The sequence below is a fragment of the Pseudonocardia xishanensis genome (genome assembly GCF_039541715.1).
Classification (GTDB): Bacteria; Actinomycetota; Actinomycetes; order Mycobacteriales; family Pseudonocardiaceae; genus Pseudonocardia; species Pseudonocardia xishanensis.
Genome location: NZ_BAABGT010000056.1, coordinates 1 through 56,339 on the forward strand (window position 1 = coordinate 1; position 56,339 = coordinate 56,339).

At 71.3% G+C, this 56,339-nt stretch carries 56 protein-coding genes and 1 pseudogene (1 of these 57 running past the window's edge); 36 read left to right on the forward strand and 21 right to left on the reverse strand.

From position 1 onward, the window contains the following. Nucleotides 1–38 precede the first annotated feature (38 nt). The 9 genes from ABD993_RS20185 to ABD993_RS20225 all read right to left on the reverse strand — a co-directional run bounded on the left by ABD993_RS20185 (nt 39) and on the right by ABD993_RS20225 (nt 8,224). Entirely contained in the window at nt 39–245 is a 207-nt protein-coding gene (locus ABD993_RS20185; RefSeq protein WP_345420617.1) for a transposase, read from the reverse strand. Between the two features lie 142 nt (nt 246–387). Then, nucleotides 388–795, reverse strand: coding sequence for a tautomerase family protein (locus tag ABD993_RS20190; protein ID WP_345420620.1), 408 nt, complete (start codon nt 793–795; stop codon nt 388–390). A gap of 37 nt (nt 796–832) precedes the next feature. Continuing rightward, nucleotides 833–1,591, reverse strand: coding sequence for an ABC transporter ATP-binding protein (locus ABD993_RS20195; RefSeq protein ID WP_345420623.1), 759 nt, complete (start codon nt 1,589–1,591; stop codon nt 833–835). 3 nt (nt 1,592–1,594) lie between these two features. Then, nucleotides 1,595–2,440: an ABC transporter permease gene (locus ABD993_RS20200; protein WP_345420626.1), complete on the reverse strand. Its 846-nt coding sequence runs from the start codon at nt 2,438–2,440 to the stop codon at nt 1,595–1,597. A 48-nt stretch (nt 2,441–2,488) separates the two neighbouring features. Beyond that, nucleotides 2,489–3,475 carry an ABC transporter substrate-binding protein gene (locus tag ABD993_RS20205; protein WP_345420629.1) on the reverse strand — a complete coding sequence of 329 codons (987 nt, stop codon included), beginning with the start codon at nt 3,473–3,475 and terminating at the stop codon, nt 2,489–2,491. A 227-nt stretch (nt 3,476–3,702) separates the two neighbouring features. After that, entirely contained in the window at nt 3,703–5,334 is a 1,632-nt protein-coding gene (locus tag ABD993_RS20210) for a flavin-containing monooxygenase (RefSeq protein ID WP_345420632.1), read from the reverse strand. After that, nucleotides 5,331–5,804, reverse strand: coding sequence for a homogentisate 1,2-dioxygenase (locus tag ABD993_RS20215; protein WP_345420635.1), 474 nt, complete (start codon nt 5,802–5,804; stop codon nt 5,331–5,333). The genes ABD993_RS20210 and ABD993_RS20215 overlap by 4 nt, the downstream gene beginning before the upstream one ends. 79 nt (nt 5,805–5,883) lie before the next feature. Beyond that, nucleotides 5,884–7,311: an amidohydrolase family protein gene (locus ABD993_RS20220; RefSeq protein WP_345420638.1), complete on the reverse strand. Its 1,428-nt coding sequence runs from the start codon at nt 7,309–7,311 to the stop codon at nt 5,884–5,886. 73 nt (nt 7,312–7,384) lie between these two features. Then, the gene (locus tag ABD993_RS20225) at nt 7,385–8,224 is read right to left on the reverse strand and encodes an alpha/beta fold hydrolase (protein WP_345420641.1); all 840 of its coding nucleotides are present in this window, start codon (nt 8,222–8,224) and stop codon (nt 7,385–7,387) included. A gap of 345 nt (nt 8,225–8,569) precedes the next feature. Here ABD993_RS20225 and ABD993_RS20230 point away from each other — a divergent pair, with 345 nt between their 5' ends. Continuing rightward, entirely contained in the window at nt 8,570–9,217 is a 648-nt protein-coding gene (locus ABD993_RS20230) for a GntR family transcriptional regulator (RefSeq protein ID WP_345420644.1), read from the forward strand. Between the two features lie 176 nt (nt 9,218–9,393). Here the strand turns inward: ABD993_RS20230 and ABD993_RS20235 are convergent, their stop codons facing one another. Further along, nucleotides 9,394–9,609, reverse strand: a complete 216-nt coding sequence (locus tag ABD993_RS20235; protein WP_345420646.1) for a hypothetical protein — start codon at nt 9,607–9,609, stop codon at nt 9,394–9,396. Nucleotides 9,610–9,640: 31 nt separating this feature from the next. Then, on the reverse strand, nt 9,641–10,429 hold the full coding sequence (locus ABD993_RS20240; RefSeq protein WP_345420648.1) for an enoyl-CoA hydratase/isomerase family protein: 789 nt from the start codon (nt 10,427–10,429) through the stop codon (nt 9,641–9,643). A gap of 293 nt (nt 10,430–10,722) precedes the next feature. Here ABD993_RS20240 and ABD993_RS20245 point away from each other — a divergent pair, with 293 nt between their 5' ends. From ABD993_RS20245 to ABD993_RS20255, 3 genes are all read left to right on the forward strand, one after another. Continuing rightward, a complete protein-coding gene (locus tag ABD993_RS20245) occupies nt 10,723–12,477 on the forward strand; it encodes a CocE/NonD family hydrolase (RefSeq protein WP_345420651.1) in 1,755 nt (584 codons plus the stop codon). A 61-nt stretch (nt 12,478–12,538) separates the two neighbouring features. After that, entirely contained in the window at nt 12,539–13,702 is a 1,164-nt protein-coding gene (locus tag ABD993_RS20250; RefSeq protein WP_345420653.1) for an alpha/beta fold hydrolase, read from the forward strand. A gap of 127 nt (nt 13,703–13,829) precedes the next feature. Further along, complete coding sequence (locus ABD993_RS20255) at nt 13,830–14,420, forward strand: CGNR zinc finger domain-containing protein (protein ID WP_345420655.1); 591 nt, start codon at nt 13,830–13,832, stop codon at nt 14,418–14,420. On the opposite strand, the gene ABD993_RS20260 is transcribed toward ABD993_RS20255, so the two are convergent. Then, nucleotides 14,395–14,760: a winged helix-turn-helix transcriptional regulator gene (locus tag ABD993_RS20260; protein WP_345420658.1), complete on the reverse strand. Its 366-nt coding sequence runs from the start codon at nt 14,758–14,760 to the stop codon at nt 14,395–14,397. The two genes, ABD993_RS20255 and ABD993_RS20260, sit on opposite strands and share 26 nt — an antisense overlap. Before the next feature lie 189 nt (nt 14,761–14,949). On the opposite strand from ABD993_RS20260, the gene ABD993_RS20265 reads away from it, so the two are divergent. From ABD993_RS20265 to ABD993_RS20285, 5 genes are all read left to right on the forward strand, one after another. Beyond that, nucleotides 14,950–15,804, forward strand: coding sequence for an MBL fold metallo-hydrolase (locus ABD993_RS20265; protein WP_345420661.1), 855 nt, complete (start codon nt 14,950–14,952; stop codon nt 15,802–15,804). A 62-nt stretch (nt 15,805–15,866) separates the two neighbouring features. Further along, the gene (locus ABD993_RS20270) at nt 15,867–17,270 is read left to right on the forward strand and encodes an MFS transporter (protein WP_345420664.1); all 1,404 of its coding nucleotides are present in this window, start codon (nt 15,867–15,869) and stop codon (nt 17,268–17,270) included. Continuing rightward, nucleotides 17,267–17,704 (forward strand): nuclear transport factor 2 family protein, encoded by a 438-nt coding sequence (locus ABD993_RS20275; RefSeq protein ID WP_345420667.1) that lies wholly within the window; start codon nt 17,267–17,269, stop codon nt 17,702–17,704. Before ABD993_RS20270 ends, ABD993_RS20275 begins: the two co-directional genes overlap by 4 nt. Nucleotides 17,705–17,746: 42 nt before the next feature. Continuing rightward, nucleotides 17,747–18,430 (forward strand): CGNR zinc finger domain-containing protein, encoded by a 684-nt coding sequence (locus ABD993_RS20280; RefSeq protein WP_345420670.1) that lies wholly within the window; start codon nt 17,747–17,749, stop codon nt 18,428–18,430. 17 nt (nt 18,431–18,447) lie between these two features. After that, nucleotides 18,448–19,167, forward strand: coding sequence for a flavin reductase family protein (locus tag ABD993_RS20285; RefSeq protein WP_345420673.1), 720 nt, complete (start codon nt 18,448–18,450; stop codon nt 19,165–19,167). Between the two features lie 379 nt (nt 19,168–19,546). On the opposite strand, the gene ABD993_RS20290 is transcribed toward ABD993_RS20285, so the two are convergent. Next, complete coding sequence (locus ABD993_RS20290) at nt 19,547–20,398, reverse strand: LysR family transcriptional regulator (RefSeq protein ID WP_345420676.1); 852 nt, start codon at nt 20,396–20,398, stop codon at nt 19,547–19,549. Nucleotides 20,399–20,782: 384 nt separating this feature from the next. On the opposite strand from ABD993_RS20290, the gene ABD993_RS20295 reads away from it, so the two are divergent. The 13 genes from ABD993_RS20295 to ABD993_RS20355 are packed head-to-tail and all read left to right on the forward strand — an operon-like array spanning nt 20,783 to nt 34,657. Continuing rightward, nucleotides 20,783–22,129, forward strand: a complete 1,347-nt coding sequence (locus ABD993_RS20295) for an LLM class flavin-dependent oxidoreductase (protein ID WP_345420679.1) — start codon at nt 20,783–20,785, stop codon at nt 22,127–22,129. A gap of 24 nt (nt 22,130–22,153) precedes the next feature. Next, the gene (locus ABD993_RS20300; RefSeq protein ID WP_345420682.1) at nt 22,154–23,710 is read left to right on the forward strand and encodes an ABC transporter substrate-binding protein; all 1,557 of its coding nucleotides are present in this window, start codon (nt 22,154–22,156) and stop codon (nt 23,708–23,710) included. After that, nucleotides 23,710–24,705 (forward strand): ABC transporter permease, encoded by a 996-nt coding sequence (locus tag ABD993_RS20305; RefSeq protein WP_345420685.1) that lies wholly within the window; start codon nt 23,710–23,712, stop codon nt 24,703–24,705. Before ABD993_RS20300 ends, ABD993_RS20305 begins: the two co-directional genes overlap by 1 nt. A gap of 3 nt (nt 24,706–24,708) precedes the next feature. Then, nucleotides 24,709–25,578, forward strand: coding sequence for an ABC transporter permease (locus ABD993_RS20310; RefSeq protein ID WP_345420688.1), 870 nt, complete (start codon nt 24,709–24,711; stop codon nt 25,576–25,578). Then, the gene (locus tag ABD993_RS20315; protein ID WP_345420691.1) at nt 25,575–26,486 is read left to right on the forward strand and encodes an ABC transporter ATP-binding protein; all 912 of its coding nucleotides are present in this window, start codon (nt 25,575–25,577) and stop codon (nt 26,484–26,486) included. Before ABD993_RS20310 ends, ABD993_RS20315 begins: the two co-directional genes overlap by 4 nt. Then, a complete protein-coding gene (locus ABD993_RS20320; RefSeq protein ID WP_345420694.1) occupies nt 26,479–27,315 on the forward strand; it encodes an ABC transporter ATP-binding protein in 837 nt (278 codons plus the stop codon). Before ABD993_RS20315 ends, ABD993_RS20320 begins: the two co-directional genes overlap by 8 nt. 23 nt (nt 27,316–27,338) lie before the next feature. After that, nucleotides 27,339–28,694, forward strand: a complete 1,356-nt coding sequence (locus tag ABD993_RS20325; protein WP_345420697.1) for an NtaA/DmoA family FMN-dependent monooxygenase — start codon at nt 27,339–27,341, stop codon at nt 28,692–28,694. 3 nt (nt 28,695–28,697) lie between these two features. Next, a complete protein-coding gene (locus ABD993_RS20330; protein WP_345420700.1) occupies nt 28,698–30,434 on the forward strand; it encodes an FAD-dependent monooxygenase in 1,737 nt (578 codons plus the stop codon). A gap of 29 nt (nt 30,435–30,463) precedes the next feature. Beyond that, complete coding sequence (locus ABD993_RS20335; RefSeq protein WP_345420703.1) at nt 30,464–31,477, forward strand: LLM class flavin-dependent oxidoreductase; 1,014 nt, start codon at nt 30,464–30,466, stop codon at nt 31,475–31,477. Nucleotides 31,478–31,514: 37 nt separating this feature from the next. Continuing rightward, a complete protein-coding gene (locus tag ABD993_RS20340) occupies nt 31,515–32,351 on the forward strand; it encodes a DUF1684 domain-containing protein (protein ID WP_345420706.1) in 837 nt (278 codons plus the stop codon). Continuing rightward, nucleotides 32,348–33,127, forward strand: a complete 780-nt coding sequence (locus ABD993_RS20345) for an alpha/beta hydrolase (protein WP_345420709.1) — start codon at nt 32,348–32,350, stop codon at nt 33,125–33,127. Before ABD993_RS20340 ends, ABD993_RS20345 begins: the two co-directional genes overlap by 4 nt. Next, nucleotides 33,124–34,467 carry an NtaA/DmoA family FMN-dependent monooxygenase gene (locus tag ABD993_RS20350; RefSeq protein WP_345420711.1) on the forward strand — a complete coding sequence of 448 codons (1,344 nt, stop codon included), beginning with the start codon at nt 33,124–33,126 and terminating at the stop codon, nt 34,465–34,467. The genes ABD993_RS20345 and ABD993_RS20350 overlap by 4 nt, the downstream gene beginning before the upstream one ends. Nucleotides 34,468–34,507: 40 nt before the next feature. Next, nucleotides 34,508–34,657 (forward strand): hypothetical protein, encoded by a 150-nt coding sequence (locus ABD993_RS20355; RefSeq protein ID WP_345420714.1) that lies wholly within the window; start codon nt 34,508–34,510, stop codon nt 34,655–34,657. On the opposite strand, the gene ABD993_RS20360 is transcribed toward ABD993_RS20355, so the two are convergent. After that, a complete protein-coding gene (locus ABD993_RS20360) occupies nt 34,650–35,222 on the reverse strand; it encodes an ABC transporter ATP-binding protein (protein ID WP_345420717.1) in 573 nt (190 codons plus the stop codon). The genes ABD993_RS20355 and ABD993_RS20360 overlap by 8 nt on opposite strands. A gap of 270 nt (nt 35,223–35,492) precedes the next feature. On the opposite strand from ABD993_RS20360, the gene ABD993_RS20365 reads away from it, so the two are divergent. From ABD993_RS20365 to ABD993_RS20390, 6 genes are all read left to right on the forward strand, one after another. Then, nucleotides 35,493–35,765: a hypothetical protein gene (locus ABD993_RS20365; RefSeq protein ID WP_345420720.1), complete on the forward strand. Its 273-nt coding sequence runs from the start codon at nt 35,493–35,495 to the stop codon at nt 35,763–35,765. Between the two features lie 252 nt (nt 35,766–36,017). Next, nucleotides 36,018–37,367, forward strand: coding sequence for an RraA family protein (locus tag ABD993_RS20370; RefSeq protein WP_345420723.1), 1,350 nt, complete (start codon nt 36,018–36,020; stop codon nt 37,365–37,367). Continuing rightward, nucleotides 37,367–38,779: a TRAP transporter large permease subunit gene (locus ABD993_RS20375; protein ID WP_345420780.1), complete on the forward strand. Its 1,413-nt coding sequence runs from the start codon at nt 37,367–37,369 to the stop codon at nt 38,777–38,779. The genes ABD993_RS20370 and ABD993_RS20375 overlap by 1 nt, the downstream gene beginning before the upstream one ends. Before the next feature lie 25 nt (nt 38,780–38,804). Then, nucleotides 38,805–39,119 carry a hypothetical protein gene (locus tag ABD993_RS20380; RefSeq protein WP_345420726.1) on the forward strand — a complete coding sequence of 105 codons (315 nt, stop codon included), beginning with the start codon at nt 38,805–38,807 and terminating at the stop codon, nt 39,117–39,119. A 28-nt stretch (nt 39,120–39,147) separates the two neighbouring features. Further along, a complete protein-coding gene (locus ABD993_RS20385; RefSeq protein WP_345420729.1) occupies nt 39,148–40,104 on the forward strand; it encodes a cyclase family protein in 957 nt (318 codons plus the stop codon). A gap of 53 nt (nt 40,105–40,157) precedes the next feature. Next, a complete protein-coding gene (locus ABD993_RS20390) occupies nt 40,158–40,925 on the forward strand; it encodes an IclR family transcriptional regulator (protein WP_345420732.1) in 768 nt (255 codons plus the stop codon). A 161-nt stretch (nt 40,926–41,086) separates the two neighbouring features. Here ABD993_RS20390 and ABD993_RS20395 read toward each other — a convergent pair whose 3' ends face one another. From ABD993_RS20395 to ABD993_RS20405, 3 genes are read right to left on the reverse strand one after another with little or no spacing between them, the layout of a single operon-like run. Next, entirely contained in the window at nt 41,087–41,965 is an 879-nt protein-coding gene (locus ABD993_RS20395) for a DUF6282 family protein (RefSeq protein WP_345420735.1), read from the reverse strand. A gap of 24 nt (nt 41,966–41,989) precedes the next feature. Then, a complete protein-coding gene (locus tag ABD993_RS20400) occupies nt 41,990–42,736 on the reverse strand; it encodes an HpcH/HpaI aldolase family protein (RefSeq protein ID WP_345420738.1) in 747 nt (248 codons plus the stop codon). Then, nucleotides 42,733–43,638: a cupin domain-containing protein gene (locus ABD993_RS20405; RefSeq protein WP_345420741.1), complete on the reverse strand. Its 906-nt coding sequence runs from the start codon at nt 43,636–43,638 to the stop codon at nt 42,733–42,735. Before ABD993_RS20405 ends, ABD993_RS20400 begins: the two co-directional genes overlap by 4 nt. A gap of 252 nt (nt 43,639–43,890) precedes the next feature. Here ABD993_RS20405 and ABD993_RS20410 point away from each other — a divergent pair, with 252 nt between their 5' ends. Both ABD993_RS20410 and ABD993_RS20415 read left to right on the forward strand, forming a co-directional pair. Beyond that, entirely contained in the window at nt 43,891–44,688 is a 798-nt protein-coding gene (locus ABD993_RS20410) for an IclR family transcriptional regulator (RefSeq protein WP_345420743.1), read from the forward strand. Between the two features lie 107 nt (nt 44,689–44,795). Beyond that, entirely contained in the window at nt 44,796–46,163 is a 1,368-nt protein-coding gene (locus ABD993_RS20415; protein WP_345420746.1) for an MFS transporter, read from the forward strand. A 95-nt stretch (nt 46,164–46,258) separates the two neighbouring features. Here the strand turns inward: ABD993_RS20415 and ABD993_RS20420 are convergent, their stop codons facing one another. Beyond that, nucleotides 46,259–48,979, reverse strand: coding sequence for an indolepyruvate ferredoxin oxidoreductase family protein (locus ABD993_RS20420; protein ID WP_345420748.1), 2,721 nt, complete (start codon nt 48,977–48,979; stop codon nt 46,259–46,261). A 249-nt stretch (nt 48,980–49,228) separates the two neighbouring features. Between ABD993_RS20420 and ABD993_RS20425 the strand changes: the two genes are divergently transcribed. The 6 genes and pseudogenes from ABD993_RS20425 (at nt 49,229) to ABD993_RS20450 (ending at nt 54,332) form a co-directional block, all read left to right on the forward strand. Then, nucleotides 49,229–50,512, forward strand: a complete 1,284-nt coding sequence (locus tag ABD993_RS20425) for an aldehyde dehydrogenase family protein (RefSeq protein WP_345420750.1) — start codon at nt 49,229–49,231, stop codon at nt 50,510–50,512. A 31-nt stretch (nt 50,513–50,543) separates the two neighbouring features. Further along, nucleotides 50,544–50,735, forward strand: a complete 192-nt coding sequence (locus ABD993_RS20430) for a carboxymuconolactone decarboxylase family protein (RefSeq protein ID WP_345420753.1) — start codon at nt 50,544–50,546, stop codon at nt 50,733–50,735. A gap of 64 nt (nt 50,736–50,799) precedes the next feature. Next, a complete protein-coding gene (locus ABD993_RS20435; protein ID WP_345420756.1) occupies nt 50,800–51,663 on the forward strand; it encodes an NAD(P)-dependent oxidoreductase in 864 nt (287 codons plus the stop codon). 101 nt (nt 51,664–51,764) lie between these two features. Continuing rightward, nucleotides 51,765–52,505 carry an N-acyl homoserine lactonase family protein gene (locus ABD993_RS20440; protein ID WP_345420759.1) on the forward strand — a complete coding sequence of 247 codons (741 nt, stop codon included), beginning with the start codon at nt 51,765–51,767 and terminating at the stop codon, nt 52,503–52,505. Nucleotides 52,506–52,557: 52 nt separating this feature from the next. After that, a pseudogene (locus ABD993_RS20445) lies at nt 52,558–53,552 on the forward strand (DUF5996 family protein). 42 nt (nt 53,553–53,594) lie between these two features. Continuing rightward, nucleotides 53,595–54,332: a DUF6319 family protein gene (locus tag ABD993_RS20450; protein ID WP_345420762.1), complete on the forward strand. Its 738-nt coding sequence runs from the start codon at nt 53,595–53,597 to the stop codon at nt 54,330–54,332. 80 nt (nt 54,333–54,412) lie between these two features. Here the strand turns inward: ABD993_RS20450 and ABD993_RS20455 are convergent, their stop codons facing one another. The 3 genes in view from ABD993_RS20455 to ABD993_RS20465 are tightly spaced (at most 47 nt apart) and all read right to left on the reverse strand, a layout consistent with a single transcriptional unit that may run on beyond the window. Further along, nucleotides 54,413–55,213, reverse strand: a complete 801-nt coding sequence (locus ABD993_RS20455) for an ABC transporter permease (RefSeq protein WP_345420765.1) — start codon at nt 55,211–55,213, stop codon at nt 54,413–54,415. A gap of 47 nt (nt 55,214–55,260) precedes the next feature. Next, nucleotides 55,261–56,046, reverse strand: coding sequence for a phosphatase PAP2 family protein (locus tag ABD993_RS20460; RefSeq protein ID WP_345420768.1), 786 nt, complete (start codon nt 56,044–56,046; stop codon nt 55,261–55,263). A gap of 15 nt (nt 56,047–56,061) precedes the next feature. Then, nucleotides 56,062–56,339: the 3' portion of a sensor histidine kinase gene (locus ABD993_RS20465; protein ID WP_345420771.1), read on the reverse strand. It continues 1,075 nt past the right edge of the window; the window shows 278 of its 1,353 coding nt (coding positions 1,076–1,353); its start codon lies off the right edge, out of view; it ends in the stop codon at nt 56,062–56,064.

Genomic DNA, 56,339 nt, shown 5'->3' on the forward strand with positions numbered 1-56,339 from the left:
CCATCGCCCAACAGGGTGCGGTGGCCTGAACGTCAGCCTCACGCAGACCCAGGACGGTTCACGTCGTGAGTCTCGCCGAGGATCTTCGCCGCGGTGACAAGGCCGACGCCGGGGATCGCGAGCAGATGCTGGTGGGGGCGGACGGCCATCACGGTGGCGATGCTGGTCTCGAGCTCGCCGATCTCGTCCGACACCGCGCCACCCACCACGACGTCGGCAAGCACGCCAACCAGACGGCTACCCACAGCACCGCGCCAGGTGAAAGATCAAGCTTGGGAAAGGCCGAACGCTCGGCACCACGGAATGCTGGTGCCGAGCGTGGCCCGAGACTACCCCGGGACGGACGAGAGGAGTCCGCCGCGGTCGCGACGACCGTGTGGTCGCCGATCAGTGGGAAACAGCGGCGTCGGCGTCGAGCCAGTCGCTCTCGTCCCCTGGTGAGGGAAGGACACGTCCACCCTCCATGACCTGCCATGCAGGCCGCTGCCCGACGGAAACGACGATCTTCGTCCTGTCGAAGCCGGTGGCGCGGTGCATCGCCTCGCTGATCCCTTCCAGAAGCTGTTTGACGTTCTCGCGGGTACGGCCGTCGCGGATGATGCCGCGGACCGATGCATCGGGCTGCTCCTCTCCTGCCACGAAGCAGTTCCCGTCGCCCACCACGGAGAACACCACCCGGCAGAACGAGGGTGGAGCACCGGTGAGGGCGACGTGTAGATCGGTCACCTCGCGGGCGAGCTGCGCCTTCTTCTCCGCCGGGAGCTCGACGGAGGTGTAAACGTCATAGCGGGGCATCGTGCATCCTGTCCTGTGGGTCGTTGTCTCGTCGGATTCAGGCCATGAGTTCGTGTACCTCGTGGCGCAGATGGGCTACGGCATACGGGTCGCTCAGGTCATGGTCTGCGCTGGTGTAGACGTGGGCAACCACGGCGGGTTTGCGCAACACGACCACCCTGTGCCCCAGTTCGAAGGCCTCCTGAATGCTGTGCGTGACGATGACGGAAGTCGTCCTCGCCTCCTCGGCGACCCGCAGGAAGTCGGCCCTCAGCCTGCTCGCCGTGACCTCGTCGAGGGCGGAGAACGACTCGTCCAGCAGCAACACCTCGGGCTCGACCGCGAACGCTCGCGCGAGTGCGACTCGCTGGCGCATCCCGCCGGAGAGCTGGGACGGGAAGCGGTCCAGAGCGTCGCCGAGGTTGACGCGTCGCAGCCAGTCCTTCGCCTTGGTCGTGCGCTGCTCACGGCCGACCCCGAGCACCTGCAGCCCGACAGCGACATTCCCTGTGGCGGTCCGCCACGGCAGCAGCCGAGGACCTTGGAAGGCGATCGCGATCTTGCCCTGCATCGCCGACCAGTCCTCGACCGGGTCGAGTCCGGCCACGCGCACGGAGCCGGAGGTCGGAGCGAGCGCACCGATCAGCAGGTTCATCAGCGTCGACTTGCCGGCTCCGGTCTGGCCGAGTACGGCCACGCGCTCGCCCCGCCGCACGGCGAAGTCGAGTCCGTCGACCGCGACGACGTCGTCGAAGCGGACCTCGACGTCTGCGACGTCGATGACGCGCTCGTCCATCTCGTTCCTCTCGTCGTCCATCAGTCAGCCCACCGCGTTCTCGGGACGCCACCGCAACAGGACGCGCTCGGCGCGTTCCAGGGCCGCCATCAGCAGGAAGTTGAAGACGACGAGGATGATCGTCCAGGCGAAGATCTGGTCGGTGCGGAAACTTCCCTGCGCCTGCGACATCGAGTAGCCGACGCCGCTCGTGGCGGCGATAGCCTCGGCGAACACGACGATGCGCAGCGTGAATCCGGCAACCGACTTCGTCGCCATGATGACGTCGGCGATCGAGTGCGGCAGCAACACCATGCTGAACATCTGCCGCCGCGTCGGGCGGAACTGGCGCACTGCCTCGACCAGCTCGTGGTCGATGCTCTTCACCCCTTCGTAGACCGCAACGACGTAGAACGGCATCGCGATCACAAGCGCGACGAGGAAGACACGGATCTCCACATCCCGGAACCAGAGCACCACGAACAGCGTGATCGACAGAGCGGGAGTGGCCAGGACGATCCGGGTCATCGCCTCGCCGAGCTCCCCGAGCCGCCTCTGGAGGGCCATCACGAGGCCGATCAGCCAGCCGCCCGCCATAGCGGCGAGCATCGCGAGGAAGAATCGCACCAGAGTGCCGAACATCTGGCCGCTCTGCTGGGTCAGGAGTTCCCACGTCGTCGCCAGTACCGTTGGCAGTCCGGGGACGATATAGGGCGGGAACTGGAGGCTGGCGAGCTGCATGAGCGCCAGACTCAACACGGCCGCGACGACAAGGGTCACCCACTTGTGCCTCCGCGGTCGAGACCGGGCCGACTTCGGGTCGGGGCGGCCGGTGTCACCGCGCCCGGTCAGCGCCGCCTCGGCGGCGGGTGGTCCGTTGCGCTGTTCCATTGACGTCACGCGTGCACTCCTCGGATGGTCGTATTCGGCCGTGCGGAGCTACTGCTGCAGCGCTACTGCCCCCGCGTAGAAGGACGACGGAATCTCCGCCTTCTGTAGCGTCCCTGCCCTCTGCTGCAGGTCGATTGCTGTCTGCAGATCGGAGGCGACCTTGTCGTTGATCGGGATCAGGTCGTACTTCAGCCGACCGCTTTCGAAGATCGTCTTGTAGACGCCGGGCTTCGAGCCGGTGACCTCCACCGCGAGCCGGTCGGCCTTCGCCGGGTCACTCAGTGCTGCCCGCGCCGCGTCCTGGAAGACCTCGACGAGCCGGCCGACGGCTGCCCCGTTCAGACCCTTGTCCGTGCGGCACATCAACACGGTCTGCCATGCCGTCTTGCCGGTGCGCGCGGCGAAGTCATCAGCCGGGTTGTAGGTGATCGCGAGTGCCGGGTTCGACTGCAGTGCCGTCGTCGGGGCGCTCTCGAGCACGTAGGCCGCGTCGGCCGAGCCTGCTGACACCTGGGCCATCGCCTGCGCTCCGTCCTGGGCGTTGACGACCTGCACACCGGTCGCCATGTCGACGCCATACCACTCTTTGGCGACCGCCGAGAAGAACTTGAACGTGCCGCTCGCGGCCTGCGTGACGAGGCGCTTCCCCACCAGGCTGGACGGGTCCGTGTTGCGCGTAGTCGCTCCGGATACCAGATAGGCGAAGTTCGGCGACATACTCGAGATCACCGTGACCGGTACGCCTTGCGAGGCCTGGATCGCGAATCCGCCCGGGTCGCCGAAGATGCAGTCGTGTTGACCGGAGCTGAACTCCTGGTAGAGAACAGCGAGGCTCGGTGCCTGGTTCACCTGAACCTTGACGTCGTGTTTCGCCCACAGACCGTCCTGGTCCGCCTGGGCGAAGAGCATCGCCGACGCCGCCTGGGGGATGTTGCCGAAGCTGATCGAGCCGGAATCCGGACCGGCGCTTGAGCTCGATCCGCCACATGCCGCGAGCGACATGGCGAGAACAGCGGACGCCAGGCCCCAGCCCACGAGCCGGGCTCGTGTCGTACGCGCCGACCTCCGGCTGGACGTTCGGGGTGACCTGTGTGCAGGCGCGGGGTCTCTCGGCCGATCGCCGGCTCGGTGTGTCACGGCAGCCACATTGATGTCGTTCACTGGTGTGCCCTCTCTGGCATCGATAGGGGGTCTCGCGAGCGACGGGCCTGCGGCGATTGGGGAGTCCGGCACGCAGCGGCCGATCGGCTGGTATGGCTCTTCTAGGAGAAGATTGTGAACTCCGAGTACCCGCTACGGGCGACCCGGTCGCACTCCTCGGAGTACACGTCGAACCCGTCTACGTAGAACATGAACACGCGTGGCTTACCAGGGATGTTCGCTCCGACGTACCAGGAGTTCGCCTCCGGATAGAGCGTCTTCTCGCCGGCCTCCCGCATCCGCCTCGTCCACGCGTCCTCGGCCTCCGGTCGCGGTTCCGCCGCCCGAATACGGTGCTCGACCAGATACCCGATGAAATCGGTGATCCACTCGACATTCTGTTCCGTGTGCGTGGCCATGTTGGTGAACGCGGCAGGGCTCCCCGGCCCGTTCACCGTGAAGAAGTTCGGTAGGCCGGCAATGGCCATGCCCAGGTACCCTCGCGGCCCGTCCTTCCACTTGTCCTTCAGCACCACGCCGTCGCGACCCTCCACCTCGATCCGGGAGAGAGACCCGGTGACGGCGTCGAATCCCGTGGCCAGCACCAGGACGTCCAGCTCGTAAGTCCGGTCGCTGGTCTGCACGCCTGCGGACGTGAGGCGCTCGATCGGCGTCTCGCGCAGGTCCACCAGCGTGACATCCGGCCGGTTGAACGTCTCGTAGTAGTTCGTGTCCACGGGTGGGCGTTTGGTGGCGTACGGGTGATCATGCGGGACGAGGGTCTCCGCCGTCGCAGGATCCTTCACCACCTGACGGATCTTCTCCCGGATGAACTCAGAGGCCGTGTCGTTCGACTTCCGGTTGGTGAGCAGGTCGCTGAAGGATGCGCGGAACGCGAGTCCGCCGCCCTGCTCCCACATCAGCTCGTACACTTCCCGGCGCTGCTGCTCGGTGACCGCCATCGCCGAGTTCTCGCTGATCGGCGGAGTGCGCGGGGGAAATCCCGCGCGCGAACGGCGGGCCTGGTCGCGGCGCTTCGCGTACGTCGCTCGCACCTCGGCCATCTCCTGCTCCGACATCGGCCGGTTTCGGGCAGGCACGCTGTAGTTGGCGGTGCGCTGGAACACCGTCAGATGCTCGGCGACCTCGGCGAGGAGAGGAATCATCTGAATACCGGTAGAGCCGGTGCCGACCACCCCGACGCGCTTCCCCGTCAGATCGACGCCCTCCGGCCAGTCGGCAGAGTGGTAGATCTGGCCGGCGAAGTCGTCTGTCCCCTCGAACGTCGGACCGTACGCGACCGAGAGCGGTCCGGTCGCCATCACGACGAACTGTGCTCCATAGGTCCGGTCGCCCGCACGCAGGAACCATCTGTGGCGATCCGCGTCGTAGCGTGCGCTCTCGACGCGGGTCTCGAAGTCGATGTGTTCCCGGATGCCGAACCTGTCTGCGACGTGATTGAAGTAGGCCTCCAGCTCGGGCTGGCCCGCGTAGCGCTCCTTCCACGACCACTCGTTCTGCAGCTCCTCGGAGAACGAGAAGGAGTAGTCGACGCTCGCGACGTCGCAGCGAGCACCCGGGTACCGGTTCCAGTACCACGTACCGCCGACACCGGCGCCCGCTTCGAGCACACGAACGGTCAGGCCGATGGTGAGCACGCGATGAGCTGTGTAGAGCCCACCCATGCCCGCACCGACCACGACGACGTCATAGTCGTCCTGTGGTGCCGGCCGACTCGTCCCGCCGCGGCTCATCCGAGCCGTGCCTCGGGCGGGCCCACGTACTCGAGGTCACCTGCCACCTTCAGCTCGATCAGCACGTTGTCGCCCTCCGAGTCCTGGGTCAGTGCCGAGCGGTGTGCCACGCCTCGCGGAATCAGCAGGACCTGACCGGGAGTCAGCACCCGGGTCCCGATCTCGGTCTCCCATCTGAGCTTCCCGCGTACGCAGATGATGACCTCGTCGTGGTCGATGCTGCGGTGCCAGAAACCCATGTCCTCGACATTGCGCTTGGAAACGTCGAGCTTCGCGGCTGCCGAGGCCAGGACGCGCAGCGGCGCTCCGTCGGCCTTGTCGTAGTTCGCAGGAGAGATGGCGTCGTCGAAGACGTCGAAGACCGTCAGGACCGCATCGCTGATCACGCCGTCGGTCGGCGGGTTCGTGCGCTCAATCGTGGTGCGCCGGTCCCCGTTGGTCAGTACCTCACGCGTAGGGATGTCGGACATGGCTTGTGACTCCTTCTTGGGGGATGTTCGCTTCAATCGAGGTCGATCTGCGAACCGGGCCTCGTGGCCGGGCGACGTCTCAGCTGACCGTCGGCCAGCGATCCGTCGTGAGACTCTCGGCGCCGACTCGTTTTGCGAAGTCGGGTATGGCGTGCATCAGATCGGCCTGCAGTTCGGCCTCGTCGACCAGCTGAAGCCGGCCACCTTCCACCACGACCCGGCCGCCGACGAGCACCGTCGACACGCTGGAGCCCGTGGCGGAGTAGACGAGGTTGGAGACCGGATTGAACAGCGGCTGCCACTCGGGCGTCGTGGCGTCGAACAGAACGAGATCGGCCTGCTTCCCGATCTCGACCGAGCCCAGCCGGTCGGCCTGTCCGATGGCGCGCGCGGCGTTGATCGTAGCCATCTCGACGACGGTCTCGGGGGGCATGACCCGCGGGATCATGCGCGCTTCCTTGTAGCCGCACGCGGCGAGGAACATCTCGCGCACCAGGTCGACGGGTCCCGAGCAGGCATGGTCGCTGCCGAGTGCGACCGTGACACCGTCGGCGAGCAGTTCCGGAGCATGACCGACCTGGATGTTGCCGTAACCGTTGTGCATGCTCGAGCTGGGGTTGACCACCACGTTCGCGCCGCGTTCGCGGATGAGCACGACCTCGTGGGGCTCGAGCCAGGCACCGTGCACGAGAAGAGTGCGCTCGTGCAGCGCGCCGAGCCGGTCGAGCCGTTCGATCTCCGGCACGCCGAACTTCTGCACCGACGAGTCGTGTGTCGAGTAGTTGAAGCAGGCATGGGTCTGCAGCAGCGCGCCGTGGTCGCGGGCGACGGCGTCCAATGCGCGGATGAGGTCGTCGCTGGAGTTGTTGAGCCCGCGAAACGACACGGACACTCGGACCCTGTCGTCGTGGGCGCCCTCGAAGTCGCGGAACAGACCGGCCGCGCGCTCCGCGGCGATGTCGGGCGAGGCCACCAGCTCGGCAGGTACCGCCCCGAAGTCGGATCCTCCCAGGTCGAACGCGCTCGCCGCGATGACAGCACGGATGCCACTGGGCCCCACACCGGCGACCGTCTCGGCGGGGTGCGCGTTGCCGGGGTCGACGTAGGTCGTCGTCCCGTGCAGCAGCATCTCGCGGGCGGCCATGCGGGAGCTCAGCCGCACATCGTCGTTCGTCAACGCGGCTTCGTAGGGATACATCCGCTGGACGAGGAACTCGCGAGCGTTGGCCTCGTCGGCGAGACCGCGAGAGAGCTGGAAGGACGAGTGGAGGTGGCAGTCGATCAGGCCGGGTGTGGCGACGCGGTCCGTGGCGTCGATGCGCTGGTCGGACGTGAACGCGGTGAGGACCTCGGGCGTCTGCCCAACGGCCACGATCACTCCTCCGTCGATGGCCACCGCGGCGTCGTGGATCACGCGTCGCCGCTCGTCGACGGTGATCAGCCGCGAGATCGAGTGCACGATCGTGTCGACCACGCGGGCGCCGCGTTCGGATCGTGGTTCAGTCATGACGCCATCCTTTGGTCGAGCGCACCGCGGTTTGCGCCGGAGCAGGGTCGGGAGCCGTTCGTCCGTCGGCTGCTCACGACGCATGCTCCCGGAGGAGGTCGAGGAGCAGGGCTGTCAGATCGGCAGGCATGTCGATGTTCGGCTCGTGCGGAAACGGTGCAGCCAACGCCCGGGAACCCGGAGTCGCAGCCCGCATCTTGTCCGACCACCCAGGCTCCAGCAGCTGGTCCTTCGTTCCCTCGATGTAGACGACGGGAACCTTGACCGCCGAGAGTTGGGCGAGGAAGTCGGCGGGAGGCGACGCGGCGGGGAGCGCGGGATTGCGCAGCGACGCCGCGGCCATGGCCTCCCAGTGGCCCGGGATGAGCGAACCGCGGTATCGGGCTGCGATGTGGTCGTCGAGCCGGCCGAGGTCATCGACGAGCAGCGCGGTGATGCGCGCGGCGGCCGGCTCGCTCGGCTCCGAGTAGTCACCCAGGGCCTGTAACGGCCCGGGCAGGCGGAACGGTCCCCCGGTTGCGTTGAGCGCCACGGCCAGGGAAACGGGGAGTGGGCAAGGCGACTCGACGAGTGCCCGCAGCAGCACTGATCCACCGAAGGAGACGCCCACGAAAGCGGCGGACTGGATGTCCAGCTCTCGACAGAACGCGGTGACCTGGGCGAGCCGGGAAACGTAGGGCGACCGGTCGAAGAACGCGACCTTGTCCGAGCCCCCCCAGCCCAGCATGTCGGGAGCGAGTACGTGGTAGCTGTGGGCGAGACTCTCCGCGACCGCTCCCCAGCACAGCTCGGCGGTCGTGCCGTAGGCGCCGTCGTGTAGGAGCACGACATCGGGTGCCGAGGGATCGCCTGCCTCCAGATAGCTGGTAGTCCATCCTCCGGCGACGACCTGTTTGAGTTCGCTCGGTCTCATCGGGCTCCTCGGGCATCTCGGTAGGTCGGCTGGCGCGGTTGATGCGACGGAACTCGCGGGTGCGCGTCGGCAGCAGTGCTGGATCGCAGATCCCCACTCGCCAAGGCCCGCAGGGGCTGCACGGCCACGATGGTGCTTGACGAGCACTCGACGTCGCTCGCCTCGACCGGCGGGCTCACCGTATGCTCTTGACGATAATCTTGTCAACAAGAGTGGCGCCAGCGAGTTGTCGTCTGCGATGATCGGACTCGTCCCTGTCGTCCTCGGCCGGCCGAGCGCCGAGGACGAGCCCCGATACGGCGATCGAGTGGAGCTCCCGAGCGGGCCGTCGTGGAGAGTGTATGCATGCCCAAGATCCAGTCCACCGGCGAGGACACGTACCGGCGTCTGCGGCGCATGGTCATCGACGGGCGATTCTCCGAGGGGCAACGCCTCGTCGAAGCCGATCTCGTCGAGACGCTGGGCGTGCCCCGCATGGCAGTTCGGCAGGCGCTGGCCCGCCTCGAGTACGACGGCCTCCTGGTGAAGCAGGCTGGACGTAGTTCAGTCGTCCGGGCGGTGTCGCTGGCCGAGCTCGAAGAGATCGCCGAAGCTCGCATGGCGTTGGAGGCCATCGCGATTCGGCGTGTTGCACTACTGCGAACACCTACCGCCCTGCGGCGGATGGAGGAGCTCGCGGACCGGATGTCCGCTCTGCTGGAGACGGTCGACGTCTCCGCATTCGTCGAGGCGCAGGCCGCGCTTCACCACGTGTGGCTCGAGGCCTCCGGAATGTTGATCGTGCCGCACCTGGTGGAGAGCCTGAGCGCTCAGAGCGCCCAGACGCGGGTCCGAACCGTTCAGCTGCCCGACCGGATGCGACAGTCTCTCGCAGAGCACCGGGAGATCGTCGCCGCCGTGCGCGCCGGGGACCCGGACCGCGCCGAGGTTGCGGTCCGGACCCATCTGACCAACGTGAAGGAGAGTCTCCGGCGCTCATTGCAGTCGCGTTGACGTCGTTCAGGCAGGGAGAAGCGTCTGGAGTCGACGCCCGCGCAGCGAGCCATCTGACGTGGTCCTCGGCGGCTGTGCTGAACTGGTGGTCGCCTCGACTCAGAACACGCAGCCTGCCGAGACGCGGCCGACGTGGCCGACGTGGCCGACGTTGGTTCTCCGAAACGAGCGGCCGCTCAGGTGCCGCCACAGCACCCGGCCCGCAGTCGGGGGCTAGGGAGGTGGCCCCCTGGGGCGATGGTCATCAGGGGGTCGACGAGGACGGCGTCGCGCTCACCGTGGATCAGGGTCGACGCGATCGGGGACCACCAGCGGCGGTCCAGGTCCGGCGGCAGGTCCGGCACGGCGGTCGGAATCGAGGGGGCGACGTAGACGTCGTAGCTCAGGGCCATGTCCGTACTCCAGTGGGGCGGGGAACCGGGCTCAACGGCCGGTGTAGGGAATCGCGGGTCGCGGTCGACCTGCCTTCAGCGCTGCCACCGCGGTGGGGATCGCGAGGCGGGTGTCCTCGGTGCGCCACAACGGCAGGGCGACGTCGAACATCACCTCGTCCGCCGCTGCCACCCCGCCGGCCTCCCACGTCCGCAGCAGCGCCTTGTGTGCCGCATGGGCCTTCGTCGGGCCCTTCGCCACCGCCCGTGCGAACCCGGTCGCCTCCTCCAGGAGGGTGTCGTCGGGGACGACGCGGTTCACGACGCCGAACCGTTCCATCTCGTCCGCGGGGACCTGCTGCGAGGTCAGAGTCCACTCCATGGCCCGGGCCCGGCCGGCACGTGCGGCGACCCGGTAGATGCCGCCGAGCAGCGTCACGATGGCGATCGACTGTTCGGGGTGTCCGAAGCGCGCGCCCCGACCCGCGATGATCACGTCGCTGCGGACGGCGAGCTCGAGACCGCCCCCGAAGCAGAGCCCCTGCACGGCCGCGACGGTCGGGACGGGCAGGCGTTCGAACCGGTTGAACGTGGACAGGAACCGCTCGAAGTTCGCCCGCAGCTCTCGCTCGTCCCAGTCCGGCCAGGGCTCGATGTCGCCTCCGAAGCTGAAGTCGGCACCCTCGGCCCGGAGCAGGACGGCGCGCGCGTCGCTGCGTTCGACGGCGTCGAGGGCCTCCCCGAGCTCCTCGACCATCTCCAGGCCGATGCGGTTCTGCGGGGGGTTGTCGAGGACCAGGGTCGCGACGTCGTCGTCGACGGTCCAGGTGAGGTGAGCCATCAGGGCCTTTCGTTCGGCTGGGTCTCGCCGAGGACAAGTGACAGAACCATAAGCCCCACGACTCTGTTCAACAAGCGGCGCGGTCGGCGGTTGACACTGCCATTCGCCTCATGCTTCTGTCGTGCCTCACGAAGGGGTCGACGTCATCGCGGCGGCCATGGACGAACGAGGGAGTGGTCATGACCTTGCGGCTGGGTGACGTCGCGCCGGACCTCACCGCCTCGACGGTGTCTCGAGATCCCTTCCCGGGCCACCGGACGGTGACCGCCCAGTCCGACGTGGTGCGGTGACCGATGGACCTCGAGGAGCTGCGCGGCCCGAACGACGTCGACGTCGAGCGGGACGTGGTGATGCGCACGCGGGACGGGAAGCGGCTGTACGCCGATGTCTACCGCCCGCGCGGAGGGCGGTCGCTGCCGACGCTGCTACGACGGACTCCGTACGGCAAGCACCTGAACGACCTGGCCGCGCCGTTCACCGAGGCCCACTACTACGCCTCGCACGGCTACCTGACCGTCGTGCAGAACACGCGCGGGCGCTTCGGGTCAGAGGGCGCCTGGTACCCCTTCGTCTACGAGGCGCGGGACGGCTACGACGCGATCGAGTGGGCGGCAGGCCTGCCCTCCTCGAACGGGCGGGTGGGCACGTTCGGACAGTCCTACGGAGCGCTGTCCCAGTACCTCGCAGCGACCCAGCGGCCGCCGCACCTCGTCACCGCGGTGCCAGTCTCGGCGTACCTGGGCGAGTTCCAGAACTACTGGTACAACCACGGTGCGCTCGAGCTTTCCTGGACGCTGAGCTACTTCATGAACATGGCCCAGGACGTCCTCGCAGACAAGGGGGACACGGCGCGACTCGCGGCGTTGCAGGCCATGCAGGTCGACCCGTCCGTCCGGTTCTCCCCGTTGACCGACGAGGCCCTGCGCCATCTGCCGCTGCGGGACTGGGTCGACCGGTTCGGCGAGGGCGCTCCGTTCCTCGCGGACATCCTGCACCACGAGACCGACGGCCCCTACTGGTGGGCCGTCGACCTCCGTCGCCGGTTGCAGGACATCGACGTCCCGATGCTGCACGTCGGGTCGTGGTACGACATCGCGAACTTCGACACGCCGCACTACTTCCTGGGTCTGTCGGAGTCGGCGATGAGCGCGCAGTCCCGCGCGGACCAGGCGCTGTTCATGGGTCCGTGGGCACACCTGCTGCCCTACAACCAGCCGACCTCCGGGGACACCGGCGACATCGACTTCGGTCCCGAGGCCGCGTACCCGGTGCTGGAGATGCAGCGGGAGTGGTTCGACCACTTCGTGCGCGACGGCCGGACCGGGCTGCCGCGTGCGCGCGTCACCCTGTTCGTGATGGGGGAGAACCGGTGGCGGGACGAGGAGGAGTGGCCACCGGCACGGGCCGAGGTGGTTCCGTGGCACCTTCGCGGATGCGGCCCGGCCACCACCGCGGACGGGGCGGGGTTCCTGGCCCCGGATGCCCCGCGGGCGGATGAGGCGCCCGACACCTACGTCTACGACCCCGATGATCCCGTCCCCACCTCCGGCGGCCGGTACGTCGGCGGTGGGGTCGCCGACCAGCGGGCCAACCAGGCACGCGAGGACGTCCTCGTCTACACGGCACCTGCGGTCGACGGCCTACTGGAGATCACCGGCGAGGTCGCGGTTCACCTGTTCGTGTCCACGGACGCCCCGGACACCGACTTCGTGGCCGTGCTCTCCGACGTCCATCCCGCGGGGTTCGTGCAGAACCTGGCCGAAGGGGTGCTCCGGATGCGCTTCCGGGACTCCTACGACGAGCCGAGCCTCCTCGTCGAGGGCCGCGTCCACGAGATCCGGATCGACCTCGGCCACCTGTCGCACGTCGTCCTCTCCGGACACCGTCTGCGGCTGCACATCACGTCGAGCGACTTCCCCCGGTGGGACCGCAACCCGAACACCGGCCGACGCACCGCGGACGCCACGTCGGCCCAGAAGGCGACCCAGGTCGTCCACCACGACGCCGAACACCCCTCCGCGCTGCTCCTCCCCGTGGTTCCCCGCTGACGATCAGTCGCACATCCCGAGGGGACCGACCGGGTCGGTCCGCTCAGCGAAGGAGTACACCATGGTCAACGCCGACCGGCCGACCGTCGTCCTGGTCCACGGGTTCCTCGACGACGCCGCCATCTGGCGGCCCGTCCAGGCGATCCTGGACCGGCGGGGGATCCCCACCGAGGCGATCGATCTCGCCGGCCAGAGCGGCTCGCCCACCGAGCCGGGGCCCTACACCCTTCCACGGTACGCGGCCGACGTCGTGGCGCTCGTCGACCGTGTGGCGGGACCAATCGTCCTGGTGGGGCAGAGCATGGGCGCGCAGGTCGTCGAGCTCGCCGCCCGGCAGCGTCCGGACCGGGTGCGCGGACTCGTGCTGGTCACCCCGGTCCCGCTGGGCGGCACCGCGCTCCCCGCCGAGGCCGTCGCGCCGTTCAAGGGCCTGGGCGGCAGTCCGGAGGCGCAACGCCGGGCCCGGCTCGGCCTGAGCGTGTCGTTCCCGGAGGACGAGCTCGACCGCCTCGCCGCGGTCGGCGCGACGATCGACCCCGATGCCATCCCGCAGTTCGTCGACGCCTGGAACAACGGAGTCCCGGAGGGAGCAGGCCTGTCCACCTTCACCGGCCCGGTCCGGATCCTGCGCGGTGCGGGGGACGGCTTCTGCACGGCGGAGTTGGTCGACGCGGGTGTCGCCGCGCGATTCGCCGGCGCCGAGGTCCACGCGATCGACGGCGCGGGGCACTGGGCGCACGCCGAGCGCCCGGACACCGTGGCCGACCACCTCGTGGGGTTCGTCGAGGTTCTCGAGGGCGGCTCGGCCAACACCGCTGAGGGAGTCGATGCGCAGGGCTGGACCACCGCCTTCGAGAAGAAGACGGAAGGCGCGTTCGGCGAGGCGTTCGTCGCCGATGTCCGGTTGCGCGCGACGACGCTCTATCGCCCGGTGGAGGGCGTGGTGGCCGTTCAGCAGGTCATGGCGGCGGCGAGCTCCCTCTACGAGTCGCTCACCTTCACCCAGCAGGCGACCCAAGGGCGGCGGGACTACCTGGAGTGGGAGGCGACGGCCTTCGGCGGGACACCGATCAGCGGCGTGACGGTCCTGACGAAGGACGAGGCGGGCCGCATCGCCGAGATCGCCATCCACCACCGACCCCTCCAGGCGGCGCTGACCTTCTCGGAGGCCCTCGGCCGGAAGCTGGCCGGGGTCGTCGACGCCGAACACTTCTACTCCACCTGACGCTTCGCGGGGTCGGCCCTCTCGAGGGCCGGGGCGCAGGGTGCCGGGTCGAAGAACGCCGAGACAGGGATGAATGCTCCATGACTGTGTCGAACAGGATGTGCGGGCGGCGGCTACCATCGGCGGCGTGACGTGGGCGGCCAGCGAGAGGTACGGGGTGACCCCCGCCCCCAACGGTCTCGCGCTGGTCCAGGACCTGGTCAACACGGTCAGCGCGGGCCGTCCCCGGCAGGCCGACCTGCTGGACGATCTCGGACTCGCCAACCGGTGGGCTGCGGGGATCGCCCGGGCCTGGGGGTTCGCGGCGTCGCTCGAGCTGTCCGAAGCAGACCTCGACCAGCTGCGTGACGTGCGTACGGACCTGCGAACCGCCCTCGATGGCGCGGGGGACTCCACGGACGCCCATCCGGAGATCCTGAGAAACCTGACTGCGGGCCTCCTCCTGTACGGGGACGGTCGCGTCGTCCTCGCACCCCGCGGGGAGGGCTGGCGGCAGATCGCCACCGCCGCTCTCATCCAGGTCGCCGCCGCCCAGCAGGTCGACCTCTGGCGGCGCCTGAAGGTCTGTCGGAACGACCGGTGCCCGGTGGCGTTCTACGACAGGTCCAAGAACAACAGCGGTGTCTGGCACGACGTCCGGGTGTGCGGCAACGCCATCAACCTGCGTGCCTCTCGGGCTCGACGGAAGGCCCTCACGTCTCCCGTGACAGACCGATGATCGTCAGCTGACGATCGCTGCCCTGAAAGGTCGGTCGCTCCGCCGTCGACCACCTCCGGATCTCGTCGAGCACGGCCAACGCCGCCTCTCCCCGCGCCGTGAGCCGGTACTCGTACCGGCATCGCAGTCCGTCCCGCTGATACTCCCGCTTGGTGAGCAGGCCCCATCCCACCAGGTGCACCAGGCGCGCCGCCAGGACGTTGCGCGACACCCCCAGGCGGTCGGTGAAGTCGTTGAAGCGGGCGACCCCGCCTCGTGCCTCGTGCAGGACCCGCAGTACCCATCGGTCGCCGAGGGCACACACGCCCTCGTCGAACCACTGGTCGTCCTGTGGTGGCACCGGGCCTCCTCGACTCGCACCCGCAGAGTCCGTCCTGTTGGGTTGCCTTCCGCAACGCAGCAGGCAAGCCGAACGATAGGGCAGGTCAAAGGACTGGTGCAAGACCCGACTGCGCGCTGATGCAGATGCTTGCGTAATAGGCAGAGGGTCTGTAACTCTTACGTCGTTCCCGAGGAGAAGGAGGTCGTGGTGACGACAGCAGCGCTCTCGTACGAGGTACTGGTGCTCGACGGGGTGCCACGCGCCGGAGGCCAGACCCTGCCGACGGGGGAGGGGATCGTGTCCTCGCCGCTCGCCGTGACCCTCGTGAAGGGTGTCGAGGACGCGGTGCTGGTCGACGCGCCGTACACCTACGGCCAGGTCGACCGGGTCCGCACCTGGATCGAAGGATCCGGTCGTCGACTACGGCACGTCTACATCACCCACGCGCACGGGGACCACTGGCTGGGGCTGGCCGAGCTCCTCTCGACCTTCCCGGACGTGTCCGTCCATGCCACGGCGGGCACCGTCAAGCGCATGGAACACGAGGGTTCGGCGGGGCGCGAGGCGCTGTGGGACAGAATCTTCCCAGGGCTGGTGCCACCCTCACCCGTGGTGGCCGAGGCGGTTCCGGAGAGCGGATTCGAGCTCGAGGGCCACCGGTTCCTCCCGATCGAGCTGGGCCACACCGACACCGACGACACCACCGCGCTCTGGGTGCCGTCCCTCGGGCTCCTCGTGGCGGGGGACTCGGTCTACAACGGAGTGCACCAGTACGTCCTCGAGTCGTCGGCGGGAGGGTTCGACTCGTGGTTCGCCGCGCTCGACACGCTGGAGGCGCTCGCGCCCCGGTACGTGGTCGCCGGGCACAAGGCACCGGGGGCAGACGACGACCCGGCGGCCATCGGCCGGACCCGCGACTACCTCCGCGACGCCCGCGACCTGCTCTCCCGGGCGGGCGCTCCGAAGGAGTACTACGACGAGATGCTGCGCCGGTATCCGTTGCGCATCAACCCGGGGCCGGTCTGGTACGGCGCCGTCGGACTGCTCGGCGCGAGGACCTGACCCACTGCAGCTCTTTCCCGACGCCCGTTCTCCTGCACTGCCGATGACAAGGGAGTTGTCGCATGCCCGACAGAGGGTCTCCATCCACCGCGGCCGATGATCCGGTGCGCTCCACCACCCGACAGACGATCACGGTGACGCAGCTCCTCGCGAGGAGCCCGCTGGGTGCCCGACGGACCGCCTACATCGTGATCGGCTTCTTCTGCGTCCTGCTCGACGGCGTCGACATCGGCGCCTGGGGCTTCGTGTACCCCCACCTGGTCCGGGACTGGGGTGCCGGTCCCGGGCAGATCACGACGATGGTCACCGCGGGCTACATCACGCTGGCCCTCGGTGCCCTCGTCGTGGGGCCGTGCGCGGACCGCTGGGGACGGAAGCCGACGCTCCTGGTCAGCATCCTGCTCTTCGGCGGGGCGATGGTGGCCGCGGCGTCCGCGACGGACATCGTGACCATCGGCGTGCTGCGCGCCGTCGCCTGCTTCGGGCTCGGTGCCGTCTTCCCCTCCGCGATCGCGCTGGTGTCCGAGTTCCTGCCGCAGCGGCGCAAGGCGCTCCTGGTCGCGATCGTGTTCGCCGGCTTCCCGCTCGGGCAGGCGGTGGTCGGCTATCTCGCGGCGTTCATCGTGCCCACCTTCGGCTGGCAGGTGCTGCTGCTGGTCGGCGGGATCCTCGGCCTGGCCCTCGTCCCCGTCGTGTGGCTGTTCCTGCCGGAGTCGATCGCACTGCTCCTGCGGCGCACCGGCGACGATCCCCGCGCCGCGCGCACCGTCGACACGATCGCGCGATCGACCGGCGTGCACGGACCGGTCGAGCTCGTCGTCGACCGCGACCCCGCCGACGAGTGGGACCGGGGTGGGGTCCGGACCGTCCTGTCGCGGAAAGTCCTGCTGACCAGCGTGGTCGTCTGGTACGGCTACCTGGCCAACTGCACGGTCACCTACGTCCTGATCGGCTACCTGCCCCTCATCATGGCGAACATGGCGATGGACGCGTCCGCCTCAGGGCAGGTCATCGGGCTCGCCGGCTGGGGTGGGGCCATCGGCTCGCTCGTCATCGGGTACGCCATGAGCCGCGTCGGGCAGTACCGCGCGCTGGTGGCCGGTCTCGTGCTCACGGCGGTCGCGGTCGCGGCCGTGGCCGTCGGCACCTGGACGCTGGGCGGGCTGCTCGTCCTCGGCTTCCTCTGGGGGCTGCTCAACGCGGGGTCGAACGGGGGCATGAACGCGTTCGCCGCGTCCGCGTTCCCGACCCGCGCGCGCGGCACCGGACTCGCGTGGATGCACTCGGCGGGCAAGCTCGGCGCCATCGCCGCCGGGCTGTTCGGCGGGCTGATGATCGGCGCGGGCTGGGGTATCGGCGCGATCTTCGTCAGCTTCGCGGTCCCCGTCCTGATCGCCGCCGCGGGCTTCGCCCTCCTGGGTCTCAGACAGCGCACCCCGTCACCGATCGGAGAGGACCACTCATGACCGACGTCGCCGGCATCAAGACCGCAGAGGTCACCGAACAGGACTGGACCGGAGCCTTCGCGGCCAAGGAGGAGGAGGCGTTCGGCGAGAAGTTCACCGCCGACGTCGTGCTCGAGGCCGCCGCGCTCCTGCGACCCGTCCGGGGCCGCGCCGACGTCCAGACCTGCATGGGGACCGCGAGCAGGTACTACCGCTCGCTGGTCTTCACCCACCAGGCGACCAACGGCGCCCGGACTTATGTGGAGTGGGAGGCGGTCGGCGCCTCGGGAGTCGAGTTCTCCGGGGTGACGGTGCTGACCCGCAACGAGGAGGGCCTCATCGAGCACGTCGCGATCAGCCACCGGCCGTTGGGGGCGACCTTGGAGTTCTCGGCGGAGATGAACCGACTGACCGAGGGAAGGATCGCGCCCGGGCACTTCCGGGCGGCGGACTGAGCGTCCGCCGGCGAGGACGGGCTGCCGCTCGAGGAGCTCGACGTGGCAGCCTCGGGGGCACCGGCGGCAGACGTCCCGGTCCACCCGACGGAGGAGACGGCGATGGTGAGCGGTGGGGGAGAGTCGAGGGACTGGCCTGCGACGACCCGGTACAGCCTCTCCGGAGCACCGGGCGAGCTCGGCCTGGTGCAGGACTTCCTCAACACCATCGAGGAGGGCTCCGCGGCACCGCCGGACCTGTTGGCCACCCTCCCCGCCGCCCAGGAGTGGGCCGACGAGGTCCGCGCGCTGTGGTCGTCCCTCGACGAGGCCTGTTGGGGGAGGGACCTGCCACCGTTGACTGAGAGCGACCGCAGGCGCCTGCTCGCGATCCGCCGCCGGCTGTTCCGAGGCCTGTTCCCGACGACGACCGAGGACGGCGGCCCCACCGACGTGCAGGCACACGCGGGTGTGCGGCTGACCCTGTCCCGCGGCGAGGTCTCGGCCGAGCCGACGGGACGGGGCTGGGCGCAGTTCGAGTCCGCCCTGCTCCTCATCTGCTACCGAGCCCGACTCGCCGGCCACCTGCGCCGGCTCAAGACCTGCAAGAGCCACGAGTGCGACGTCGTCTTCTACGACCGCTCACCCAACAACAGCGCTGTCTGGCACGACGTCAGGCTGTGCGGCAACCGCGCCAACGTGCGCGCCCACCGGGCCCGACACCCTGGTCGTGCCGCCGTGACATGAGAGACGGGACCCTTGACATGATCATCGACTCCGCAGACCTCGCCGAGGCGGCGGCGTACAAGCTGCTCATCGGATCGATCGTCCCCCGCCCGATCGCCTGGGTCAGCACAGTCTCGCCCGACGGCGTGGCGAACGTCGCCCCGATCTCCTTCTTCACCGCCGTCGGGCGGCGGCCCCCGATGATCTCGATCTCGCTGCAGCCGCGATCGGACGGGGTCACCCTCAAGGACACCTTCACCAACATCCGCGACACCGGCGAGTTCGTGGTGAACGTCGCGACGCTGGCCAACTCCGACGCCGTGCACCGGTCGGCCTACGAGTTCGAACCCGAGCAGGACGAGTTCGAGCTGCTGGGGCTGGAGAAGGCACCCTGCGAGACGGTCTCCGCGCCGAGGATCGCGGCGTCCCCGATCTCCTATGAATGCCACGTCGACCGGATCATCCCCGTGGGCGAGCTGGAGAACGTGGTGTGGGGCAGGATCGAGCGGTTCCACGTCCGGGACGACCTGTACCTGGAGAACGGGCGCATCGACACCGCCGGACTCGCACCGGTCGGCAGGCTCGCCGCGGAGTACACCCACGTCGGGAACGTGTTCACCACGCCGCTCCCGGAGGACACGCTGCAGGCGCTGAGCACCGCGCGGATGCGTCGCCTCGACGGGCTCGAGACCGAGTTCTCCCCGATCGACACCGCCGCCTGGTCCGCGTCGGGCTCGACGCGCCCAGACGCGCCCTGACTCCGCCTCTTCTGCCTCGTCGTACCTGGACCGGGAAGCGGCAACGCACGGCAACAGAAGAGCGCTATCGACGGGTAGGAGGTTGGGAGGCCGGCGGATCACCTTGCGCCGCTCCCGCCGAGCCGACTGCGCGCGGTTCCGGCTCCCGAACCCCACGCTCCGCTGCAGCCCGATGTCGGTCGCCCGTGGGGACGGAGGTGCCGTGGGCACGGTGGTCGCGGTGACGGACGGAGCCCGCAGGTGCGACCCACTCGAGAGCGAATGCTGACGCCGCGCCCAGGGGAAGGTGGGTGACCAGTAGGCGGCTCCGGACGCAGGGGCGGCCGTAGCACCGCCGCCGACCAACCCTGCGGCGACTGTCGGCAGCAGACGCGACGGGTCAGGCGAGTTCCTGTGCGGACCTCAGGACCTCGGCCACCGCGGACGCGGTGCTCGCCAGGGTCTCCGGCGGCAGACCGCGCCGGCCGCGCACCGTGACCGGCAGGGGAGCGGCGTGCGGCAGGTCCGGCCGCTCGACGAGGCCCTCCGGGGTGTGGCCCATCGTGGCGAGCAACGTGACGCCCAGACCGGCCCGCGCCGCGGCCAGCACTCCGGCCAGGTACGCCGCCTCGCACGCTACCGTCACGGCGCTCCCGGCGGCGGTGAGCGTGGCGACCGCGCGATCTCGCAGCGCACACGGCTCGTCGAGCCCGACGAGTGGGACCGGGCCGGGCGCGGGCTCCCATCCCGGCGCCGCGTACCACCGCACGTCCAGCAGTCCCGCGGCGGCGGAGCGCTCGTCCGCGGGCGCGGCCAGTAGCAGTGCGAGGTCCAGGTCGCCGCGGTCGAGTGCCTCGCGCAACCCGGTCCCCCGGTCGAGCCGGTAGCGAACGGACCCTGCCAGCGCCGTGCTCAGGCGGGGAAGGAGCTGGTCGGCTGCGTGCTCGGTGGATCCGACGGTCAGCTCTCGGCTGAGCGGGGCCGCGAGCCGGGCGAGCACGTCGTCGTGGATGGTCAGCATCCGTCGCGCCTCGGCGAGCAGCGTCTCCCCGGCGGGCGTGAGGCGAGAGGCCCGACCCGCTCGCTGCACCAGAGCCGTCCCGCACGCGTTCTCGAGCCGTCTGACGTGGTCACTGACCGTGGGTTGGCTGACGTGCAGCACTGCCGCGGCCCGGTGGAAGCCCCCACACTCCGCGACCGCCACAAAGGTGCGCAGCGGTCCGACGTCGAGTGTGCGAGTCTGCGAGGACACGCCGTCAGTCCAGCAGAACAGATCGGGAAATCCTATCGAAAGTGATCGGATCCCTGAGTTGGACGGCGTCGGTGACGAAATGTCACCATCATGGCGTGTCTTCGGCCAGCGCCTTCACGTCGCTCACCCAGTCGGGTGGCGGACGTGCGCGTGGCCTCTTTCTCGGCTTGACCCGGCGGCTGGCGGTCGACCTCGCCCGCACCTCGACCGCCACGTGTCGACCCGGTCTCGTCTGACGCCTCTCCGGCGTCCGAGTGGCCCCCGCGCGGGGTCACCTCTTCTCTGACCTCTGTGTCGGCGCGTATTCGCGTCGGCGCGCGATGATGCGCGCCGGCGCGCTGACTCGCGTCCGCACCCGATCTCCTCACCGCGAAAGGACGAGCCATGGCCCGTCAGCTCAAGCTCGGTGCCGTCCTGATGGGCGTCGGCGGTCCCGGGCAGCACGATGTCTGGACCAACCCCGAGATCCCCGGCGACGCCAGCGTCGACATCGACTGGTACATCGCCCGGGCCCGGCAGGCTGAGGCAGCACTGTTCGATCTGGTGTTCATCGTGGACAGCGCCTTCATCACCCCGGACTCCCCGCCGCACTACCTCGCCCGGCTCGAACCCTTCACCCTGCTCTCCGCCCTCGCGGTCACGACCAGGAACATCGGGCTGGTCGGCACGGTGAGCACCAGCTACAACAGTCCGTTCAACCTGGCCCGCCGGTTCGCGTCGCTGGACGTGATCAGCCGAGGCCGGGCCGGCTGGAACGTCGTCGCCACCGGCGACGGGGGCACCGCCGCGAACTACAGCCTCGACGAACACTACGACCACCCCACCCGCTACGCGCGTGCACTCGAGTCGGTCCGAGTCTGCCAAGGCTTGTGGGACTCCTACGAGGACGACGCCTTCCCCCGCGACGTCGAGTCGGGGGTGTTCCTCGATCCCTCCCGTCAGCACCGGCTCGACCACTCCGGGGAGCACTTCAGGGTCCGGGGACCACTGAACCTGGTCCGCTCGCCCCAGGGGCACCCGGTCATCTTCCAGGCCGGGGACTCGGAGGAGGGCCGCGACCTCGGCGCCGCGATCGGGGAGGGCATCTTCACTCATCACGCGACGGTCGAGGAGGGACTGGCCTTCGCCCGCGAGATCCGCGAGCGCGCCGCGGCGAAGGGCCGCGACCCGCAGCACATCCGAATTCTGCCCGGAGTCGAACCGATTGTCGCGGACACCGACGCCCAGGCTCGGGAGATCGAGGACCGGCGCCGCGGCGACCGGGACTTCACCAAGGACCTCGCCCAGTTCGGGCGCCCGTTCGGCTGGCACGACTTCAGCCGCTACGACCTGGACGCCCCCTTTCCGGACGTGTCCGCGTTGGGGCACAACAACTTCGGCAGCCAGACCGCCACCATCGTCCGCGTCGCCGAGGAGGAGGGATTGACGCTGCGGCAGGCCGTGCGCCGCTTCTCCGGCCCTCCCCCCTCGCCGTTTGTGGGAAGCGCCCGGACGGTCGCCGACCGGATCCAGGAGTGGTTCGAGGCCGGGGCGCTCGACGGGCTCAACATCCACGTCACGGTCCCCAGCGCCTTCACCCGGTTCACCGACGAGGTGCTCCCGATCCTGCGCGACCGGGGTCTGGTGCGGTCCGCCTACGAGTCGACGACCCTGCGCGGCAACCTCGGTCTGCCGGTTCCCCCCAACGTCCACACCGTCGCCCGCGACCAGGCTCCGCGCCTGAGCGCCTGAGCCACCACCCGACATCGGAGAGACATGAGATTCCCAAGCAGGAGACGGCCCTCGGCCGTCGTCGCCGTCGTCGTCGCCGTGATGGCCATGGTCGTCGCGGGATGTGGTGGCAGCGCCGCCGGCGGGTCCACGTCGGACTCCACCATCAAGTGGGGGGTCAAGTCCATCCAGGCGAACTGGGACCCCATCGTGACCGGGTCCACCGGGGCGACCATCTACCTGACCCCGATCTACGAGTCGCTGTTCACCGTCGACGGCGAGCGCAACATCGTCCCCGCTCTGGCGTCGGGTTACGAGTACAACCCGGCCGGTGACCAGATCACGGTGAGGTTGAAGCCGGGATTGACGTTTCAGGACGGCTCCCCGGTGGATGCGGAGGCGGTGAAGTTCAACATCGAGCGGATCAAGACGCAGGAGAACTCGGCGCTGAAGGGGTCGTACAACAACGTCAAGGCGGCCACGGTCGTGGACCCGCTGACGGTGCGGTTGGACCTGGGGCAGCAGGACTACCAGATCCCGTACCTGTTGGCGGTGCGCGGCGGGATGCTGCCGAGCAAGGCCGCGGCCGCGGACCCGGGCAGGCTGAACACAGCGGCTCCGGTGGGGGCGGGGCCGTTCAAGGTGGTGTCCTACGACCCGGAGTCGACGATCGTCCTGGAGAAGTGGGACGGCTACTGGGACGCGGCGAGCATCAAGGTGAGCCGCATCGAGATCAATTTCGGGATCGACCCGTCGACGCTGGTCGCCGGGCTGCAGTCGGGTGTCTACAACTGGGCGCAGCTGGACCCACAGCAGGCCGACGAGGCGAAGAAGGCCGGGTTCGACGTTCTCGCCGACACCGACCGGCAGTGGGGTTCGACGTTCCTGAGCCTGAACGCCAACGTGGCTCCGTTCACCGATCCCGCGGTGCGTGAGGCGGTGCGGTACGCGATCAACCCGGACGAGTTCGCCACCAAGCTCACCTTCGGTCTGGGCCAGCCGGCACATCAGCCCTACCCGCAGGGCCATCCGTCGAACGTGAGCGCGCTGGACTCCGAGTACCGGTACGACCCGGCGAAGGCCCGCGACATCCTGGCGAAGGCCGGTTACGCCGACGGCGCGATCTCCTTCGACCTCAACGGCATCGCGGGCAACTTCGAGCAGGCGGCAGAGCTCGTCCAAGGCCAGCTCAAGGCGGTCGGGATCACGGCGAACATCACGCTGAAGGACCAGGCGAACTGGGGCAAGGGCTACTTCGGCAAGCAGCAGGCGGCGTCGATCTACGGCTGGGTCGGGCGCGACTCCCACGTCCAGGGCTTGACCGAGCATTTCGACACGGGTGGTGTGCTGAACCTCAGTTCGCCGACCACCTCGCCCCAGTTCCAGGAGGCGCTCAAGGTCGTGCGGGCCACGCCGATCGACTCTCCTGACTACGAGGCGAAGCTCAAGGCGGCGGCCCGGGCCGGCTACGAGAACGGCACGACCGTGTCGCTGTTCACCTACCCGAGCGTGGTGGCGAAGGACAAGTCGATCTCCGACCCGCCTGCGATCGACGGCTACCAGAGCTGGAAGGGCGTCCAGTTCACTCCCGGGCCGCAGTGATGGCGACTCTGACGGGGCCGGACCTGCGGCGGATCCGGACGCGGCGGCTGGCGGTCTCGATCGGCAAACCGCTGGCGGTGTTCGTCCCGGTCTTCCTGCTCGGCACCTTCTTCACCTTCCTGCTCGGCCACCTCTCCGGTCGCAGCCCCGCCTACGTCCAGCTCGGAGACGCGGCGACCCCGGAGGCCGTCGCCGCGGTCGAGCACGAATGGGGCCTGGACCGGCCGTTCCTGCTGCAGTACGTCAACTGGCTCGACGACATCCTGCGCTTCGACCTCGGCGAGAGCTGGTTCAACGGGCACAGCGTCGCCGCGGTGCTCCTGGACCGGGCGGTGATCACCCTCTCCGCGGCGGGAGTGGCATTGGTCATCGGCGTCGTCGCGGGGTTCGCCCTGGGCGCGCTGGCCGCGCGCTTCCACGCCACCTGGGTGGACCGGGCGGTCACCGGCTTCACCACGACGATCTCGGTCCTGCCGCCCTTCGTAGTCGGCATCGCGCTGGTCGCGGTGTTCGCCGTGAGCCTCGACCTGCTGCCTGCAGCGGGCTACGTGCCCATCGAGGCGGGCCTCGGTCCGTGGCTGTCGCACCTGATCCTGCCCGCGGTCGCACTCAGCTTCGACACCGTGGCGGACGTCGCACGCCAGCTGCGCGACGGGCTGGTGTCGGCGCGGCGGGAGAACTATGTGACCGGTGCGATCGTGCGCGGGCTCGACCCGCGTCGGATCTTCTTCGTCCACGTGCTGCGCAACGGCGTCGGTCCCGCCTTGGCCGTGCTCGGGCTGAAGTTCCCCGCCCTGCTCGGCGGCGCCGTCGTGACCGAGGCGATCTTCGGATTGTCCGGCTACGGGGTGTTCGCCACCCAGGCGGCCATCCGCGGGGACGTGCCCGCGGTGCAGGGCGTGCTCGTCGTGTCCGTCGTACTCGTCGTGGTGTTCAACCTCATCGTCAACATCGTGCTGAACCGGCTCTCGCCGGCCGCGGCGCGGGGGGTCTGAGAGATGATCGAGGTTCTGCTCCGGCTGACCAGCGCCCGGATCGCCATCGGGGTACTCCTAGCCATCGCCCTGATCACGGTGTTCGGCCCGGTGCTCGCACCGTACGACCCACTGCAGGGGTCCGACCTCACCCTGGCGGGGCCGTCGGCACAGCACTGGCTCGGCACCGACTACACCGGCCGGGACGTGCTCAGCCGGATCCTGGCCGGTGCCCCGCTCAGCATCCTCAGCACGCTCGAGGTCACGGGTATCGCCCTGGTCCTCGGAACCGTCCCGGGCATCCTCTCGGTGTACCTCGGGTCGGTGTTCGAGTGGGTGTCGCTCCGGCTGATCGACACCCTCGTCGCTCTGCCGTTCCTGGTGTTCGCGGTGGCCATGACCGCGCTGCTGGGCAATGGCATCACCCAGGCGATGATCGCGGTGGGGCTGCTGGTCGCGCCGTTGTTCTACCGGGTGGCCCGGGCCGCAACGCTGACCGTCGCCCGGTCCCAGTACGTCGAGGCGGCCGTGCTCGCCGGGGCGTCCACCGGGTGGATCGTGCGCAGGCATGTGTGGGCGAAGGTGTTGCCGCCCATCGCCATCACCCTGGCGACGACCCTCGGCGTGGGGCTCGTGGTGATCTCGAGCCTGACCTTCCTGGGCATCGGCGTACAGCCACCCGCCCCGACCTGGGGCGGCATCCTCGCATCAGACCTGGACTACCTGCCGCAGAAGGCCTACGCCCCCCTCTTCCCCGCCGTGATCATCCTCGTCACCGTGCTGGCTTTCAGCATGCTCGCCGACGCCATCCGGGACGCGGCGGGCCAGTCCGGCCGCGCGCTGGTCGGAGCGAAGGTGGCCAGGGCCAACCGGGCCCGCAGGGTCGCGGCATGACGGCCCCCGACACCACCGAAGGAGACCTGATGACCCAGGCCCCCGCAATCGAGAGCGGACCCGCCGTAGCCCCCGCCACCGACGCGCACCCGGACGACGTACTGGTCCTGGACGACGTCCGCATCCATGACGACCTGAGCGACACCGAGCTGGTCCACGGGGTCAGCCTGCGGCTGCGCCGGGGCCGAGTGGTGGGAATCGTCGGTGAGTCCGGCAGCGGCAAGTCCCTCACCTGCCGGGCGGTCCTCGGCATCCTGCCGGACCTGATCGAGGTGTCCGGTGGCTCGATCACACTGCTCGGGCGAGACGCCGCCACGCTCACCCGGCGGGACTGGACCACGCTGCGCGGCGCCTCGATCGGCGCGGTGTTCCAGGACCCGGCGTCCTATCTGAACCCGTCGATCACGGTGGGCAGGCAACTGCACGAGGTGCTGCGCGTGCGCGGCGGCCTGTCCCGCAAGGACGCGCACCGCCGGGCCGTCGAGCTGTTCGACGCCGTCCACCTGCGAGAACCTGAACAGGTGTACCGGCAGTACGTGCACGAGCTGTCCGGCGGGATGCTCCAGCGGGTGCTCATCGCCATCGCGATCTCGCTCGATCCCGAGATCCTCATCGCGGACGAGGCGACGACGGCGCTCGACGCCACGGTGCAGGCCGAGATCCTCGACCTGCTGGCCGAGCTCACCGAGCGGCTCGGGCTGGCGCTGGTACTCGTCTCGCACGACCTGGCCGTGGTGGCCCAGCTCTGCGACGAGGTGCTGGTCCTGCGGGACGGGCACGTCGTGGAGCAGGGACCCACCACCCGCATCCTGCACGACCCGCAGGATGACTACACCCGACTCCTCGTCGCCGAGCACGAGCAGTACGGGCTCGAGCGCTACCTCACTCCGGAGCCGTCCCGTGTCTGAGCCGATCCTGGAGATCGAGGGCCTCGACGTCGCGTTCGGGCGGGGCCATACGCGCAAGGTCGCCCTGTCCGGTGCCGCCCTGCGGCTGTTCCCCGGCGAGTCCGTCGGCGTCATCGGCGAGTCTGGGGCCGGCAAGTCCACGCTGGCCCGCGCCGTGCTCGGGCTGGCCCCGGTCACGGCGGGCTCGGTGCGGGTCGTCGGGCGGGACGTGGCCCGACTGTCCCGGCGGGGGCGTCGGGAGTTCGGTCGCAGCGGCGTGGCGCAGTACGTGTTCCAGGACCCGCTGCGCAGCCTCGACCCGGACCAGACCGTGCAGGCCGCCGTGGCCGAGCCGCTCCGGATCCGAGGGCAGCTGAGCCGCGGGGAGATCGCCGCCGCGGTCCGTGCCCAGTTCGCCGCCGTGGAGCTCGACGAGTCGCTGCTCGACCGGTTCCCGGCCCAGCTGTCCGGCGGCCAGCGCCAGCGGGTCGCCGTGGCCCGGGCGCTGGTGACGGGGCCGCGACTGCTGCTGCTCGACGAGCCGGTGAGTGCGCTCGACTCGGCGAACCGGGTGCGGATCCTGCAGCTGTTGGAGCGGCTGCGGGCCACCACCGACATCACCCTGCTGTTCATCTCCCACGACCTCGGGTCCATCGCCGGGGTCACCGACCGGACGATCGTGCTGAACCGGGGCCGGATCGTCGAGGACGGCCCGACCGCCCGGGTCATCACCGCCCCCCGGCACCCGTACACCCGGCTGCTCGTGGGATCGGCGCCGACGTTGAGCTCCGGTGCGGCCGACCGCGCCCGCCGTGCGCGGCTGCGGGCCGAGCTCGCCGCGGCGTCCTGACCACCCACCTCTGGAGACCCTCCGTGTCCCGACCGCAGAAGCAGATCAGGTTCTGCCTGAACCTGCAGGCCACCGGGCGGCACGACGCCGCCTGGAAGGCGCTGCCGCCCACCGCCGACTGGCTGGCGGGCATCGACTACTACGTCGAGATCGCCCGGCTCGCCGAGCGCGCCCGGTTCGATGCGATCTTCATCGCGGACCGCCTCGGCGTGCTCGACGAGCCGTCGCACCGCAGGCCCTGGCGGGGTGCGGACCCGGTGGTGCTGCTCGCTGCGCTGGCCCGGGAGACCGGGCACATCGGACTGGTCGCGACGAACCCCGCACTGCAGGGTGACCCGTTCACCCGCGCCCGGGCCATCTCCACCCTCGATCACGTGAGCAAGGGCAGAGCCGCGTGGAACATCGTGACCAGCCAGGAGGACGTCACCAGGCGGGCCCTCGGGATCACCGAGCGGCTCGACGACGAGACCCGCTACCGCCGCGCGGAGGAGTTCGTCGCGGCGGTCGACGCGCTGTGGGGATCGCTCCCCGAGTCGGCCGTGGTGGCCGACGCCTCGGTGGACACCTACATCGACCCGGCCCGCACCCGTGCCGTCCGGATCGAGGGCGAGTTCCACCGGACCGAGGGGGTCCTGCCACTGACGGGGGGCCACCGCGGGCAGCGTCCGGTGCTGTTCCAGGCGGGCTCGTCCCGGCGCAGCATGGAGTTCGGCGCACGGTGGGCGGACGCGCTCTTCACCTCGCAGCGGGTTCCGGAGCTCGCCCGGTCGTTCTCGGCCGAGGTCAAGCGGCTCGCCGCCGCGAACGGCCGAAGGCCGGACGACCTGCTCGTGCTGCCCGGACTGTTCGTCATCCTCGGCGCCACCGAGGCCGCGGCCCGGGAGCGCAGGCGCGATCTCGATGAGCAGCTCGCTGTCGAACCCCTGCTCGCGGCGCTCGAGGCGGTGCTGGAGTTCGACGTCTCCCGGCTGGACCTGGACGCCGAGCTGCCCTACGCCGAGCTGGAGGGTCGGACCGCCAGCCCGGCCGGCACCGCTCGGCGCGACCAGTTCATCGCGGACGCGCGCTCACGGAAGGCGACCGTCCGGTCCCTGTTGTTCAACAACCTCTCGGGTCAGCAGCGCATGATCGTCGGCACCCCCGAGCAGGTCGCCGACGACATCGAGCACTGGGTCGACACCGGCTCCGCGGGATGGTTCACGATCAACATCGACGTCCAGCCGACGGGACTCCGCGACTTCACCACCGGCGTGGTCGCCGAGCTGCAGGACCGCGGCCGGTTCCGGCGCGAGTACGCCCACGACACGTTCCGGGAGAACCTCGGTCTCTCGGCCCACCCGCTCGCCGCCGAGCGGACCACAACCGGACAGGGACGGTAGGCCATGCCTGCACGCAACGACATCAGCCGCGGGCGACGTCGGGTGGACGTCGTGGAGTTCCCCCGGGCCGAGCCGGTCGCGGAGACGGACGTCCTGGTCGTCGGGGCGGGGCCGAACGGGCTCGGCACGGCCTTGGAGCTGGCCCGGCACGGGGTGAGCGCGTCCATCGTGGACGCCGCCACCGAGGCGACGCTGGTCAGGGCCGGCGCCGCAGGCTACAACCCGCGCGCGCTGGAGATCATCGCCAACTGGGGGGTGTTGTCGCGGATCCGGGACGAGTGGACCTTCCCGCCCGAGTGGAACACCGGCAACCTCCTGCTGACCTCGCTCGTCGGGCACCCGCTCGGCGGCAGCGTCCATCGCTCGTTCGAGCTCGGCCGGGCTCCTCGGCATTCGGTGCACGGCGCGCTGCGCAGGCCGCAGACCGTGCTGCAGAAGGTGTTCCTGGAGCGACTCGCCGAGCTCGGCACCGTCGTCTCCGGGGGCTGGCGGGTGAAGGGACTCGACGTCGATCCCGACGGCGTGACCACCCGCCTCGTCGAGACCGGCACCGGACGCGAGCGGACCGTGCGCTCCCGCTATGTCGTCGGTGCCGACGGAGGCTCGAGCACGATCCGCACGCTGGCGGGCATCACGCGCTCCGGGGACTACGCGACCGAACGCCACTACCGCGTCGTCGTGCGCACCGCGACCGACGCGTCGACGCAGCTCGGGCGGCCCTTCGTCCCGGGCACCGCGATCGTTTACAACAACCGGTACTCCGGGTTCCTGGCGGCGCTCAACGAGACCGACTGGCGGACCTATGCGGGGCCCTTCCCCCTCGACCACGAGCCGGACGAGGCGGAGTTGGTCACCCACGTCCGGGAGGCGTTCGGGTTCGACGTAGAGCTGACGGTGGTGTCGCTGACGCCGTTCTTCAAGAGCGCCCGCCTCGCCGACACCTTCTACAGGGACCGGATCGCGCTGGTGGGCGACGCGGCACACGTGCGGACCCCGGGCGGGAACCTGTGCGAGGGCTTCGGGGACATCGCCAACCTCGGCTGGAAGCTCGCCGCCGTCCTGCGGGGTGAGGCGGGCGAGGGACTCCTGCACTCCTACGACGAGGAGCGTCGCCCGCACAACCGGCGGGTCGCGGAGTTCGCCTCGGAGCGGGATCGGGCGGGCAGCGAGGTCTACCGGCGGATCCGGGAGATCGGCGTCCCCGCGGACGACGACACCGGTGTCGACGCCGTCCGCAGGCGGGCGCGGATCGGCGAGCTCCTCGGTGCCGAGCACTCCTTCCCGCTGGGGGTGGTGTTCGACGAGCGGTACGACGACTCGTCGGTCATCTGGTACGAGCCGGAACTGCGCGAGACCGAACAGTCCTGGGACGCGCACGCCTACACCGAGGACGGACGGCCCGGGCACCGAGCCCCGAACGGCAACCTCGATCCCTTCGGCTACACCCTCTACGACCGGCTCGGCACCCGCCCCGCCCTGCTCGTGTTGACCGCCGAGACCTCCGCCGTCGCGGCCTTCGACGAGGCCGCGGAGGCGCGCGGCGTCGAGCTCGAGGTGATCCACCTCCCCGATCCCGACGCGCACGCCTACTACGGCGCGCCCTACGCACTGATCCGGCCGGACGCCCACGTCGCCTGGCGCGGGACGGCGGCCGTCGACGCCGGCGCGGTCCTCGATCTCACCCTGGCCCGCGCGACCGCCGAATCGGGTCGGACCCTCGTCGACGCGGTCGCGTCATGACGCCTCGCCACCCCCACCCGGAGATCCCCGTGACCGCAGTCCCTGCCGAACCCCCGGCCCGCGGGCTGTCCTATTTCCTCACTGTCCCGACCGACCCGCAGCCGGGCCGGGTGTACGGCGACGCGCTGGACTCGGTCCGGCTCGCCGAGAGCCTCGGGTACGAGACCGCGTGGGTGGCGGAGGGCCATTTCCAGTTCCTGGGCCTGCCCGCCGCACTCGCCTTCCTGGCGGCCGCAGGCCAGGTCGCGGACCGCATCCGGCTCGGGACCGCGGTCCTGCCGCTGGCGTTCGACAACCCGATCCGGGTCGCCGAGACGGCGGCCTTCGTGGACGCCCTCAGCGGCGGGCGGCTCGAGCTGGGGATCGGCAAGAGCAACCCGATGTCGAAGGCGATCTTCAGCGCGTTCGGGCTGTCCGAAGGGGATCGCGAGACGCTCTACGCCGAGGCGCTGGGCGGGCTCCGCCGGGCCATCGAGCACGGCGTCTCGGCGGACGGGGAACAGGTCCCGCTCTACCCGCCCCCCGCCGGGCTCGGTGACCGGGTGTGGCAGGCGACCGGCAACCCGCGGACCGCGGCCGCGATCGGACGGGCGGCCGACGGGCTGCTGCTCTTCCGGCTGACCCCGGAAGGTGATGCCGGCCGGGTGCAGTCCGCCCTGATCGACGACTACCTGGGGGCACTGCCTGCCGGAGTCGAACCGCGCATCGGCATCTCCCGGGGAGTGCTGCCCGCGCAGTCCCGCGCGGAGGCGATCGCACTGGTCGCCGCGGAGCTGGAACAGCACCCCGAGCGGTTCCGCGTCCTCTCCGGGGCGAAGCCCAGCACTCCGGAGGAGTACCTCGACGCGCTGAACGTCAAGTACGGCAGCCCGGACGAGGTCGTCGAGCAGCTGTCCCGGGACGAGGCCTTCGTCCGGTCCACCGACCGGCTGTTCTCCCTCCCGCTCTCCGCCGGGACCGCGGCCTTCCGGGAGGGCCTGCGGCTGGTGGCGGAGGACATTCATCCGCGCGTCCGACCCGCCGTCGCCCACGCCGCCGCGTGACCCCGCGTCCCGACCGAGCCCGACAGGAGCACCGACCATGACCCAGACCCTGGATCCCGCCCTCCGCGCAGCGGAGTGGGAGCAGTGGCGGGCGGCGAACGAACGCCGCCGCCAGGACCCGTACGGCTATCTCGCCTACCGGGCCGTGCACTTCCTGGAGCGCGAGCCGCAGACCTTCCCCGGGGTACCCGGAGTGTGGACGACCGGGCCCGAGGGACCCGTCGTCGAGCTCGGCGAGGGGGAGTCGCTGCGGGTCGAGGGCACCGAGCGGAGGGGCGGGCACACGTTCGGTCCGGTCCGGGAGCGGGAGTTCCGCTGGGCCGCCGAGACCGGAGACGTCGTCCTGGAGCTCTCCCGGCGTGGTGGCCGTGACCTGCTCCGCCCGCTCGACCCCACGTACCCGTTGCGCGCGGACTACGTGGAGACCCCTGCCTACGCCTACGACCCGGCCTGGATCCGCCCGGCAGTGTTCGAGCGCTACCCGCAGGGGCGCCCGCACCAGGTCCGCGCGGCGGTCGAGGGCATCGAGCACACCCACGAGGCGGTGGGTGAGGTCGTCCTCACGGTCGACGGGAACGAGCACCGGCTCGTCGTGTTCGGCCGCGATGACGACTCCGACCTGGGAATCCTGCTGTTCCGGGAAGCGACCAGCGGGATCACCACCTACGCGGCGAGCCGGTCGCTCGCCCTGCCGTTGCCGAATGCGGGGGAGTCCGATCTGGTGGTCGACTTCAACAGGGCGGGCAACCTGCAGTGCGCCTACACCGACCACGCGCCCTGCCCGCTGGCGCCGGCGCAGAACCACCTCCCGTTCGCGGTCGAGGCGGGCGAGCAGATCCCCGTCCTGCGCGGTGGGCGGGAGGCCGTGCGATGACCGCTGCCACGGAACGTTCGGCAGTGGTCGAGTGGAGCGAACCCGACGGCGTGGTGCCCCGCGGGACCCTCGTCGTGCTGCCCGGGCGGGGGGAGCGGGCGGGGGTGTACGCCCGCCTGGGTCGGCGGGTCTCCGCGGACGGCTACCGGGTGCTGGTGCTCCCGGCGCCCACCGACGATCCTTCGCAGACCACGGAACGGGTCCGCGCCGTGCTCGCGGACGCCGGCTCGGGCCCGCACCCGCGCGTGCTCGTGGGCTCGGACACCGGGGCGCTGTTCGCGGCGGGCCTGGTCGCCGAGGGGCTGGCCGGGGTGGACGCCCTGGTACTGGTCGGGCTGCCCGGGTCTCTGCCACCCGGTCCGGTCGGCTGGGCGGCGGAGCTGGACGCACGGACCGCCTGCCCCGTGCACCGCGATGTGCTCGACGAGCAGGTCCGCCGGGGCGCCCTCGCCGAGCCGGTCCCCGCAGGCTGGGAGGCGGCCGCGGTCCCGGAGCTGATCACCGTGCCCGTCCTGGGGCTGCACGGCACGGCCGACACCGTGGCGTCGCTCGACGCGGCGCGGGCCTGGTACGCCCGGCTCGGCGTGGCCGAGCTGGTCTCCCTCGTGGGCGGACGGCACGACGCCCTCAATGACCAGAGCCACCGGACGGCCGCCGCGACGGTGGTGCTGTTCCTGGAGCGGCTGCGCGCCGGGCTGCCCGAGATCGCCCACGTCGAGCTGGCCCAGGCCCGCCCGGACCCGGCCTGGGCAGAAGACCACGGAGGATTCGGATGAGCCGCAGGATCCACCTCGCCCTGCATCCCTACGGGGTGGGCGGGCCCGGGCAGCACGGGTTGTGGAAGGACCCGAGCATCGCCAAGGACGCGAGCATCGACATCGACTACTACATCCGTCAGGCGAAGGCGGCCGAGGCGGCGCTGTTCGACGCGCTCTTCATCGTCGACAGCCAGTTCATCAACGCGACCTACCCTGCGCACTACCTCAACCGGCTCGAGCCGCTGACCCTGCTGTCCGCGGTCGCCACACACACCACGCACCTCGGGCTTGTCGGCACGCTCAGCTCCACGTACAACTCGCCGTTCAACCTGGCACGACGGTTCGCCTCGCTCGACCACATCAGCCGCGGGCGGGCAGGCTGGAACGTCGTCACCAGCTTCGACACCGGGACCAGCCGCAACTACGGGCTCGACGAGCACCTCGACTACCCGACCCGCTACGGCAGGGCACTGGAGTCGGTGCAGGTCGTGCGGGGTCTGTGGGACTCCTACGAGGACGACGCGTTCCCGGCGGACGCCGAGCGCGGCGTGTTCCTCGATCCCGACAAGCTGCACGCCCTCGACCACGTCGGCGAGCACTTCCGGGTCGCGGGCCCGCTCAACCTCTCGCGCTCGCCGCAGGGGCAGCCCGTGATCTTCCAGGCGGGCGTGTCCGAGGAGGGCCGGACGCTCGCCGCGCAGGTCGCCGAGGGCATCTTCGCCCCAGGCGGCACCCTTGACGCGGCCCAGGCCTACTACTCCGACATCAGGCGTCGCATCGCCGCCGCGGGCCGGGATCCCGACCACGTCACGGTCCTCATCCACGGCAGCCCGGTCGTCCGAGGCACAGACGACGCGGCCCGCAGGCGGGCCAGGGAGATCGACGACGAGGACCGGGACTTCGACCGCAGCCTCGCCCTGCTGGGACGCGCGTTCGGCGCCCACGACTTCAGCCGCTACGACCTCGACGCGCCTTTCCCTGACGTGGCCCACCTCGCGGCGAACGGCGGCCGGACCGGTGCCGCGGCGATCATCGCCCGGGCCGAGGGCGAGGGGCTCACCCTGCGCCAGGTCGCCGAGGCGTTCGCCGAACGCCCGGAACGCCCGTTCCTGGGATCGCCCACCACGGTGGCGGACACGATCGCCCGGTGGTTCGAGGCAGGCACGTTCGACGGCATCAATCTGGCGTTCCGCAACGACGAGGACCTGGCCTGGTTCGTCGACGGTGTGGTGCCGGAGCTGCAGCGCCGTGGCCTGTTCCGCACGGCCTACGAGTCGGACACCCTTCGGGGTCACCTCGGGCTGCCGGTCCCGGAGAACCGCCACACCCGCGCTCGGAACCTGGTGGAGGTCCGATGAGCAGACGGTTCCGGCTGGGCTTCCTCACCCACGTGCCGCAGTGCGCGAGTTCGCGCGGGACTTCGAGGTACGGCACGGCGCGAGCCTCGAGCTGACATATGTCGCCGAGATGTCGGCCGGCATCGTCGACATGGCGTCGGTGGCGGTGTGGGGAGTGGATCTCGGAGCGACGCCGCTGACGATCAGGTGAGTCGGCCTGCGGCCATGGTGCGGACGTGGTCGGCGTAGCCCCCGAGGCGGGCGCGGTCATGGCTGACGATGAGAATGGCGGTGCCCCGGTCGGCCAGGGTTCGCAGCCGATCGGTGACGGCCGCGGTGGTGGCGACGTCGAGGCTGGCGGTGGGTTCGTCGGCGACCAGGAGCGCGGGTTCGGCGAGCAGTGCGCGGGCGATCGCGACCCGTTGCGCCTGGCCGACCGAGAGGCTGCCGGGCCTGCGGTCGAGGTCCAGGTGGAGTCCGACGTCGGCCAGCGCTCGCTCGGCGGCGGCCCGGGTGAGGGTGCCACCGCGGGCCCGCACGGGCTCGGCGAGCGTGCGCCACAGCGGCCAGCGGCGGTCGAGGCTCGCGACGGGGTCCTGGAACACGGGCATGACGTAGCCCGGACGTAGCCGCCTGCGGGTGGTCTGCCCCTGGAGGGTGACGGTGCCGGAGTCGGGCGCTTCGAGTCCGGCGAGGATCCGGGCGAGAGTGGACTTCCCCGAGCCGGAGCGCCCGACGATCCCGACGATCTCGCCGGGGCGCAGCGCCAGGGACACGTCGTCGACCGCGGTGACCGGACCGTAGCGTCGAGAGACTCCGCGGATCTCGGCGACGGGTTCTCCGGTCGGCGCGGTCGGTGTGCGTCGTGGAGGTGGGACGGCCGCCTCGACCAGCGCCCACGGCGAGGCAGAGCCACCCCTCCTGGTGACGGCTCGCCGGCGGTGCGCCATGGACCTGGGCCATGCCGGGCGCGGTGACCGGCGGCGGGCTCAACTCGGTGGACCCCGGCTTCGTCCGCGTACGCGAGTCCGGCCACCGCCCTCGACGTGCCCTTCGTGGCGGCGGTCGGCGGGCATGCGATCGCGGGTGGGGCCGTGCTGGCCGCCGCCGCGGTCCTCGACCGGGCGGTCGCGGTCGCGGTCGAGCTCGCCGAGTCCGCTCCCGCCGACGCGTTCGCCCTGACGAAGCGACAGCTCCGCCACGACGGGGTGGTCCGCATCGCCGACAGCGATCTCGATGAGGTGCTGGCGATGTGGTGCCGGCGCGTCGAGGACGGCTGGACCGCCCGCTACCTGCAGAACACGGTGGGGGGACGGTGATGGACGACCTCTGTGGACGGACCGCGGGGCGACGCCGAGCCGTACCTGCTCCGGGGGGCCGGTGTCGAGCTGTCGCGCGGCGACACGGTCGCCGTCGATGGCGACCTCCCGGGTCTCCCGGTGGAAGTCCGGCACCGCGTCGAGCTCGGAGGCGTTGAGCGGCCGCACCCCTTGACTCCCATACCGCTCTGTGCGAATACTCTCCGCACAGCGATATGACTTACCACTGTATGGGAACTGCAAGGAGGCAGCATGAGGGCATCGGTCCTGGGGTTGGGTGAGGCGGGGACGCTCTACGCGTCCGGCCTGGTCACACACGGTTGGGCGGTGACCGGCTACGACCCCGCGGACAACGCGACCCCGGAGGGCGTCGTGCGCGCGGCGACCCCGGAGGACGCCGTGCGCGGCTCGGAGGTGGTCCTGAGCCTGGTCGGGGGCCGGTTCGCCGAGTCGGCCGCGGCGTCCGTGGCGGAGTATCTCGACCCCGATGCCCTCTACCTCGACATGAACGCGACCGATCCGGCCGTGAAGCGCCGGGTCGCGGCCGCGATCGGCGAGTCCCGGTTCGTGGACGTGTCGGTGGTCGGCTCCGTCCCGACGCACGGCAGTGCGACGGGCGTCGTGGTCAGCGGCGCGGCCTCCGCGGCGGCCGCAACGGTGTTCGCCGCACTCGGCGCGCCGGTCGAGGACATCGCCGGTGTCCCCGGGGACGCGACCGCCCGCAAGCTGCTGCGCAGCACGTTCATGAAGGGTCTCGGAGCGCTGATCGTCGAGTCGGTCGCCGCCGGGCGGGCCGCGGGTGCGGAGACCTGGGTGCGCGCGCAGATCGCCGCCGAGCTCACGACCGGTGAGGCCGCGGTGGACCGGCTGCACGACAGCACCGTGAAGCACGCCGCCCGGCGGGCGGGGGAGACCGACGCCGCCGCGGCGCTGGTGGACTCCCTCGGCCTGCGCCCGGTGATGACCAGGGCCGCCGCCGAGCTGCACCGCGACCGCGCGGACGCTGCGCTGGTACCCGCCGAGGACGACCTGCTCGCCCTGTTCGAGGGACTGCCCGTGGCGAACATCGGCGACGCGCGGGACCGTATGGGCATGCTCGACGGTGGTGTCCGCGCCCTCTGGAAGGGTGCCCGGGTCGTCGGCCGCGCCCGCACGGTCTGGGTGCGGGCCGGGGACAACAAGGCCATCCACGAGGCCATCGCGGTCTCCCGGCCCGGCGACGTGCTCGTCGTCAACGGACAGGGGGACACCACCCGCGCCCTGCTGGGCGAGCTGATGGCTGAGCGGGCCAAGCGCCGCGGCGTGCTCGGCATCGTCGTCGACGGCGCCCTGCGAGACGTCGGTGAGCTGGAGAAGATCGGTTTCATGGCCTGGGCGCGTGCGGTCACCCCGGCGGGTCCGTACAAGAACGGACCCGGCCGGGTCGACGTGCCGGTGGCCGTCGGCGGCGTCGTGGTGAACCCGGGCGACCTGATCGTCGGAGACGACGACGGCGTGATCGTCGTTCCCGCCGCCGAGGCCGCGTCGACCCTGCTGGGCGGGCGTGCCGTGGAAGCCGACGAGGCGCAGCGCCGCGCCGCGATCCTCGCCGGGACCGCGTGATGGTCGGCGTGTGGGCGCTCGTGGCGTTCGTGGGCGTGATCATCGTGTGGAACGCGGTGTTCAAGCGCAACATCGGCGAGGCGATGATCCTCGGGTTCGTCGCGGTGTGCGGGTTCGCGTTCGTGACCGACGGCGCCGGGGCCTGGTCCTCGATCGGCGAGGCCGTGCTGGACTCCATGCAGGAGGAGGTCACGTTCGCCGGGCTGGCCTTCGTGTTCATGTCCTACGTGCTGACCAGGACTCCGGTCCTGGACAAGCTGATCGACCTGCTCAACTCCGTGCTCGGGCGGCTGCGGGGCGGCCCCGTCTTCACCGCCACCGTCGCGGGCGGGATCTTCGGCGCGATCGCGCACGTCGGCGCCGCGGTGACCGCGGCGGTCGGTTCGGTGACGGTCCCCTGGATGAAGCGGTCCGGGGTCAGGCCCGAGCTCGCCGCGACCGTGGTCGCGGGCGGGGCGGGCATGGGTGTGAGCTTCCCGTTCTCCGCCACCATGTTCATCCTCGTCGGCGGGCTCGCAGCACAGGGCGTCATGCAGCCGGACGAGATCGTCGCCCCGCTGGCCTTCGCCGGTCTGTGGTGCCTCGGGTATCGGCTGGTGCTGGCATTCTTCCTGGTGCGCCGCAACGGCATTCAGCCCATCTCGGCCGAGGACAGGATCCCGTTCGGGCTCAGCCTGCGCTCGGGCTGGACCTCGCTGCTGCTGTTCGTGCCGATCCTCATCCCGCTGCTGCTGACCCGCGGCCCGGTCGCCGAGGCGCTCGGCACCTACTCCGGCGTCGGGGACGCGCTCAAGAAGCCGGTCGAGCTGGCGGACGGCACCGTCCTGGCCGCCCAGCCCTACGCCATGCCGGACGTGATCAGCCTGATCACCTGGATCCCGGTGCTGATGATCGCCCTGGTCCTGTTCCTCGGCCGGAGGCACCTGCCGAAGACGGTGTCCGGATGGTGGTCGACGATCGGCAAGGCCGCACCGTCGTTCGGCGTCATCGGCATCACCATCGTCGCGGCGTTCTCCGCGTCCAACGTCCTCGGCGACCTCGGCCTGGCCTCGCAGCTCGAGGGCGTGCTGGCCGGGCTGGACGCGCCCGCGTGGATCATGGCCATCGCCATCGGCGTGATCATCGTGGCGATCGCCATCCCGCTCACCGCCTCGGCGACCATGGCCGCCGTCGGGCCCGTCGCCGTCGTCGCGCTGATCGGCGCAGGCGTCCCGGCCCCGGTCGCCGCCGCCGCAGTGCTGATCTTCGCCTCCACCGAGGGTGCGTCGCCGCCCTCGGGTGCCCCGATCTACGTCGCGGCGGGCATCGCCCGGGTCGACCCGGTGAAGACCTTCGTGCCGCTGCTCAAGTACTACTGCCTGCCGATCCTGGCCATGGGCGTGTTCATCGCCACCGGCCTGCTGCCCGTCTGACGCCCCAGTCCCCGAGGAGTCCACGATGAGTTCGACGATGAGCCCGCCTGCGTCCACCACCTCCACGGCGGCCCGCGTGACGACCTTCCTGTTCGCCCTGGCCGTGGTGTTCTTCCTGCTCGCAGGCCTGGCGATCGTGATCGGCCAGATCGCCACGCTGGCGGCGGGGGACGCCACCGCGGCCCGGCACTGGGCCTCGACCCTGGCGCCCTACGCGTTCGGCGGCGCCTCGGTCGCGGGGTTGCTGTCCTTCGCCCTGTCCTACGGCTCCGCCGGCGGGGACGACGGCGACGACCCGGAGCCCGACGAGGGCGCCGACTCGGGCCGCGACCGTGGCTGAACACGGGACCGGCAGCGTACGACCGGACGTGCCCACCTACGCGCAGCTGCGTGGGCACGTCCCTCCGGGCTCGAGCTGGGGGGTGTTCGCCGAGGACCCCGAGCGCGGCACGGCGAACTTCGCCGGGCCCGCTCAGGTCCTCGACGGGATCGCGACCGTGACCCGGGGCGTGGCCTTCAGCCTCGACCACGCCCTCGACGCCTTCGACCCGCCGATGGCCCGAGCCCGAGCCGCCCCCCGGCACGAGATCCTCTCGGCGCACGCCGAGGCCCGCGACGACGTCCTGCACGGCTTCTACCTCCAGGCGACCTCACAGGTCGACGGCCTGCGTCATCGCCGCGCCTCCGGACACGGCTTCTACAACGGGGTCCCCGACGACGACATCCGCGCCGGGGCCCCCGCGCTCGGGGTGCAGCGGTGGGCCGAGAAGCCGATCGTCGGCCGGGGGATCGTCGTCGACGTCGAGGGACTCCTCGCCGCCGAGGGCACCCCGATCGACCACCGGGTCGGCCCCGCTCTGGACGTCGACGTGCTCGACCGCGCGCTGCTCGCCCAGGGCGACGAGGTCCGACCCGGGGATCTCGTACTCGTCCACACCGGCTGGGCCCGGTGGTTCCTCGACGCCGGGGACGACCTGCGCGCCGAGGTCCGCGACGCACGACGGGCCACCGGGTTCCGGCAGACCCTGGAGCTGCCCGAGTGGCTGTGGGACCACCGCGTGGCCCTGTTCGCCACCGACACGTTCGCCGTGGAGGTGCTGCCGGTCGCGGGAGACGCCTACCTCGAGTCGGCGCCGGAGGACCGCGGCATGATGCACCAGGAGCTGATCGCCAAGCTCGGCGTCCCGCTCGGCGAGCTGTGGGACCTCACCGGCCTCGCGGCCGACAGCCGGGCGCACGGCCGGTGGGACGCGTTCGTCACGGTCAAGCCGCTGAACCTCGTCGGCGGCGTCGGGTCGCCCCCCAACGCCACCGCGGTGCGATAACGGGTCGGCTCACCACTCTGTGGAAAGATGGTGGCCGACCAGGGGAGGACGGAGTGCCGGACGTCGAGGCGGCGAAGCCCGCCACCAGCATGCGCTCGTTGGAGCGGGCGATCGACGTCCTCGAGGTGCTCGACAGCGGCCACCATCCGTTGCGGCTCAGCGAGATCGCCCGTCGCGCGGGGTTGCCGGTGGCCACCACCCAGCGCATCCTCGGTGTGCTCGAGGCGCGCGGGCGGGTGGAGAAGGACGCCGTCGGCTACCGCCCCGGCGTCGGTCTGATCTTCGGGGCGCACGCCTACCTCGCAGGCAACCCCATGTTGACCGCCGCCCGCCCGATCCTGCAGGACCTGGCCGGTGCCACCGGCCTCACCGCCTCGCTGTTCCGGCGGCTCGGCTGGTCCCGGGTGGTCCTCGCCCGGGTCGAAGGCGGCACCCCGCTGCGCTACGAGCTGCCCATCGGCGAGCGGCTCCCGCTGCACGTCGGCGGGGGGAAGACCCTGGCGGCGTTCATGGACGAGGAGGAGACGGCGGCGTTCCTGGCTCAGGTCGAGCCCCACACCCGCGCAGACGGGGTCGTGGTGACGTCGGCGGAGCTCGCCGCCGAGCTCGCGGAGGTCCGCGCGGTGGGCTACTCGACCGCCCGCGGCGACCGCGAGCCCGGTATGGCCTCGGTGGCCGTGCCGGTCCCGGAACCCGACAACCTCGCCATGGCCGCCATCCAGGTCACCGGGTCGCAGGCGGACATCCCCCTCGAGCGGATCCCCGAGCTCGGCGCGGAGCTGAAACGGGCCGCCCTGGCGATCTCCCGCCGCACGTTCTGACGCGCGTTGCCGTGGGAGCCGGCGAGGACTGCCTCGTCGGCGGTCCGCCCGCGCGAGCAGCGGCGCTCTCCACGGATCTCCCTGCCCGGACCGCCTGCGGGGGCCGGGCGATCGAGGAGCCACTTCACGGCGTGATCGGCATGTCCGCCCGCCGCGAGACCTCAGTCCAGCCCGAGGAGCTCCCGCGGGTTGTCGTGCACGATGCGCCGCAGGTCCTTCTCGGGCAGCCCGAGGTCCAGCAGCGCCTCGCCGACGCGGCGGAACGCGTCGACGGGGCGCGGGAAGCCCGCCTGGCCCAGGTCCGAGCCGATCAAGGTGTTCTCGGGGCCCAGCGCTGAGATCCACTCCATGAGCTGCTCCACCGGCCACCGCATCGTCGCGCCGGGGTCGTACATGTGGAGCTCGTGCTCGACGAGCGCACCACCCTCGATGTAGCTGGAGCACTGCGTGGGGTCGGCCCCGATGACGAAGTCGGGATGCGACACGACGAACTTGCGGACACCGTGCTCGCGGGCCACCGCGAAGCAGGCGCTGATGTCCTCGGGATGCAGGTGCCCGCCGTTGAGGACCGCATCGTGCTCGGCGACCAGGTCGAAGATCGGCAGGAGCTCCGGGACCACCTCGCCGTCGCGGACGACCTCGATCCGCTCGGCGGTGAGCTTCACGGTCGGGGTCGGGAAGCCGAGGTTCTCGGCGTGGCAGTCGATGTGCCTGCCGGAGGAGACCGTGGGCATGTACACGACCTTGCCGCCGAGTCCCAGGCACAGCTGGACCTGGGCGAGGTTGAGGCCGCCGACGGTGGAATTGAGGGCGACCGCGCCGATCACCTCGGTGGGGATGTCGGCCAGCAGCGGGCGTTGGGCGAGCACGTCCATCTGCGTGTTGTGGTGGTGGCACTTGGCGACCATCGCGCGCATACGCAGCCGCTCCCAGCCGTCCCGGGCGCCGCCCGCGTGGTCGAACTCGCGGGGCATGGGGGAGGGGCCGGAGTGGCAGTGCATGTCGACGAGGCCGTCGAGGATCTGGTCGATGGTGGTCATGGTGTCCTTCTCGGTGTCGGAGGGTCAGCGGGAGTCGGCGACGACGGCCCGGGCGGCCTGGCCGAGCAGCGAGGCGTCGTTGCCGACCAGGACGAAGTCGTGGTGTCCGGGCAGGGCGCGGGCCGCGGCGGCGGATCCGACGGCGGTGCCGAGCGGGAGCTCGAGCTCCTTCGCGGCGCTCGCGACGTCGTCGAGGAGGCGGGTGAAGTCGGGGGCGTCGGGGGCGTGCCCGCTGGCGACGGCGAGGTCGGCGGGTCCGACGAACAGCGCGGCCACGCCCGCCACGGACCCGATCCCGCGTGCGGCGTCGACGGCCTCCCGGCTCTCGAGCTGCGGGATCACCGCGACCTGCTCGCCGGAGGCCCGGTACCCCGGGACGTCGGCACCCCAGGCTCCGGCGCGGACCGTCGGGCCGTAGCCGCGGGCGCCGTGCGGCGGGAAGCGGCCCGCGGCGACGACGGCGGCCGCGTCCTCCGGGGTGTCGACGTGGGGGACCAGCACGCCCGCGGCCCCGGAGTCGAGGACTCGGGAGATCGTCGAGGGGGTCCGGTCCGGGACGCGGACCAGAGCAGGGACCCCACACCCCCGGGCCGCACCGAGCAGCTGGTGCACGGTGAGCACGTCGAGCGGCGAGTGCTCCATGTCGACGACCAGGAAGTCGAACCCCGCATGGGCCAGCAGCTCGACGCTGTCGACGGCGGGCAGCTTGACCCAGGTGCCGAGTGCCGTCCGGCCGAGCCCGGCGAGCAGGTCGCGGAAGGTCGTCGTCACGACGGCACCGGGTAGTCGGCGGCGTTGATCACCCAGCCGTCCTCGGCGGAGAAGTCGTGCCGGGGCGGGCAGAAGATGTCGATCAGCTGGTTCCGCACCCGACTCACGGACTGGCTCGTGTGGACGGTGGGTGGAGGGATGATCGCGACCGACGGGCTGCCGACGTGGACGTGCTCGTCCGCACGCCAGTCGGCCATGTCCGGGGTCCAGGGACTGCGGATGTGGTGCACGTACTGCCCGTCGACGGCCAGCGAGCACTGTTCGAAGTCGTCGTGGTGGTGCGGCGAGAGCTTCGCCGGGTCGCGAGGACCGTAGTCCGGGTCGAACAGGTTGACCATGAAGGTGCTGCAGCGGAACAGCCGCCCGAACCGGCCCTGTTCGTAGGGATGCTCGGCCACCGGGTAGACGCGCAGGGCGGGCCCGTCGACGGGGTCCGGCCACGGGGCGAACGGGGCGACGTTGGCGTGTGGTTCGGCGTAGTCGCCGTGGTTGCGGCAGCGGGCGAGCACGTCCGGCGAGGCGGCGGAGAACAACCGGACGACGGCGGTGTCGGCGGTGACCTCGACGCGGCTGTCCCCGGCCGGGACGACCACCATGGCCGCCCCCTCGACCGCGGACTGCTGCCGGCCCGCGGTCAGCTTCGCCGCCGCGGTGTCCTGGGGGAACAGGACGACGTACTCGTCCGGCTGCCCGGTCCTCTCGAGTGTCTCGCCCGCGCGGGCCTGGGTGTAGGCGAGGGCGAAGTTCTGCCCGCGCACCCACCAGGTGCGGCTGCCCGCGTCGCTGGTCTCGTCCGGCTCCGCAGTGGTGAAGTCGACGTACTGTGCGGGCGCGTTCGGCTCCGCCGCCCGCGACGGGGCGGTGGCCAGGCTGCTGCGTGGATCATCGGATCCATAGGCCATGACGGCTCCTCTGTCTCACTGTCCGCTGGGACCGAGCGCGACGGGCGAGACGGAGCGGTCGAACGTCGGCGCCGACTCCGTTCACATTATGAACATCGCGTTCGGTTTGTGAACGAATCGAGGGTGACACAGGCGGACGTACTCTGGCAAGAAGTGAGCACGGAGGCCGGATGTGCGCATCCCGGCTTGTCAAAGGTCGGAATCGCGCTTACCGTATGGCGAACAGATCGTTCACATGACGAACGGACAGCGATGACAGAGTCGTCACCGAAGCGCGCCGACGCCCCGCAGGGGGACATCCAGGCGGTGACCCGCGCGAGCCAGATCCTCGAGTTGTTCCGGCCGGACCGTCCCGCGCTGACCGTGCCGGAGGCGGCCGCGTCCCTGGGGCTCAACCGCACGACGACTCACCGCTACTTCGCCACGCTCGTCTCGGCGGGCCTGCTCGAGCGTAGTCGCGACGGCGCGGCGTTCGTGCCCGGCGGGCTCCTGGTCCAGCTCGGGGCCTTCGCACTCGGCAGGCGGGCCGTCGTGGACCTCGCTCCTCCGCACCTCGTGGCCCTGGCCAGGTCGAGCAGGCTGTCCTCCGCCCTGAGCCTGTGGGGGGCGAGCGGTCCGGTCGTCGCGCGGGTCGAGGAGGACAACAGCAACCCCGTCGTCGTGTCGGTGCGCATCGGCCACCAGCTGCCCGTCGACTCCGCGCAGAGCAAGGTCTACCTGGCCTTCATGGCCGACCAGCTGCGGGCCGAGCGGCTCATGGCCTCGCTGGCGGGGAGTGAGCGGCGCAAGCTCGTCGAGAGCGTCGACCGCGCCCGCGAGACGGGCCTCGCGTCCACTCACATCGTCGACAGCGACATCACCGCCGTCGGTGCGCCGATCTTCGACGAGTCGGGGATCTGCGCCACCATGGCGATCATCGGCACCGCTCGGACCCTGCCCGTGGACACCCCCGGGCCAGCCTGGCGCGACCTCGCGGGCACCGCCTACGAGCTCAGCAAGGAGCTCGGCGGCGAGCACCACTTCCCCGAGGACTTCGCGGCGCTGCTCTGACGTCGCCCGTCCGATCGCACACCCCGACACCGATACCGGTGGTCGGTCCCTTCCCGCGCGTAGCGTTGCCGTCCCGCGGAAACGCTCGGTCCACCTTCGGAGACCCCATGACCGAGATCGCCCACACCTCGCACCCCGCCCCCGCCACACCTCCGGACGACGACTCCGCCAACCGCCGCCGCGCGTTGATCGGCGGGATCGTCGGGTACTTCGTCGACCAGTTCGACATCTACCTGCCGGTCATCGTGCTGGCGCCCGCCATGAGCTACTTCGTGCCCGCGGGCCTCGACGCCGGGACCCTGGCCATCATCGCGGCCTTCGTCTTCACCGCGACCCTCGTCGGCCGACCCATCGGCGCCGCGATCTTCGGCGTGATCGCCGACCGCACCGGGCGCCGCAAGTCCACGATCATCGCGATCATCGGGATCGCGGTCACGACGCTGCTCATCGGGCTGTTGCCGGGCCATGCGAGCGTCGGGCTCTGGGGCATCGGCCTGCTCATCCTGCTGCGGTTCGTCGACGGCGTCTTCCTCGGCGGGGAGTACACCGCGGCGATCCCGTTGGCGATGGAATGGACGCAGAAGCGCCGCAGGGGGCTGGCCAGCGGGCTGATCACGATGACGTCCCCCGGTGCGCTCTGCCTGATCTCGGCGCTGACCCTGTTGCTGCTGCAGATCTTCCCGGCGGGCTCGCCGGACTCGGCGTACGCGGTGTGGGGCTGGCGGATCCCCTTCTTCATCGGGGCCGCGCTCGCGGTCGGGTTCCTGGTCTACTTCGTCCGCCAGGTCCCCGAGTCCTCGGCCTGGCAGAACGCCGAGCCCGCGGCCAAGCGGGTCTCGCCGCTGCGCCAGCTCTTCACCGGCGCCAACCGGCGCAGCCTGCTGCAGGTCTTCGTCCTGATGACCGGCGTGTGGATCGCGCTGAACATCTCCGCCTCGGTCCTGCCCGGCCTGACGTCCAAGGTCGCCGGGCTCACCCCGACCCAGCTGACGGTCGCGCTGATCATCGCTTCGGGGGCCAGCACCCTCACCTATCCGCTGGCCGGGCTGCTGAGCCAGCGCATCGGACGACGCCCGTTCTACATCGGGGTCGGTCTGCTCGTCGCGGTCGTGGGCGCGGGCGCAACCGCCCTGCTCGCCGGAGCGGACCACCCGGGCTTCGCAACGTCCGTCCTGCTACTGACCGTCGCCTTCGTCGTCGGGATCCTCGCGTTCGGCCCGATCGCCGCCTACATGACCGAGCGGTTCCCCGCTGCACTGCGCTCCACCGGCTACGGCATCGGTTACAGCCTCGCACTGGTCGTTCCGGCCTTCTACGCGTACTACCTCGTCGGACTCGGCTCCCTCTTCAGCCCGACCTACGCCTCGGCGATCCTGATGGCGATCGGCGGCCTGCTCGTGACCGTCGGCGCGATCCTCGGCCCGGAGACCCGGGATGTGGACATGGGGGCGCCCGAGGGCACGAACGTCGCGTAGGTTCTGCGGAGGTTCAGCGGTACCGGGAGACTGACGGCGACCCGCTGTTCCCGCGGCCCCGGTCGAGGCCCGCGGGCTGTTCGCGGACACGATCGCTAGCGGGTGAGCAGGCCGGTCAGCTCGGCCGCGCGCTCGCGGAAGCGGGCGACGGCCGCCAGCTTGATGTCCTCGTAGCCGCGGACCAGGTCCGGCAGGCCCGCCACCTGCTCGACGAGGTCGGCAGTCGCAGGCGTGAGGCTCGCGAGAGCGGTGCGCACGAGCTGCTGGTACTCGTCGATCAGCTCCCGCTCGGTCCGGCGCACCCCGGCGTAGCCGAAGACGTCCAACGGTGTGCCGCGCAGCCGCTTCGCCGCGCGCAGGGCGCGGAAGGCGGGCGTCGCGGTGGCCCTGAGCCTGATCTTGCGGTTCATGCCCATCGCGCGCAGCAGCGGCGGGTGCAGCAGGACCGATACCGCGGCATCGGGGCCGTACTCCTCCTCACGGCGGGCGACCTCGACGGGGTCGAGGTGGAGTCGGGCGACCTCGTACTCGTCCTTGTAGGCCATCAGCTTGTGCAGGCCGCGGGCATAGGCGAGGCCGATCCGCTCCCCGGTCTCGGCGTCGGTGGCCGAGGCGGCGAGGTCGTGGACCCGGCGGACCTCCTCGGCGTACCGGTCGGCGTAGGCGGCGTCCTGGTAGCCGGTGAGGTCCGCGATGCGGACGGCGAGCACCTCGCCGAGCCCGATCTCCTCGGCCGCGGTCCGGGCGGCCGCGTCGACGGCGACGGTCTCCCGCGTCGGCGGCTCGACGGCGGCCCGGACCGCGGCGGGGTCCTGGACCGCGGCCCGGCCCCAGCGGAACGCGGCGAGGGTGTTCTCGACCGCGGCGCCGTTGAGCCGGATCGCCTGCTCCAGGGCCTCCTCGCTCACCGGCAGCACCCCGGCCTGGAAGGCGGCGCCCAGGAGAAGCATGTTGGTGGGCATGTGGTCGCCGAACAGCCGCTCGGCGAGCCCCTGGGCGTCCAGGTGACTCTGCTCGGCGGTCGCGGCGGCGATGCGGTCGAGCGCGTCGTCGGGGGAGCCGGGCAGCACGATCTGCCCGGTGATCATCTGGGCGGTGGGCACGATCGCCGAGTTGACCACCGCGATGGTGCGGTCGGCGGCGCAGACGGCGAGGTTGGCGTCGTCGGCGGCGCCGAGCAGGTCGAACCCGACGAGCACATCGACGGTGCCGCGGGTGGCGCGCAGCGAGCCGACGACGGGGGCCTTGGAGATCCGGACGTCGGAGACGACCGGGCCGCCCTTCTGGGCCAGCCCGATCTGCTCGAGGCCTGCGGCGAACCGGCCGTCGAGGTGGGCGGCCATCTGCAGGATCTTCGACACCGTGACCACCCCGGTGCCGCCGATGCCGGGCATGCGGACCAGCACGTCCTGGTCGGTGAACCGCCGCTGCGGCTCGACGAGGGCGACCGGCGGCTCCGGGCGGGTGCGCGTGGGTCGGGTGCCCGGCTCGACCAGCAGGAACGACGGGCAGTCCCCCTCGATGCAGGAGAAGTCGGAGTTGCAGGAGGACTGGTGGATCCGGGTCTTGCGACCGAACTCGGTGTGCACCGGCTGCACGGACAGGCAGGTGGACTTCTCACCGCAGTCCCCGCAGCCCTCGCAGACCCGCTCGTTGATCACCACGCGTTCGGTGACCGCCGGGAGCGTGCCGCGCTTGCGCAGCCTGCGTTCCTCGGTGGCGCAGCGGTCGTCGTGCAGGACGACGGTGACGCCGTCGACCGCCGCCAGCTCGCGCTCCACGTCGGGGAGGTCGTCGCGGTGGCGGACCGTGGCGATCGGGTCGAGGGCCACCCCGCGGTAGGCGCCCGGCTCGTCGGTGGTGACCACGATCTTCTGCACGCCCTCGACCGCGAGGAGCCGGATGACCGAGGGGATGTCGAGGCGGCCCTCGGCGCGCTGCCCTCCGGTCATGGCGACGGCGTCGTTGTAGAGCAGCTTGTAGGTCATCCGCACGCCGGCGGCCACGGCGGCGCGGACGGCCAGCGAACCGGAGTGGTGGAAGGTGCCGTCGCCCAGGTTCTGGATCAGCGTCGGATCGTCGGTGAACGGCGCGAGGCCGATCCACTGGGCGCCCTCGCCGCCCATCTGGGTCAGCCCGATCTGGGTGCCGCGACCCTCGCCCTCGAGCGCGATCAGGGCGTGGCAGCCGATGCCGACGCCGACCAGCGTGCCCTCCTCGGTGCGGGTGGAGCGGTTGTGCGGGCAGCCCGAGCAGAAGAAGGGCGTGCGCTTGGCCGGGGTGGCGAGCGACAGCTCGATGCGGGACCGCCGCGGCGGACGCAGGCGCTCGAGGTGGGCCTGGACGGAGTGCGGCAGCCGGTCCGGGCCGAGCATCGCCGTGAGTCGGGCGCCGAGCACGAGGGCGACGTCCTCGGCGGCGACCTGGCTGCGCCCGGTGAGCAGGGGGCGTCCGGCCTCGTCCTTGCGCCCGACGACGGTCGGGGCATCCGCGCGTCGGTAGAGCGCCGCCTTGAGCGCGTCCTCCACGAACGGCACCTTGTCCTCGACGACGACCACCTCCTCGAGCCCCTCGGTGAGCGCGGCGAGGTGGGCGGGGTCGAGGGGGTGGGGCATGCCGAGGCGGACGAGCCGCAGGTCCAGGGCCTCCATGGCGGCCTCGTCCAGTCCGAGGTCGTCGAGGGCTCGTTGGACGACGGCGTGCGCGGTCCCGGACGCCACGATCCCCGAACGGGCGCGCCGAGCGGAGAAGGTGATCCGGTTGAGGCCGTGCTCGGTGCCGTAGCGGCGGGCGAGGTCCAGGCGGCGGGTGAGCATGTCGTCCTCGGCGTCGAGCCCGACGGCGCCGACGATCGGGGGGGAGGAGCCTGCGGGCCTGCTCGGGTGGCAGCGGGATGCCGTGCCGGAGCGCGCCGACGTCGATCACGGCGGCCGAGTCCGCCACGTCCGCGACGATCTTCAGGCCGGTCCAGAGCCCGCTCAGCCGCGACAGAGCGACCGCGTGCAGGCCGTAGGAGATGATCTCCGCGACGCTGCCCGGCGCGAAGAGCGGCAGGGCGAGGCTCTGTGCCATCGGCTCACAGGAGCTGGGCACGGTGGAGGACTTGCAGGACGGGTCGTCGCCGATCCAGGCGACCGCACCACCGGTCGTGGAGGTGCCTGCGAGCTGGCCGTGTCGGATCGCGTCGGCGGCCCGGTCGAGACCCGGGGCCTTGCCGTACCGGCGGGCTCGCCGACAAGGTGCAGGGCGACGTCATCCCCACCGGCAAGCCGAACTTCCTGGTCTACACCCAGCATGTGCCGGTCGGGGTGGTCGGCGCGATCACCCCGTGGAACTCGCCGTTGCTCCTGCTGACCTGGAAGCTCGCCCCGGCACTCGCCGCCGGGTGCACGGTCGTCGTCAAGCCCAGCGACCACACGCCTGCGTCGACCGTCGCACTGGCCGAGCTGGTCACCGAGGCGGGGTTCCCGCCAGGGGTGGTCAACGTCGTGACCGGATGGGGTCCGGAGACCGGCCGGGCGCTGGCCGCGCACCCCGGGGTGGACAAGATCGCCTTCACCGGGTCCAACGAGGTCGGCCGGGCCGTCCCGCACGCCGCCGCGGACCTGTTCGCGCGGGTCACCCTTGAGCTCGGCGGCAAGTCCGCCCAGATCGTGTTCCCGGACGCGGACCTCGAGGCGGCCACCCACGGGATCGTCTCCGGGATCTTCGCGGCGTCCGGACAGACCTGCATGGCGGGCTCCCGGCTGCTGGTGCACCGCGCGGTGGCGGACGACCTGGTCCGCCGGGTGGTCGCCCGTGCGGAGTCGATCGTCGTCGGGGACCCGACCGACGAGCGGACCGAGATGGGTCCGCTGGCGAACGCCCGCCAGTACGAGAAGGTCCTCGACCACCTCTCGGCGGCGCGGGAGGCGGGGGCGACGGTCGCCACCGGCGGTGGCCCCGACGCCGAGCTGGGCGGATACTTCGTGCGCCCGACGGTGCTCTGCGACCTGCCCGCCGATGCACGGGCCCTCACCGAGGAGATCTTCGGCCCGGTGCTGTCCGTGGTCGTCTTCGACACCGAGGACGAGGCCGTGCGGATCGCCGACAGCACCGACTTCGGCCTGGCCGCGTCGGTATGGACCCGCGACATCACCGTGGCGCACCGGACGGCGGGCAGGCTCCGGGCTGGCTCGGTGTGGATCAACGCCTATCGGACCGTCGCACCGCAGGTGCCGTTCGGCGGCTTCGGGGCCTCCGGGATCGGTCGGGAGAGCGGCGTCGACGCGATCGAGGACTACCTCGAGACGCGGTCGGTCTGGGTGGAGCTCAGCGGCGTCACCCGGGATCCCTTCACGCTGGGCTGAGCGAGCCCCCCGACCACGACGAGGACGGAACATGGACGACACGACCTACACGGAGGGCATGCGCACCCACCTGCACGGCGCCCTGCGCAACGGCGTGACCCCCGAGGAGATCCGCGAGGTCTTCCTGCAGGTCGCGGCCTACTGCGGCGTCCCGGCGGCACTGGACGGCGTCAAGGCGGCGCAGGCCGTGATCGACGCCGAGAGCTCGAGCGACCGCGACTGACGACGACGAGGAGAGGGAACGACATGGAACTGGGGTTCGTCGGCCTCGGCCGAATGGGATCACGATGGCGGGCAGGCTGGTCGACGCCGGGCACGATCTCGTGGTGTTCGACGTCGCCGACGCTGCCGTCGAGGCGCTCGTCGCCCGGGGCGCCACGGCGGGCTCGTCCGCCCGGGACGTCGCGGACCGGGCGACGGTGGTCTTCACCAGCCTGCCGACGCCCGCGGTCGTGCTGGACGTGGTGCTCGGCCCGGAGGGGATCGCCGAGGGCACCGCGGTCCGGCGGCTCGTCGAGCTGTCCACCACGGGCACCCGGACGGCCCGCGCACTGGCCGAGGCGCTCGCTCCGCGTGGCGTGACCACGGTGGACGCCCCGGTCAGCGGGGGGACGGGGGGTGCGGAGAAGGGGACGCTCGCGGTCATGGTGTCCGCCGCCGAGGAGGTGTTCGCCGAGCTCGGACCGGCGCTGTCCGTCCTCGGGACGCTGTTCCACGTCGGTACCGAGCCGGGCCTCGGACAGGCGATGAAGCTGGTCAACAACTATCTGTCGGCGGCCGCGCTGGCGACGACCGCCGAGGCGATGGTGGTGGGCGTCAAGGCCGGGCTGGCGCCGCGGATGATGCTCGACGTCCTCAACGCCGGGTCCGGCCGCAACAGCGCCACACAGGACAAGTTCCCCCGCTCGGTCCTCCCCGGCACCTTCGACTACGGCTTCGCCACCGGGCTGATGGAGAAGGACCTGCGGCTCTTCGCCGAGGAGGCCGACACCCTCCGGGTGCCGGTCTGGGTCGGCTCGGCGGTCCACCAGATGTGGCGCCAGACCCGCGACCAGCTCGGGGTCGACTCGGACTTCACCAGCATCACCCGGCTCACCGAGGGCTGGGCCGGGGTCGAGGTGCGCGAGGACGCCGCGCGGGACCTCCCGTGACCGGCGAGGAGTACGAGGTCTTCGCGGTGCGCTACGGCCGCGTCGACCGCACCGCGTCGGAGAACTTCCTCGGCGGGTAGGCCTGCGACGGGCCGATGCCCATGGACTACTTCGTGTGGGTCGTGCGGTCGGACCGTCGCACGGTCGTCGTCGACACCGGGTTCGGGCGGGCGGAGGGCATCCGCCGGGGGCGGACGCTCCTGGCCCCGGTCGAGGCGGGCCTCGCCGCGCTGGGTGTCGCTCCCGCCGCCGTCGACGACGTCGTCCTCACCCACCTGCACTACGACCACGCGGGCGGGCTGGCGCTCTTCCCTCACGCCCGGTTCCATCTCCAGGAACAGGAGCTGCAGTTCGCGGTCGGCGTGCACATGACCGACTCGTCGCGGGGGAGCGCCTACGTCGCCGACGAGGTCGCCGAGGTGGTGCGTCTCGTGCACGCCGGACGGGTCCGGTTCCCGGGGGCGGACGATGAGCTGTTCCCCGGGCTGAGTCTGCACGCCGTCGGCGGGCACACGGGTGGGACCCAGGTCGTCCGGGTCACGACGGCGCGCGGGCCGTTGGTACTGGCGTCGGACGCGGCACACTTCTCCGCGAACATCGAGCAGCGGCGCGTGTTCGCCGTGACGCACGAGCCGGAGCGTCTCCTGGAGGCCTATGCCACGCGCCTCCCGGGGCTCGTCGACGACCCGGCCGACATCATCCCCGGCCACGACCCCCTCGTCCTCGCGCGCCACCCCGCGGCGGGCGCGGGTCTCGAAGGGCACATCGCGCGGCTGAGCGGAGTCCCCCTGGTGGTCGACGCCCCGGTCCTATCCTGCGTGGGTGAGAACGACACCGGCTGAATGGCCGAGCCTGCGGGTCTCGGACTGGACCGCGACGCGGGACACGCTCCACATGTGGACGCAGATCGTGGGCAAGATCCGCATGGCGCACGCGCCGATGGTGAACCACTGGTGGCAGGTGACCCTCTACGTCACCGCTCGCGGGCTGACCACCTCGGCGATCCCCCACGGCACGGGAGCGTTCGAGCTCGAGTTCGACTTCGTCCACCACCGGCTCGCGCTCCGCGACAGCGATGGCACGGACGACGGGTTCGACCTGCGCCCGATGACGGTGGCCGAGTTCTACGACCGGCTGATGGGCCTGCTGGGCGAGCACGGCATCGACACGGTGATCCGTGCCGTCCCCAACGAGGTCGACCCGGCGATCCCGTTCGCCGAGGACGACCGGCACGCCTCCTACGACGCGGAGGCCGCGGCGCTGTTCTGGCGCCAGCTCCTGCAGGCCGACCGGGTGATCGGGGAGTTCCGCTCCCATTTCGTGGGCAAGGTCAGCCCGGTGCACTTCTTCTGGGGCTCGTTCGACCTCGCCTGCACCCGGTTCTCCGGTCGACCCGCGCCGCCGCATCCGGGGGCGCGCCGAACTGCGCGGACTGGGTGATGGTCGAGGGCTACTCCCACGAGCTGTCCAGCTGCGGCTTCTGGCCCGGCGGCGGCGAGGAGGGGGCGTTCTACGCGTACGCCTACCCCGCCCCCGACGGGTTCGACGCCTACCCGGTCGAGCCGGCCGGGGCCTCCTACAACCCGGACCTCCAGCAGTTCCTCCTGCCGTACGAGGTGGTCCGGCAGTCGGCCGATCCGGACCAGGCCGTGCGGGACTTCCTGCGCACGACGTACGAGGCCGCCGCGAACCTCGCGCACTGGGACCGCGACGGTCTGGAGGACGACCCGTCCCGGTGGAGCTCTGCCCAGGTCCTGCCCTGTGCGGGGCATCGAGAAGCTGGTGAACGCCACGGTGCGACGAGGCACGACGGCGCCGGTTTCCGCCGAGGACCCGTCCTCGGTCGCGCCACGAACGTGGGCCGGTCGGGGACGCTGCGCGGCTCGTGACGCTCCGGGTGAGAATCACCGGGAGCAGTAGGGAGCTGACGAATGGCGGGACGGGGTTCGACCGCGGCACAGCAGGCGCTGTCCGAGGGGGATGTGGCGGCCGTGCGCGAGGAGGTGTCCGCGGGCAGGGCGGTGACGGTCTGGTTCACCGCGGCCGCGGTCGGGGTGCCTGCGGGCGGGTCGGCCAAGGTCGTGGCCGTCGGGGACGTCGCCGAGGGGGACTTCATCCAGGTCCGCCCGGCGGGCTCGCGGGACGCGGTGTTCTGCTCGCCGAGTGAGCTCACGCGGACCAGGCCCGCGCGCAGGCCTGCGAAGTCGCCGCAGGCGGCGGAGGTCGTGACGGCGCCCCCGGCGGAGCCACCCGCCCCACCGGCCCGCCCGGTCCGCCCTCGGCGCCCCGCCCGGCCCACGGCATCGGCCTCGGCGCCGTCCCCGGAGCTGTCGGAGCCCGCGCCCGAGAAGGCGGCACCGGCGAAGCCCGCTCCGGCTCGGCCCGGGAAGCGGGGTGAGCGCTCGGCCGCGATGACGGTCACGCTGACCTCGACCGCGGGCGTCGACTGGACGGTGGAGGTGGCGGTGGGGGCGAAGCGGGTCGTGTCCGCGACGCCGATCCCGGCGACCGACGTCGCCGCGGTGTCCCGTTCGCTGCCACCCGCGGTCGCCGAGGTGGTCACGTCGGCACTGGTCGAGGCCCGCCGTCGTCAGGAGGAGCGGGTCGCCCGGCTGCGCGAGGAGCTCGACGCCGCCCAGCGGACCCTCGAGCAGCTCGGCGTCGACTGAGGACGCCGCTCGGGCGGGGACACCGGGGCGACGAGGTCCGTCCACGGGCTGTGTTCACGGCGTCCGCGGGGAGAGGACGGTCACCGGGTCCGTCCGCCTGCGCGGAGTCGCTCGCGAAGCGTCGGCCTCGGGACCGGTTCGTCGCGGCGGATGCGGCCCCGCGCGACGAGCTCGACCGCGGTCAGGACGGCGATGGTCTCGGCGGCGAGGAGCCCGATGAGCACCAGGACCTGGGCGGCGCCTGCGCGGACGGGGTCGCCGCTGCCGAGCAGGACGCCGACGAAGGCGCCGGGCAGGGTCACCAGCCCGACCGTGCGGGTCTGGTCGAGGGCGGGCACGAGGGCGTCGGTGGCCGAGCCGCGGACGACCAGCAGGGCCGCGTCGCGGGGGAGGAACCCCAGGGAGAGGGCGGCCTCGTACTCGCCGCGCCGGGTCTCGAGCTGGTCGAGTGCGCGGCGCCCGGCGACGGAGGTGGCGGACATGGCGCCGCCGATGACGATGCCCGCGATGGGGACGACCGCGATGCCGGTCAGCGGGACCGCCCCGCTGACGAGCACGACGGCGACCACGGGGAGGGAGCCGCCGAGGATGGCGAGGCCCGCGTTCCACCCGCTGCGCCCGCCGGTCATCCGCCGCGCGGAGGTCCAGGTGGCGACCCCGACCATGACCAGGACGAACAGTGCGGTGGCCCACCAGGACCGCACGACGGCCAGGATGACCGTCGCGACGGCGGCGAGCTGGACGGCCGCGCGCGCCGCGGCGACGGCGGTGGCCCGTCCCGTGCCGAGCCGACCGACCAGCGACGCGGCCACGGCGAGCAGCACGAGCGCGACCAGCGCGACGCCGAGCGGCCACCCGACGACGACGGTCGACCCGCCCATGCCCACCCCGATCCGCCCCGGCGACCGTGCCCGTCGCCGTGGGCACGCTACGACGTCGGTCGCGGGCCGAGGTCGGCGGCGTCGTCCAGCTCGGCCGACGCGCTGCGGGCCCCGAGCCGGAGGGCAGGCACGGTGCAGCAGAGCGCGAGCCAGGCCCCGCCGAGCAGCCAGCCCGCGAGGACGTCGGTGAACCAGTGCACGCCGAGGTAGAGCCTGCTGGTCCCGATCGCGAGCACGGCCAGGGTCGCGAGGACGACCACCACGCTCCGGAGCACGGTGGAGCGCAGCGCCAGGACGAGGACGATCGCGAGCATGCCGAGGACGGCGAACGAGCTCAGCGAGTGGCCCGAGGGCAGCGAGTAGGTCGGCTCGTAGGTCAGGCGGGTGGCGAGCGGTGGGCGTTCGCGCTGGTAGAGGTTCTTCGTGAGCCCGACCAGGGTCCCGGCGCCGATCGCGGTGACCACGAGGACCAGAGCGTCGCGGACGCGGCGGCGCAGGAGCAGCACCACCAGCCCGATGATCGTCAGGACGGTCATGCCGAGCGTGCCGCCCGCATTGGTGATCTTCAGCATGACGACGTCGAGGAACGGCGTGCGGTGGGCCACGAACCAGGCGAGGACGGGTCCGTCCGCAGCGGCGAGCGGGGCGGGGTCGGCGACCGCATCGACGACCCCCGCGTAGAGCGCGAAGGCGACCGCGGCCGCGCCGGTGGTGGCGAACGCGGCCCGGGCGGTTCCCCGGACCCGGTGGCGCAGGAGGGCGACCACCGTGAGGACCACCCAGACGGCCAGCAGCGAGAGCGCGAGCGTCAGCGTCGCGTCGGCGGTGCTCATCGGGCGGTCACCGGGTCAGCTCCCGTCGGCGGGTCGTCGTGCCTGTGACGGTAGGAGCCCGGTGGTGCGGGGGCGCCCAGGTGCAGGTGAGAGCTCGGGAGAGCCCGCGCTCTCCGGCAGCAGCAGGGTGAAGGTGGGCGGGGTCGTGCGGGTGAGGGCGAGCCTGCCGCCCTCGGCCTCGGCGAGACTGCGGGCCAGGGCGAGCCCGATGCCGTGTCCGTCGGCCCGCGACGCCCGGCGGGTGAACAGGTTGGTTCCGCTGATCCCGGGTCCCTCGTCGGAGACGTCGACGG

Bases quoted from the DNA above. Each gene is read 5' to 3' on its own strand.
- ABD993_RS20295 (WP_345420679.1), top strand. From the start codon at position 20,783: ATGGCCCGTCAGCTCAAGCTCGGTGCCGTCCTGATGGGCGTCGGCGGT.
- ABD993_RS20435 (WP_345420756.1), top strand. From the start codon at position 50,800: ATGGCGGGCAGGCTGGTCGACGCCGGGCACGATCTCGTGGTGTTCGAC.
- ABD993_RS20200 (WP_345420626.1), bottom strand. From the start codon at position 2,440: ATGGAACAGCGCAACGGACCACCCGCCGCCGAGGCGGCGCTGACCGGG.
- ABD993_RS20310 (WP_345420688.1), top strand. From the start codon at position 24,709: ATGATCGAGGTTCTGCTCCGGCTGACCAGCGCCCGGATCGCCATCGGG.
- ABD993_RS20190 (WP_345420620.1), bottom strand. From the start codon at position 795: ATGCCCCGCTATGACGTTTACACCTCCGTCGAGCTCCCGGCGGAGAAG.
- ABD993_RS20415 (WP_345420746.1), top strand. From the start codon at position 44,796: ATGACCGAGATCGCCCACACCTCGCACCCCGCCCCCGCCACACCTCCG.
- ABD993_RS20300 (WP_345420682.1), top strand. From the start codon at position 22,154: ATGAGATTCCCAAGCAGGAGACGGCCCTCGGCCGTCGTCGCCGTCGTC.
- ABD993_RS20215 (WP_345420635.1), bottom strand. From the start codon at position 5,804: ATGTCCGACATCCCTACGCGTGAGGTACTGACCAACGGGGACCGGCGC.
- ABD993_RS20270 (WP_345420664.1), top strand. From the start codon at position 15,867: ATGCCCGACAGAGGGTCTCCATCCACCGCGGCCGATGATCCGGTGCGC.
- ABD993_RS20345 (WP_345420709.1), top strand. From the start codon at position 32,348: ATGACCGCTGCCACGGAACGTTCGGCAGTGGTCGAGTGGAGCGAACCC.
- ABD993_RS20340 (WP_345420706.1), top strand. From the start codon at position 31,515: ATGACCCAGACCCTGGATCCCGCCCTCCGCGCAGCGGAGTGGGAGCAG.
- ABD993_RS20250 (WP_345420653.1), top strand. From the start codon at position 12,539: ATGGTCAACGCCGACCGGCCGACCGTCGTCCTGGTCCACGGGTTCCTC.
- ABD993_RS20305 (WP_345420685.1), top strand. From the start codon at position 23,710: ATGGCGACTCTGACGGGGCCGGACCTGCGGCGGATCCGGACGCGGCGG.
- ABD993_RS20225 (WP_345420641.1), bottom strand. From the start codon at position 8,224: ATGAGACCGAGCGAACTCAAACAGGTCGTCGCCGGAGGATGGACTACC.
- ABD993_RS20230 (WP_345420644.1), top strand. From the start codon at position 8,570: ATGCCCAAGATCCAGTCCACCGGCGAGGACACGTACCGGCGTCTGCGG.
- ABD993_RS20395 (WP_345420735.1), bottom strand. From the start codon at position 41,965: ATGACCACCATCGACCAGATCCTCGACGGCCTCGTCGACATGCACTGC.
- ABD993_RS20455 (WP_345420765.1), bottom strand. From the start codon at position 55,213: ATGGGCGGGTCGACCGTCGTCGTCGGGTGGCCGCTCGGCGTCGCGCTG.
- ABD993_RS20410 (WP_345420743.1), top strand. From the start codon at position 43,891: ATGACAGAGTCGTCACCGAAGCGCGCCGACGCCCCGCAGGGGGACATC.
- ABD993_RS20315 (WP_345420691.1), top strand. From the start codon at position 25,575: ATGACGGCCCCCGACACCACCGAAGGAGACCTGATGACCCAGGCCCCC.
- ABD993_RS20430 (WP_345420753.1), top strand. From the start codon at position 50,544: ATGGACGACACGACCTACACGGAGGGCATGCGCACCCACCTGCACGGC.
- ABD993_RS20450 (WP_345420762.1), top strand. From the start codon at position 53,595: ATGGCGGGACGGGGTTCGACCGCGGCACAGCAGGCGCTGTCCGAGGGG.
- ABD993_RS20235 (WP_345420646.1), bottom strand. From the start codon at position 9,609: ATGGCCCTGAGCTACGACGTCTACGTCGCCCCCTCGATTCCGACCGCC.
- ABD993_RS20420 (WP_345420748.1), bottom strand. From the start codon at position 48,979: ATGCTCACCCGCCGCCTGGACCTCGCCCGCCGCTACGGCACCGAGCAC.
- ABD993_RS20245 (WP_345420651.1), top strand. From the start codon at position 10,723: ATGGACCTCGAGGAGCTGCGCGGCCCGAACGACGTCGACGTCGAGCGG.
- ABD993_RS20380 (WP_345420726.1), top strand. From the start codon at position 38,805: ATGAGTTCGACGATGAGCCCGCCTGCGTCCACCACCTCCACGGCGGCC.
- ABD993_RS20440 (WP_345420759.1), top strand. From the start codon at position 51,765: ATGGACTACTTCGTGTGGGTCGTGCGGTCGGACCGTCGCACGGTCGTC.
- ABD993_RS20220 (WP_345420638.1), bottom strand. From the start codon at position 7,311: ATGACTGAACCACGATCCGAACGCGGCGCCCGCGTGGTCGACACGATC.
- ABD993_RS20405 (WP_345420741.1), bottom strand. From the start codon at position 43,638: ATGGCCTATGGATCCGATGATCCACGCAGCAGCCTGGCCACCGCCCCG.
- ABD993_RS20375 (WP_345420780.1), top strand. From the start codon at position 37,367: ATGGTCGGCGTGTGGGCGCTCGTGGCGTTCGTGGGCGTGATCATCGTG.
- ABD993_RS20370 (WP_345420723.1), top strand. From the start codon at position 36,018: ATGAGGGCATCGGTCCTGGGGTTGGGTGAGGCGGGGACGCTCTACGCG.
- ABD993_RS20285 (WP_345420673.1), top strand. From the start codon at position 18,448: ATGATCATCGACTCCGCAGACCTCGCCGAGGCGGCGGCGTACAAGCTG.
- ABD993_RS20240 (WP_345420648.1), bottom strand. From the start codon at position 10,429: ATGGCTCACCTCACCTGGACCGTCGACGACGACGTCGCGACCCTGGTC.
- ABD993_RS20330 (WP_345420700.1), top strand. From the start codon at position 28,698: ATGCCTGCACGCAACGACATCAGCCGCGGGCGACGTCGGGTGGACGTC.
- ABD993_RS20460 (WP_345420768.1), bottom strand. From the start codon at position 56,046: ATGAGCACCGCCGACGCGACGCTGACGCTCGCGCTCTCGCTGCTGGCC.
- ABD993_RS20210 (WP_345420632.1), bottom strand. From the start codon at position 5,334: ATGAGCCGCGGCGGGACGAGTCGGCCGGCACCACAGGACGACTATGAC.
- ABD993_RS20275 (WP_345420667.1), top strand. From the start codon at position 17,267: ATGACCGACGTCGCCGGCATCAAGACCGCAGAGGTCACCGAACAGGAC.
- ABD993_RS20350 (WP_345420711.1), top strand. From the start codon at position 33,124: ATGAGCCGCAGGATCCACCTCGCCCTGCATCCCTACGGGGTGGGCGGG.
- ABD993_RS20195 (WP_345420623.1), bottom strand. From the start codon at position 1,591: ATGGACGACGAGAGGAACGAGATGGACGAGCGCGTCATCGACGTCGCA.